General features: G+C 60.8%; 57 protein-coding genes (2 of these 57 cut by a window edge). 40 read left to right on the top strand and 17 right to left on the bottom strand.

Annotation, left to right across the window (positions count from 1 at the left end):
* A protein-coding gene (locus tag ACRZ94_RS09680) for a LysR family transcriptional regulator (protein WP_480652700.1) crosses the window boundary here: on the top strand, positions 1–863 show its 3' portion. Its footprint begins 58 nt before the window's first position; only the last 863 of its 921 coding nucleotides appear in the window; its start codon lies off the left edge, out of view; it ends in the stop codon at positions 861–863.
* Between the two features lie 210 nt (positions 864–1073).
* On the opposite strand, the gene uraH is transcribed toward ACRZ94_RS09680, so the two are convergent.
* Entirely contained in the window at positions 1074–1430 is a 357-nt protein-coding gene (gene uraH / locus ACRZ94_RS09675; RefSeq protein WP_480652698.1) for a hydroxyisourate hydrolase, read from the bottom strand.
* A gap of 161 nt (positions 1431–1591) precedes the next feature.
* On the opposite strand from uraH, the gene puuE reads away from it, so the two are divergent.
* Complete coding sequence (gene puuE / locus ACRZ94_RS09670; RefSeq protein WP_480652696.1) at positions 1592–3010, top strand: allantoinase PuuE; 1419 nt, start codon at positions 1592–1594, stop codon at positions 3008–3010.
* Complete coding sequence (locus ACRZ94_RS09665; protein WP_480652694.1) at positions 3007–3495, top strand: ureidoglycolate lyase; 489 nt, start codon at positions 3007–3009, stop codon at positions 3493–3495. The genes puuE and ACRZ94_RS09665 overlap by 4 nt, the downstream gene beginning before the upstream one ends.
* A 98-nt stretch (positions 3496–3593) precedes the next feature.
* Here the strand turns inward: ACRZ94_RS09665 and ACRZ94_RS09660 are convergent, their stop codons facing one another.
* The 3 genes from ACRZ94_RS09660 to ACRZ94_RS09650 all read right to left on the bottom strand — a co-directional run bounded on the left by ACRZ94_RS09660 (position 3594) and on the right by ACRZ94_RS09650 (position 5882).
* Positions 3594–4580, bottom strand: a complete 987-nt coding sequence (locus ACRZ94_RS09660) for a type I glyceraldehyde-3-phosphate dehydrogenase (protein ID WP_480652693.1) — start codon at positions 4578–4580, stop codon at positions 3594–3596.
* 54 nt (positions 4581–4634) lie between these two features.
* Positions 4635–4958 carry a hypothetical protein gene (locus ACRZ94_RS09655; protein ID WP_480797214.1) on the bottom strand — a complete coding sequence of 108 codons (324 nt, stop codon included), beginning with the start codon at positions 4956–4958 and terminating at the stop codon, positions 4635–4637.
* 90 nt (positions 4959–5048) lie between these two features.
* Positions 5049–5882 carry a bifunctional allantoicase/(S)-ureidoglycine aminohydrolase gene (locus ACRZ94_RS09650; RefSeq protein WP_480797213.1) on the bottom strand — a complete coding sequence of 278 codons (834 nt, stop codon included), beginning with the start codon at positions 5880–5882 and terminating at the stop codon, positions 5049–5051.
* A 175-nt stretch (positions 5883–6057) separates the two neighbouring features.
* Here ACRZ94_RS09650 and ACRZ94_RS09645 point away from each other — a divergent pair, with 175 nt between their 5' ends.
* On the top strand, positions 6058–6414 hold the full coding sequence (locus tag ACRZ94_RS09645; protein ID WP_480797212.1) for a hypothetical protein: 357 nt from the start codon (positions 6058–6060) through the stop codon (positions 6412–6414).
* Between the two features lie 7 nt (positions 6415–6421).
* Here ACRZ94_RS09645 and ACRZ94_RS09640 read toward each other — a convergent pair whose 3' ends face one another.
* Positions 6422–7357: a 2-hydroxyacid dehydrogenase gene (locus tag ACRZ94_RS09640; protein WP_480797211.1), complete on the bottom strand. Its 936-nt coding sequence runs from the start codon at positions 7355–7357 to the stop codon at positions 6422–6424.
* A gap of 146 nt (positions 7358–7503) precedes the next feature.
* On the opposite strand from ACRZ94_RS09640, the gene ACRZ94_RS09635 reads away from it, so the two are divergent.
* The 3 genes from ACRZ94_RS09635 to ACRZ94_RS09625 are packed head-to-tail and all read left to right on the top strand — an operon-like array spanning position 7504 to position 9933.
* Positions 7504–8310, top strand: coding sequence for a thioesterase family protein (locus ACRZ94_RS09635; RefSeq protein WP_480652682.1), 807 nt, complete (start codon positions 7504–7506; stop codon positions 8308–8310).
* Positions 8311–8338: 28 nt separating this feature from the next.
* Complete coding sequence (locus ACRZ94_RS09630; RefSeq protein ID WP_480797210.1) at positions 8339–9031, top strand: DUF1007 family protein; 693 nt, start codon at positions 8339–8341, stop codon at positions 9029–9031.
* A complete protein-coding gene (locus tag ACRZ94_RS09625) occupies positions 9016–9933 on the top strand; it encodes a nickel/cobalt transporter (protein WP_480797209.1) in 918 nt (305 codons plus the stop codon). Before ACRZ94_RS09630 ends, ACRZ94_RS09625 begins: the two co-directional genes overlap by 16 nt.
* On the opposite strand, the gene truA is transcribed toward ACRZ94_RS09625, so the two are convergent.
* Positions 9930–10697 (bottom strand): tRNA pseudouridine(38-40) synthase TruA, encoded by a 768-nt coding sequence (truA, locus tag ACRZ94_RS09620; RefSeq protein ID WP_480652676.1) that lies wholly within the window; start codon positions 10695–10697, stop codon positions 9930–9932. The genes ACRZ94_RS09625 and truA overlap by 4 nt on opposite strands.
* 107 nt (positions 10698–10804) lie before the next feature.
* Here truA and ACRZ94_RS09615 point away from each other — a divergent pair, with 107 nt between their 5' ends.
* The 10 genes from ACRZ94_RS09615 (at position 10805) to ACRZ94_RS09570 (ending at position 23225) form a co-directional block, all read left to right on the top strand.
* Positions 10805–12217 carry a YcjX family GTP-binding protein gene (locus tag ACRZ94_RS09615; protein WP_480797208.1) on the top strand — a complete coding sequence of 471 codons (1413 nt, stop codon included), beginning with the start codon at positions 10805–10807 and terminating at the stop codon, positions 12215–12217.
* Positions 12214–12669 (top strand): N-acetyltransferase family protein, encoded by a 456-nt coding sequence (locus ACRZ94_RS09610; RefSeq protein WP_480797207.1) that lies wholly within the window; start codon positions 12214–12216, stop codon positions 12667–12669. Before ACRZ94_RS09615 ends, ACRZ94_RS09610 begins: the two co-directional genes overlap by 4 nt.
* Positions 12662–13651, top strand: a complete 990-nt coding sequence (locus ACRZ94_RS09605) for a YcjF family protein (protein WP_480797206.1) — start codon at positions 12662–12664, stop codon at positions 13649–13651. The genes ACRZ94_RS09610 and ACRZ94_RS09605 overlap by 8 nt, the downstream gene beginning before the upstream one ends.
* Positions 13652–13706: 55 nt before the next feature.
* Positions 13707–14417, top strand: coding sequence for a VIT1/CCC1 transporter family protein (locus ACRZ94_RS09600; RefSeq protein ID WP_480797205.1), 711 nt, complete (start codon positions 13707–13709; stop codon positions 14415–14417).
* 102 nt (positions 14418–14519) lie between these two features.
* Positions 14520–15818 (top strand): SDR family oxidoreductase, encoded by a 1299-nt coding sequence (locus tag ACRZ94_RS09595; RefSeq protein WP_480652666.1) that lies wholly within the window; start codon positions 14520–14522, stop codon positions 15816–15818.
* Positions 15818–16297: a DUF2269 family protein gene (locus ACRZ94_RS09590; RefSeq protein WP_480652904.1), complete on the top strand. Its 480-nt coding sequence runs from the start codon at positions 15818–15820 to the stop codon at positions 16295–16297. Before ACRZ94_RS09595 ends, ACRZ94_RS09590 begins: the two co-directional genes overlap by 1 nt.
* A gap of 85 nt (positions 16298–16382) precedes the next feature.
* The gene (locus tag ACRZ94_RS09585; RefSeq protein WP_480797204.1) at positions 16383–19076 is read left to right on the top strand and encodes a DUF2339 domain-containing protein; all 2694 of its coding nucleotides are present in this window, start codon (positions 16383–16385) and stop codon (positions 19074–19076) included.
* A gap of 165 nt (positions 19077–19241) precedes the next feature.
* The gene (ileS, locus tag ACRZ94_RS09580) at positions 19242–22154 is read left to right on the top strand and encodes an isoleucine--tRNA ligase (RefSeq protein ID WP_480797203.1); all 2913 of its coding nucleotides are present in this window, start codon (positions 19242–19244) and stop codon (positions 22152–22154) included.
* Between the two features lie 71 nt (positions 22155–22225).
* Positions 22226–22681 (top strand): methylated-DNA--[protein]-cysteine S-methyltransferase, encoded by a 456-nt coding sequence (locus tag ACRZ94_RS09575; RefSeq protein ID WP_480652660.1) that lies wholly within the window; start codon positions 22226–22228, stop codon positions 22679–22681.
* Positions 22682–22757: 76 nt separating this feature from the next.
* Entirely contained in the window at positions 22758–23225 is a 468-nt protein-coding gene (locus ACRZ94_RS09570) for a hypothetical protein (RefSeq protein ID WP_480652658.1), read from the top strand.
* On the opposite strand, the gene ACRZ94_RS09565 is transcribed toward ACRZ94_RS09570, so the two are convergent.
* The gene (locus tag ACRZ94_RS09565; protein ID WP_480652656.1) at positions 23210–23923 is read right to left on the bottom strand and encodes a CDP-alcohol phosphatidyltransferase family protein; all 714 of its coding nucleotides are present in this window, start codon (positions 23921–23923) and stop codon (positions 23210–23212) included. The two genes, ACRZ94_RS09570 and ACRZ94_RS09565, sit on opposite strands and share 16 nt — an antisense overlap.
* Before the next feature lie 255 nt (positions 23924–24178).
* Here ACRZ94_RS09565 and ACRZ94_RS09560 point away from each other — a divergent pair, with 255 nt between their 5' ends.
* On the top strand, positions 24179–24673 hold the full coding sequence (locus ACRZ94_RS09560) for a hypothetical protein (protein WP_480652654.1): 495 nt from the start codon (positions 24179–24181) through the stop codon (positions 24671–24673).
* Here ACRZ94_RS09560 and ACRZ94_RS09555 read toward each other — a convergent pair whose 3' ends face one another.
* The 3 genes from ACRZ94_RS09555 to fsa form a co-directional block, all read right to left on the bottom strand.
* The gene (locus ACRZ94_RS09555) at positions 24674–25594 is read right to left on the bottom strand and encodes a tyrosine recombinase XerC (RefSeq protein ID WP_480652652.1); all 921 of its coding nucleotides are present in this window, start codon (positions 25592–25594) and stop codon (positions 24674–24676) included.
* On the bottom strand, positions 25591–26298 hold the full coding sequence (locus tag ACRZ94_RS09550; RefSeq protein ID WP_480652650.1) for a DUF484 family protein: 708 nt from the start codon (positions 26296–26298) through the stop codon (positions 25591–25593). The genes ACRZ94_RS09555 and ACRZ94_RS09550 overlap by 4 nt, the downstream gene beginning before the upstream one ends.
* A 196-nt stretch (positions 26299–26494) precedes the next feature.
* Entirely contained in the window at positions 26495–27148 is a 654-nt protein-coding gene (fsa, locus tag ACRZ94_RS09545; RefSeq protein ID WP_480652648.1) for a fructose-6-phosphate aldolase, read from the bottom strand.
* Between the two features lie 59 nt (positions 27149–27207).
* Between fsa and ACRZ94_RS09540 the strand changes: the two genes are divergently transcribed.
* From ACRZ94_RS09540 to ACRZ94_RS09525, 4 genes are all read left to right on the top strand, one after another.
* Positions 27208–29433: a primosomal protein N' gene (locus ACRZ94_RS09540; protein WP_480797202.1), complete on the top strand. Its 2226-nt coding sequence runs from the start codon at positions 27208–27210 to the stop codon at positions 29431–29433.
* 73 nt (positions 29434–29506) lie between these two features.
* Complete coding sequence (locus ACRZ94_RS09535) at positions 29507–30739, top strand: MFS transporter (RefSeq protein ID WP_480652644.1); 1233 nt, start codon at positions 29507–29509, stop codon at positions 30737–30739.
* 64 nt (positions 30740–30803) lie between these two features.
* Positions 30804–31676 (top strand): 50S ribosomal protein L11 methyltransferase, encoded by an 873-nt coding sequence (locus ACRZ94_RS09530; protein WP_480652642.1) that lies wholly within the window; start codon positions 30804–30806, stop codon positions 31674–31676.
* A 24-nt stretch (positions 31677–31700) separates the two neighbouring features.
* Positions 31701–32126 (top strand): hypothetical protein, encoded by a 426-nt coding sequence (locus tag ACRZ94_RS09525; RefSeq protein WP_480797201.1) that lies wholly within the window; start codon positions 31701–31703, stop codon positions 32124–32126.
* Between the two features lie 98 nt (positions 32127–32224).
* Here ACRZ94_RS09525 and ACRZ94_RS09520 read toward each other — a convergent pair whose 3' ends face one another.
* On the bottom strand, positions 32225–32437 hold the full coding sequence (locus tag ACRZ94_RS09520; protein WP_480652638.1) for a DUF1127 domain-containing protein: 213 nt from the start codon (positions 32435–32437) through the stop codon (positions 32225–32227).
* Between the two features lie 332 nt (positions 32438–32769).
* Here ACRZ94_RS09520 and ruvC point away from each other — a divergent pair, with 332 nt between their 5' ends.
* The 4 genes from ruvC to ACRZ94_RS09500 all read left to right on the top strand — a co-directional run bounded on the left by ruvC (position 32770) and on the right by ACRZ94_RS09500 (position 35653).
* Positions 32770–33267, top strand: a complete 498-nt coding sequence (gene ruvC / locus ACRZ94_RS09515) for a crossover junction endodeoxyribonuclease RuvC (protein WP_480652636.1) — start codon at positions 32770–32772, stop codon at positions 33265–33267.
* Positions 33264–33941: a Holliday junction branch migration protein RuvA gene (ruvA, locus tag ACRZ94_RS09510; RefSeq protein WP_480652635.1), complete on the top strand. Its 678-nt coding sequence runs from the start codon at positions 33264–33266 to the stop codon at positions 33939–33941. Before ruvC ends, ruvA begins: the two co-directional genes overlap by 4 nt.
* 4 nt (positions 33942–33945) lie before the next feature.
* Complete coding sequence (ruvB, locus tag ACRZ94_RS09505) at positions 33946–34965, top strand: Holliday junction branch migration DNA helicase RuvB (protein WP_480652633.1); 1020 nt, start codon at positions 33946–33948, stop codon at positions 34963–34965.
* A gap of 64 nt (positions 34966–35029) precedes the next feature.
* Positions 35030–35653, top strand: coding sequence for a hypothetical protein (locus tag ACRZ94_RS09500; RefSeq protein WP_480797200.1), 624 nt, complete (start codon positions 35030–35032; stop codon positions 35651–35653).
* A gap of 3 nt (positions 35654–35656) precedes the next feature.
* Here ACRZ94_RS09500 and ACRZ94_RS09495 read toward each other — a convergent pair whose 3' ends face one another.
* Entirely contained in the window at positions 35657–37354 is a 1698-nt protein-coding gene (locus ACRZ94_RS09495; RefSeq protein WP_480797199.1) for a SulP family inorganic anion transporter, read from the bottom strand.
* Positions 37355–37532: 178 nt separating this feature from the next.
* Here ACRZ94_RS09495 and ybgC point away from each other — a divergent pair, with 178 nt between their 5' ends.
* From ybgC to ACRZ94_RS09425, 14 genes are all read left to right on the top strand, one after another.
* Positions 37533–37940 (top strand): tol-pal system-associated acyl-CoA thioesterase, encoded by a 408-nt coding sequence (ybgC, locus tag ACRZ94_RS09490; RefSeq protein ID WP_480652628.1) that lies wholly within the window; start codon positions 37533–37535, stop codon positions 37938–37940.
* 109 nt (positions 37941–38049) lie between these two features.
* Positions 38050–38745 carry a protein TolQ gene (tolQ, locus tag ACRZ94_RS09485; RefSeq protein WP_480652626.1) on the top strand — a complete coding sequence of 232 codons (696 nt, stop codon included), beginning with the start codon at positions 38050–38052 and terminating at the stop codon, positions 38743–38745.
* A 1-nt stretch (position 38746) separates the two neighbouring features.
* Positions 38747–39223 carry a protein TolR gene (tolR, locus tag ACRZ94_RS09480; protein ID WP_480652624.1) on the top strand — a complete coding sequence of 159 codons (477 nt, stop codon included), beginning with the start codon at positions 38747–38749 and terminating at the stop codon, positions 39221–39223.
* Between the two features lie 9 nt (positions 39224–39232).
* A complete protein-coding gene (locus tag ACRZ94_RS09475) occupies positions 39233–40333 on the top strand; it encodes an energy transducer TonB (RefSeq protein ID WP_480797198.1) in 1101 nt (366 codons plus the stop codon).
* Positions 40330–41649, top strand: coding sequence for a Tol-Pal system beta propeller repeat protein TolB (gene tolB / locus ACRZ94_RS09470; RefSeq protein WP_480797197.1), 1320 nt, complete (start codon positions 40330–40332; stop codon positions 41647–41649). The genes ACRZ94_RS09475 and tolB overlap by 4 nt, the downstream gene beginning before the upstream one ends.
* Before the next feature lie 87 nt (positions 41650–41736).
* Positions 41737–42255 (top strand): peptidoglycan-associated lipoprotein Pal, encoded by a 519-nt coding sequence (pal, locus tag ACRZ94_RS09465; RefSeq protein ID WP_480652619.1) that lies wholly within the window; start codon positions 41737–41739, stop codon positions 42253–42255.
* A 4-nt stretch (positions 42256–42259) separates the two neighbouring features.
* The gene (gene ybgF, locus ACRZ94_RS09460) at positions 42260–43084 is read left to right on the top strand and encodes a tol-pal system protein YbgF (RefSeq protein WP_480797196.1); all 825 of its coding nucleotides are present in this window, start codon (positions 42260–42262) and stop codon (positions 43082–43084) included.
* Entirely contained in the window at positions 43081–44334 is a 1254-nt protein-coding gene (tilS, locus tag ACRZ94_RS09455; protein ID WP_480797195.1) for a tRNA lysidine(34) synthetase TilS, read from the top strand. Before ybgF ends, tilS begins: the two co-directional genes overlap by 4 nt.
* 76 nt (positions 44335–44410) lie before the next feature.
* The gene (ftsH, locus tag ACRZ94_RS09450) at positions 44411–46327 is read left to right on the top strand and encodes an ATP-dependent zinc metalloprotease FtsH (protein WP_480652614.1); all 1917 of its coding nucleotides are present in this window, start codon (positions 44411–44413) and stop codon (positions 46325–46327) included.
* Positions 46328–46426: 99 nt separating this feature from the next.
* Positions 46427–47002: an MOSC domain-containing protein gene (locus ACRZ94_RS09445; RefSeq protein WP_480652612.1), complete on the top strand. Its 576-nt coding sequence runs from the start codon at positions 46427–46429 to the stop codon at positions 47000–47002.
* A 186-nt stretch (positions 47003–47188) separates the two neighbouring features.
* Positions 47189–48865, top strand: a complete 1677-nt coding sequence (locus tag ACRZ94_RS09440; protein ID WP_480652610.1) for a formate--tetrahydrofolate ligase — start codon at positions 47189–47191, stop codon at positions 48863–48865.
* 58 nt (positions 48866–48923) lie between these two features.
* Positions 48924–49229, top strand: coding sequence for a chorismate mutase (locus ACRZ94_RS09435; RefSeq protein ID WP_480652608.1), 306 nt, complete (start codon positions 48924–48926; stop codon positions 49227–49229).
* Positions 49230–49280: 51 nt separating this feature from the next.
* The gene (folD, locus tag ACRZ94_RS09430; RefSeq protein WP_480652606.1) at positions 49281–50171 is read left to right on the top strand and encodes a bifunctional methylenetetrahydrofolate dehydrogenase/methenyltetrahydrofolate cyclohydrolase FolD; all 891 of its coding nucleotides are present in this window, start codon (positions 49281–49283) and stop codon (positions 50169–50171) included.
* 207 nt (positions 50172–50378) lie between these two features.
* The gene (locus ACRZ94_RS09425; protein WP_480652604.1) at positions 50379–51125 is read left to right on the top strand and encodes a LytTR family DNA-binding domain-containing protein; all 747 of its coding nucleotides are present in this window, start codon (positions 50379–50381) and stop codon (positions 51123–51125) included.
* A 6-nt stretch (positions 51126–51131) separates the two neighbouring features.
* Here the strand turns inward: ACRZ94_RS09425 and pdeM are convergent, their stop codons facing one another.
* From pdeM to ACRZ94_RS09400, 5 genes are all read right to left on the bottom strand, one after another.
* Positions 51132–51794 carry a ligase-associated DNA damage response endonuclease PdeM gene (pdeM, locus tag ACRZ94_RS09420; protein ID WP_480652602.1) on the bottom strand — a complete coding sequence of 221 codons (663 nt, stop codon included), beginning with the start codon at positions 51792–51794 and terminating at the stop codon, positions 51132–51134.
* A gap of 41 nt (positions 51795–51835) precedes the next feature.
* A complete protein-coding gene (locus tag ACRZ94_RS09415) occupies positions 51836–54247 on the bottom strand; it encodes a ligase-associated DNA damage response DEXH box helicase (RefSeq protein WP_480797194.1) in 2412 nt (803 codons plus the stop codon).
* A 39-nt stretch (positions 54248–54286) separates the two neighbouring features.
* On the bottom strand, positions 54287–55594 hold the full coding sequence (locus ACRZ94_RS09410) for an ATPase (RefSeq protein ID WP_480797193.1): 1308 nt from the start codon (positions 55592–55594) through the stop codon (positions 54287–54289).
* A 117-nt stretch (positions 55595–55711) separates the two neighbouring features.
* A complete protein-coding gene (locus ACRZ94_RS09405; RefSeq protein ID WP_480652596.1) occupies positions 55712–56257 on the bottom strand; it encodes a prepilin peptidase in 546 nt (181 codons plus the stop codon).
* A gap of 3 nt (positions 56258–56260) precedes the next feature.
* On the bottom strand, positions 56261–56376 hold the 3' end of the coding sequence (locus ACRZ94_RS09400) for a tetratricopeptide repeat protein (protein ID WP_480797192.1). 736 nt of this gene lie beyond the right edge of the window; 116 of the gene's 852 nt are visible here — the last part of the coding sequence; the start codon falls outside the window, past its right edge — the gene reads right to left on this strand; it ends in the stop codon at positions 56261–56263.

Genomic DNA, 56376 nt, shown 5'->3' with positions numbered 1-56376 from the left:
CCGCTGCGGGGCGCGACTTGCGGATTTCGCCCGCCGTGACCTCGGCGCGGATTTCTCAGCTTGAGGATCATCTGGGCGTCCGGCTGTTTCAGCGCACCACGCGCAACCTCAGCCCGACCGAGCAGGGCCGGGCGTTCTATCCCGGCGCGGCGGCTGTTCTTGAGGCAGTGGAGGATGCCGAGGCGCAGGTTACTCACCTGACCGAAGCGCCGCGCGGATCTTTGTTTGTTGCGGCGCCTCTTGGGGTGGGGCGGCGGTTGCTGGCCCCTCACGTGCCGGATTTCCTTGCAGACTACCCCGAGATCGACGTGCGTCTGCGCCTGACGGATCGCTCTGTGGACCTGACGACTGAGGGGTTGGATCTGGCGTTTTTCATCGGTCAGCCCGAGGACAGTACCCTGCGCATCCGTAAGATTGCCGATTGTCAGAGAGTGCTTTGCGCCGCGCCGGAATACTTGCAACGCCGGGGTATGCCACACACAGGGGCAGATTTGATTTCAGGCAAACACGAATGCCTGAACCTGCGGTTTCCGGGGGCGACGGAGTTTCAGTGGCAGTTGGACACCCCCGAGGGCCCAAAGCGCTTTGCCGTGTCGGGGCGGTTTGAGTGTGATGATGGCGACGTGCTGACGGATTGGGCGTTGTCGGGGCAGGGGATCGCCATGAAGCCGGTATTCGAGGTTGCCGAACATCTGAGCACTGGACGTTTGGTACCCGTCGCGACCGAGACGCCCCCGGTACCGGTTCAGATGGCCTGTCTTTACACCCATCGCCGCCATCAGGACCCCAAGGCGCGCCTGTTCATGGATTTCATGATCGCGCGTATCGGGAAGGTGGTGCGCAGTTCGGAAGCTTCGGGTTAACAAAAGCTCCCGCTCCTGTTTGCGCCCTCCGGGCGCGGCACAGCGTTGGGCTTGGCGCTGCGGCTGTGCCGCAGCGCGGTCGCGAAGGGACATCTATGGTTCGTTTGAATTTTAGTGCAGCCGCGCCACGCCTGAAAGGCGTGGCGCCCGGCCCAACGGGAAGCGCCCCGCAAGGGGCGACTGACGGGCGGGAGCCTCGGACGTTGCGGCTCAGCTGCCCCGGTAGGTTGAATAGCCGTAAGGTGAGAGCAATAGGGGGACGTGATAATGCGCTTCCGGGTCGGACATGCCGAACCGGATTGGCACCTCGTCCAGAAACAGGGGGTCTTCGGCGGCCTGACCTGATGCGCGCAAATAGTCCCCGGCATAGAATACCAGCTCGTAACGGCCTGTTTTGAAATCCTCTTGCGGCAGGATCGGGCTGTTGGTGCGGCCGTCTGAATTGGTCTCTACCTCAGCCAGTTTGCGGCGGGTGTCCCCGCTGACCTCAAAAAGCGCGATTTTCAGCCCTTGGGCCGGGCAGCCGCGTGCTGTGTCCAGAACATGGGTCGTCAGATAACCTGCCACCGGGCTCTCCTGTGTTTTGTCTTTTGCTTTGGTCCAGTCTGACGCAAAGTTCATAACAGTGGAACTGCCGAAAGAACCGGAAACAGCGTTCGGATTAGTTTGATAATCCCCGCGCCCGTTCCGGGGTAAGGCTGTTGAAACGCTTAGGAATGGAAGAGAGCATGCAGCCGCCCCGATACCCTCGTGACATGATTGGATATCGTGCGAACCCGCCCGATGCAAAATGGCCGGGTGGCGCGAAGATCGCCGTCCAGTTCGTTCTGAACTATGAAGAGGGGGGCGAGAATAACGTTCTGCACGGAGATGCCGCATCCGAGGCGTTTCTGTCCGAGATCGTCGGCGCCGCGCCTTGGCCGGGGCAGCGGCATTGGAACATGGAATCGATCTATGAGTATGGCGCGCGCGCGGGGTTTTGGCGGTTGCATCGGTTGATGCAGGATGTGCCGATCACGGTCTACGGGGTGGCGACGGCTTTGGCCCGGTCGCCGGATCAGGTGGCCGCGATGAAGGCCGCGGGGTGGGAGATCGCCAGCCATGGCCTGAAATGGGTCGAACACAAGGACATGCCCGAGGCGCAGGAACGCGCCGAGATCGCCGAGGCCATTCGCCTGCATACCGAAGTTGTGGGCGAGCGCCCCCGAGGCTGGTACACCGGGCGCTGTTCGGAAAACACCGTGCGGCTGGTGGCCGAAGAGGGCGGCTTTGCCTATGTGGCCGACACCTATGCCGACGATCTGCCCTATTGGATGCAGACCAGCGGGCGGGATCAGTTGATCGTGCCCTATACGCTGGATTGCAACGACATGCGCTTTGCCACGCCGCAGGGGTTCAATGCGGGGGATCAGTTCTATTCCTACCTCAAGGACAGTTTCGACGTGCTTTACGCCGAAGGTGAGGCAGGGGCACCCAAGATGTTGTCGATTGGTCTGCATTGCCGCCTGATTGGACGACCGGGGCGGGTGATGGCGCTGAAACGGTTTCTGGACTACGTGCGCGGGTTCAATGACGTGTGGTTCGCCACGCGGCTGCAGATTGCCGAGCATTGGGAGGCACATCACCCACCAGCGCGGCAGCCGAAGCCCTCGCAGATGGAGCGTGAGGAATTTGTTGCCGCCTATGGTGGTATCTTTGAGCATTCGCCGTGGATTGCGGAACGTGCGTTCGATTTGGAACTTGGGCCTGCGCATGACACCGTTGGCGGGTTGCACAATGCGTTGGCGCGTATGTTCCGGTCCGCCTCGGACGCGGAACGTCTGGGCGTATTGACGGCGCATCCGGATTTGGCTGGCAAATTGGCGCAGGCCAAACGTTTGACGCAGGAAAGCACGTCCGAGCAGGCCTCGGCCGGGTTGGATGCTTTGACAGATGAAGAACGCGCGACTTTCACCGATCTGAACCAGCGCTATACCGAGACATTCGGGTTTCCGTTCATCATTGCCGTGCGCGATCACGACAAAGCCTCGATCCTGCAGGCGTTTCAGCGGCGGATCGCGCAGGATCGAGAGGTGGAATTCGCTGAAGCCTGCCGTCAGGTTGAGCGCATTGCGGAATTCCGGTTGCGGGATGTGCTGCCCTCATGACGCGCCGGATCGTTGCCAAACCGCTGACGGCTGAGGCGTTCGCGCCTTTTGGGGATGTGATCGAGGTTTCCGGCGAGCCGGACAAGATCATCAATCAGGGGCAGTGTGGTCGGTATCATGATCGCGCGGCTTTGTCGTTTTCCGAAGGGCGCGCGGGCGTCAGCCTGTTCAACGCCAATCCGCGCAGCCTGCCGTATCAGGTGGATATGGTGGAACGGCATCCGGAGGGAAGTCAGACGTTCATTCCGATGACGCAGCATCCGTTTCTGGTCATCGTTGCCCCGGATATTGAGGGGCAACCGGGTGAGCCCGTCGCGTTCATCACCGCGCCCGGACAAGCGGTGAATTATCACCGGGGCACGTGGCACGGAGTTTTGACGCCGCTACATGCGCCGGGTTTGTTCGCGGTGGTGGATCGGATCGGAGAGGGAGCCAATCTGGAAGAGGTCTGGTTCGATGCGCCTTATGAGGTCGTCGCTGGATAAAGCGCGCTCCCGCCCGGTCCCGGGCGCATCAAAGATGCTTAGGACCCGTTGGGCCGGGCAGCGCGCGGGCAAGCCCGCCCGCTGCGGTTGGCGCCGGTTCAGGACGCCGCCATCAGGCGGGCGACGTCGAGCATGCGCGCGGAAAATCCCCATTCATTGTCATACCAGCCGAAGATACGGACTTGAGTGTCGTCGACCACGCGTGTTTCAGGGCCCGCGATGACCAGCGATTCAGGTCGGGTGCGCAGGTCGGACGACACCAGTGGCTGATCCGTCCAGCCCAAAACAGGCGACTGGTCGACGGCCTTACACAATTCGGCCTGAAACCGATCGGCGGACATGCCGCGCTCAAGCGTTGCTACCAGATCAACCGCGGACACGCTGGCGGTTGGCACACGCACCGCCGCGCCCGAGATACGGCCCGCGAGATGGGGCATGACGTCATCGATCAGATGCGTGGCACTGGTGGTGGTCGGCACCATCGACAGCGCTCCGGCGCGTGAGCGTGCGAGATCCCCGCGTGGGGCATCCACCATGGGCTGGCTGTTCGTATAGCAGTGGATCGTCGTCATATGAGCCGAGGCTATACCCGCGATTGCGTCCACCACCTTGACCAGCGGAGCCAGGCCGTTGGTTGTGCAAGAGGCATTCGATACGATCCGCGCATCGCCCAGCTGATCCTCGTTTGCCCCCAGAACGATGGTCACCTCGGTCGCGGGTGATGGGCCCGAGATCAGCACCTTGCGCGCACCCGCAGTCAGCCCTTGGCCGGCCACGTCTGACGTGCGCGCCACACCGGTGCAATCCATCAGGACATCTACGCCGGTCAGATCGACGCGGGACAAGTCGGGGCTATGGCTCAGGGGGATCGCGCGGCCATCCACCACAAGGGTGTTTTCGGTGGCCGCAACCGAACCCGGATAAGGACCAAAGGTGCTGTCGTATTTGAACAGATAGGCACAGGTTTCCAGCGGTGCGATGTCGTTGATCAGCACCAGTTCAACATCACTGTCCTGCGGCAAAGCCAGAAGCTGCCGCAGGATGGTGCGGCCGATGCGGCCGAATCCGTTGATCGCAAGTTTCATGCGCAAGCTATGGCAGTGGCTTGCGCCGATCTCAATGCCCGTTTCGGGCCTGTGTCAGTTGCAGCTGACCTGCGAAAAGAACTGGCCTGAGATATTCTGATACATGCTGGCCGTGATCGGCTTGCAACCGGTGGCCGCCTGAATGGCTGCGATGGCCTGAACGGTGCGCAGGCGCGGCGGCGGGCCAAAGGGGTTGAGGTTGTTGTTTTCCCGCGTGGCGCGGTAAACCACCGGCTCGTTCGAGACCTGCGTGACCGCCCATGTGCGGCTTAGGACGGATACCGTTTTGGTTGCCTCTTTGGCGGCAACAGGAGTTGCCTCCACGGCCGTCAGGCCAATTACAGCTGCCAGTGCAAGCAGGGATCCGCGCAGTACCATTGAACAATCTCCAGTGTAAAAAACTGCTGTTATTTCACCAGATTCAGGCGCTGCTGTGAAGCCCTGCACCGCAAAAAGCTGCTGCCGCGCCTAGCGTTTGGTCGGGGAAAGCGGCATGTGCCGGTTCACATCTTTGTACAGCAGGTAGCGAAAACGCCCCGGCCCGCCCGCATAACAGGCTTGTGGGCAGAAGGCGCGCAGCCACATGTAATCGCCTGCCTCGACCTCGACCCAATCCTGGTTGAGCCGGTAAACCGCCTTGCCTTCCAGCACGTAAAGCCCGTGCTCCATCACATGGGTTTCGGCAAAAGGGATGACGCCGCCGGGTTCAAAGTTCACGATATTGACGTGCATGTCGTGGCGCAGATCCTGCGGATCAGCAAAGCGGGTGGTGGACCAGCGGCCCTGGGTTCCCGGCATCTCAACCGGGGTCACGTCGCGTTCGTTGGCGATGATCGGGTCGGGGGCGGGTAGGCCGGGTACCGCCTCATAGGCTTTGCGGACCCAGTGGAACCGGGCTGTGTCATCCGCACGGTTGTGCAGGGTCCAGTCCGACCCGGCCGGAATATAAGCGTAGCCGCCGGTGTCCAACTGATGATCCGAGCCGTTCAAGGTGAGTGTCACCGTGCCTTCAACCACAAACAGCACGCCCTGCGCCTGCGGGTCCGTTTCGGGCCGGTCGCTGCCGCCGCCGGGCTGAACCTCCATGATGTATTGCGAAAAGGTCTCGGCAAATCCGCTGAGAGGGCGGGACAGAACCCAAAGGCGGGTCTTGTCCCAAAACGGCAGGGCGCTGGTGACGATGTCGCACATCGTGCCCTTGGGGATCACCGCATAGGCTTCGGTGAACATGGCGCGGTCGGTCAAAAGCTGGTCCTGACCGGGGTGACCGCCTGTGGGCGCGTAATAGGTGGGATGTGCCATCGGATGCCTCTGGTTCGTGGTTCCGGCACTATGGGCGGATTGCGGTGCCGGTCCTAGCGGGGCTGCGCCGATAGGTTTGTTCGGGATTATTTGAAGGTCGAACAGCAGGGCTTGGCCCTACGTCTTTGGCGGTATAGTCTTGAATGCAAATCTATTTCAGCAAAGCGAGGCGATCATGAAAGCCTGGATTTCTTCTTCTCTGGCGGCGGTGTTCATTCTGGGATCAGCCGTTGTAGTACCGGCAAAGCCCTTATCGCGAATCATCGCGGAAACCGGATTGAGCCCGGATGATTTCACTTTGCTGACCACTGCGGCAGATGCTCTGTTTGAAGGGGGCACGCCGCAGGTTGGCAAAGAAGCAAGCTGGGCCAGCACGGAAACAGATGCCAAAGGCACTGTCACCGTGCGCGATGTGCAGGGCAATTGCGTTCATCTGCAACACTTTATCGAACCCCCGAACACCGATGATATTCGTGAGGTCAGAACCCGCCGGTGCCGGGATGCGAATGGCAATTGGGTTCTGACGCCCTGATCCGGGGTCAGTAACCGCGCACCCTGTCGACCTCGTGCAGCAGGGGTTCCCCGGCGCTGAGACGGCGGAAGTTTTCCCCCACATCCGACAGGGCATTACCCAGATGCCAGCCCGAAACATGCGGTGTGATGGTCACGCCGGGATGCGCCCAAAGGGGGTTGTCTGCGGGCAGAGGTTCGGTCGCGGTCACGTCCAGAACGGCATGGCCGGGTGTGCCACGGTCAAGCGCCGCCATCAGCGCGGCCTCGTCAATCAGATCGCCGCGACCGGCGTTCAAAAGCTGACTACCGGGTTTCATCGCGGCCAGCATTTGTGCGTCAAACAACCCTTTGGTTTCAGCGGTCGACGGCAGGATCGCGCAGACATGATCGCATTGACCCAGCATTTCGGGCAGGGCGGCGTCCCCGTGCAAGCAGGTGACACCTTCGATCTGCTTGGGCGAACGGCTCCACCCCATTACCTGAAAACCCACAGCTCGCAGCATGTTGGCGCTGCGCGTGCCGATATGACCCAAACCCAGAACGCCTACCACTGTATCGGGTGCATAAATCGGTTCTTTCGGCAGCCATTCGGCGCGGCGCTGAGCCTGTTCGTGAAACACCATGTGGCGCTGGTGCCGCAGGACATAGGCCACAAACCACTCGGCGATTTCCTGCGCGGGCGCATCGGGCTTCAGCCGCGCCACCCGCACATGTGCAGGCAGGCTGGGATGGCTGACGATCGTCTCGACCCCTGCGCCCAGCTTTTGCACCAGTTGCAGGTTGGGCAGGCGTTTGGGGTGATCGCCGCTGAGCGTGGCCACGGCGATCATTGTGATTTCGGCGGGATCGCCCAGAGTATCCGGTGTGCGCACATCCAGACCGGGGTGAAGCCGCAGAATGTCGCGGGCAATATCGCTGTCGCGGATCCAGTCAGACAGCCCCGTTTCGATCAAAAGTGCCATGAAGCGCCCCCATTGGTGTATCTGGTGGTTTCGTCCTGTCGCCGACTGGACATTCCCACCGCAGCTAAGTCATTCTTTGGCCGAAGGTAAAGCCCGATCCCAGGATCGGCTGAGCAGGCAAGATCAACACATGTTTGAGGCGACCCATGACCGGGACATCTGAGCAAAGCCGTCCGGCCTATTTCCACCTGCGCGACGATGGGGCCTTTGTGGGCAACAACCCCGCGCGCGGCCCTTGGTCTGCCGATCACTGCCACGCCGGGCCGGTCAGCGGCCTGATCGTGCGCGCCGCCGAAACCGAGGTGGGCCCCGAAAAGATGCTGACCCGCCTGACGGTCGATCTGTTGCGACCACTGCCCCTGTCCGGGTTGCGTGTGGCAGCGGAAACCACGCGCCACACCAAAACGCTGGCGACCACCCGCGTGACGGTCCACGATCTGGACGACACGCTCTGCGCCACCGCGACGACCATGCATCTGGTGCGTCGTGATCTGGGGCCGGTTCCCAATGTGACAATCGCGCCGCCCCGGTTGGACGATGCGGTCACAGGCCCCTTTCCGATTGGCCAGGTGCGCCACGATCTGCCGGGTTTTGCCAATCATTCGGACATTCTCTACCCCAAGGGTGGCAATCAGGGCGCAGGTCCCAAAACGGTCTGGATGCGCACGCCCGCGCTGCTTGAAGGCGAGGCGCAGTCACCGATTCAGGCGCTGTGCCCGCTGGCCGATTGCGGCAACGGTATCTCATGGAATGCGCCTACCACCGAGATGGGGTTCATGAACACCGACCTGACCGTACAAATCCATCGTGAACCGGTGTCGGACTGGATGGCCTCGGATTCGATCTGTCATTGGCAGCCTTCGGGGATCGGTATGTCTCAATCCGTGCTCTATGACACCCAAGGGCCCGTGGGCACTGCGCTGCAAACGCTGATCCTGTTCCCGCCTGCGTGAGCCGTTGGCTGGTTTCTGCAAACAAAGCGTGAAACGCATTGCCGCGCCTTGGCCCAGCCCCTATCTTTCGCCCATGCGCTGGATCTTACCCCTTTTAAGCTGCTGCCTCGCCGCCCCGGCCATGGCGCATCCGCATGTTTTCATCGACACCGGGGTCGAGTTCATCGTGGACGACTCCGGCCAGTTGACCCATGTCCGCGTGACCTGGGCCTATGATGAGCTTTATTCGCTGTTTCAGCTGGAAGAGTTGAAGCTGGACCAGGATGGCGACGGCGTTCTGACAGAAGGCGAAAAGAGGTTTCTGACCGGGTTCGACGCGCAATGGGACGAAGGGTTTTATGGGGATTTCGTGGTCTTTGCTGATGGCGAACGCGTGGCCTTGTCCCGCCCGCTGGAACCGACCGCCACGACCGAGGACGGGCGCATCGTGTCCTCTCATCTGCGCGCAGTCGAAGGAGGGGCGGTCTCAGCAGCCTCTCTGACTGCAAAAGCCTATGATGAGACCTATTACACCGCATACGAAGTGACCCGGCCAGTTACGGTTTCTGGTCCCGCGTCCTGCGAAATCAGCCGGATTGATCCCGATATTGACGGAGAGCTGGCCCAGATGCGGGCCTTTCTGCTGACGCTGGATGCCAATTACGACCTTGAGGAAAACGATATCCCGCTGGTCGGAGAGAACTTTGCGACCGAGATTTTCGTTTCATGTCCAAATACCTGATTGTTCCGGTCGCCCTCGCCATCGGTCTGCTGCTGTGGTTCTGGGGCAGTGGTGGCTTTGACAGTCTGGCCGCCTGGGCCGCTGGTGAGCAGCGGGATTTCCAGAACCAGATCGCCCGCGCCCTGCGCGCCGCCCGCGCCGAGCAGCCGCAGGCGGTCGCGACCCTGCTGACGGTCTGTTTCGCCTATGGCTTTTTCCACGCCATCGGGCCGGGCCACGGCAAGGTGCTGATCGGGGGGTACGGCCTTGGCCGCCGCGTGGCCTTTTGGCGTTTGTCGGCGATCAGCGTTTTGTCCAGTCTGGGGCAGGCGGTGACAGCTATCTTGCTGGTCTATGCCGGGGTTCTGATCTTTCAGATGTCGCGCGAAAGCCTTGTGGGCACGACCGAGCAGGTCATGGCCCCGATCAGCTACGCGGCCATCGCGGCCATTGGCCTGTGGCTGGTGTTTCGCGCCATCCGAAGCTTTGCGCGGCGGTATAAGGCCGAGACCGCACATCACCATCATGATCACAACCATCATCACCATGACGGTGTCTGTTCCGATTGCGGTCACCGCCATGGCCCCACGGCGGACGAGGTCGCGCAGGTCGGCAGCCTGCGCGAGGCGGCGCTGCTGATCGCGGGCATCGCGGCGCGGCCTTGTACTGGTGCGCTGTTCGTTCTGATCCTGACCTGGCAGATGGGCATTGCATTCGTGGGTATCGCGGGCGCCTTTGCAATGGCGTTGGGCACCGCGCTGGTTACAACACTGGTTGGCTGGACCTCGTTTGGACTGCGCGGGGGATTGCTGGCCTCAGCCTCGGCCACGCGGTTTGCCTCGGTGCTGGCTCCGACGATTGAGCTGGTGGCCGGGTTGGTGATCGCCGTGATCGCCAGCGGTCTGCTGATGCGAGCGATCTAGTCGAAGACCGGTTCCGGGTATCCGACCCGCGCCAGATACAGCCCCTGCGGCGGGCAAACCGGCCCGCAGGCCGCGCGGTCCGCAGCCTCAAGCGCGTCGCGCACATCTTCGGGCGTCCACGCGCCTGCGCCCACGCGTTCCAGTGTGCCGACGAAACTGCGCACCTGATTGTGCAGGAATGACCGGGCGCGCACGTGGAAATGCACCTCGGGGCCGGAAAAGCCGTCAACCTGCTCCACCCGCAGTTCATCCAGCGTTTTGACCGGGCTGGCCGCCTGACAGATCGAGGATCGGAAGGTGGTGAAATCATGCCGCCCGATCAGCATATCGGCCCCGGCCTGCATCGCGTCGACGTCCAGCTGGTGGTTGATCTGCCAGACCTGCCCGGCCTCATGGGTGGCAGGCGCGCGGCGCATGAGGATGCGGAACAGGTACTGACGCTCCAACGCCGAAAATCGGGCGTGCCAATCGTCATCGACCTGCGCGGCCCGGACGATGGCCACAGGCTGCGGCTTGAGGTGATAATTCAGCGCCTCGGACAGGCGGAACGGGTCCCAGTCCTTGACCAGATCGCAATGGGCCACCTGACCCAACGCATGCACACCCGCATCGGTGCGACCTGCGGCGGCGATGGTGTGATCGCCCGGCTGTATGCGCGACAGGGCCTGTTCAATCGCGCCCTGAACGGACGGCTGATCCTTTTGCCGCTGCCATCCGGCGAACGGTTCCCCCTGGTATTCGACTTGCAACGCGTATCTAGGCATGGGGTGCTGGTAACGCGGCGCGCAATCACGGGCAAGGGCCGGAAAGCGCTGGTATGTGCTGCAGTGGCTACCTATCTTGGACGAAACGATAAAAGCGGGGCGACAGTTTGGTCATCTCATCCCTGGCAGACAGTCTTGTGCGCGGTGTCGAAACAATCGGCGACAGCGTGTCCGAGACCTTGTTTGAGCCGGTTATACGTCTGGGCGTCACGGGTCTGGCGCGGTCGGGCAAGACGGTGTTCATCACCTCTCTGGTCGCCAATCTGCTGGACCGGGGGCGCATGCCGGGGCTGGTCGCGCAGCAAGAGGGGCGGATCAACACCGTCTATCTGCAACCGCAGCCCGACGATACCGTGCCCCGGTTCGATTACGAAAACCATCTGGCTGCGCTGACCGGGCCGCAACCGCATTGGCCTGACAGCACCCGCGCCGTGTCCGAGCTGCGCCTGTCATTCAAGGCCCGCCCGTCCGGCTTGCTGGCCGGATTGCAGGGACCGCGCACCATCCATCTGGACATCGTGGATTACCCGGGCGAGTGGCTGCTGGACCTTGCCCTGTTGGACAAATCCTATGAGGTCTGGTCGGCCGAGACTCTGGACCGCATCGTCCGGCGATCCGAGGCTCAGGCGTTTCTGGCGCAGGCCAAGGCGGCTGATCCGGAAGGTGCGCATGATGAACCTGTGGCGCAGGCGCTGGCCAAAGCCTTTGCCGACTATCTGAACGCCGCGCGGGAGGCCGGGTTCTATGACTGCACGCCGGGGCGGTTTTTGCTGCCGGGCGATCTGGCAGGCTCTCCGGTGCTGACCTTTGCCCCCTTGCCGGTCGATGGTCCCGCCCCGCGTCGCAGCTTGCATCGCGAAATGGCCCGCCGGTTTGAGGCGTATAAGGCGCAGGTGGTGAAGCCGTTCTTTCGCGACCATTTCTCACGAATTGACCGGCAGGTGGTTCTGGTCGATGCGCTGGGCGCGATCCACAAAGGGCCACAAGCGTTCGAGGATATGCGCCGCGCCATGGCCGACATTCTGGCCGCCTTCCGCCCGGGTCGCAACGCGTGGCTGACGCAGCTGCTGCTGGGCAAACGGGTCGAACGTATCCTGTTTGCCGCCACCAAGGCCGATCATCTGCACCACACACAACACCCCCGCCTGACCCATATCATGGAGGCGCTGACCCGCGATGCCCGCGACCGGGCCAGCTTTGCCGGGGCTGAAACGGCGGCGCTGTCGTTGGCAGCGCTGCGCGCAACGACCGAGGAAATCCGCACCCATAACGGGGCAGAGCTGCCCTGCGTGCGCGGCACTTTGATGGACGGTAAGCAGGCGGCGTTTTACCCCGGAGATTTGCCCGAAGACCCGGCCCATCTGTTGGGGCCTGCCCGCAACGGGGCCGACAGCTGGTTGGGTGAGGATTTCGGCTTTATGGCCTTTGCGCCTGCGCATCTGACATTGCGCCCCGGCGACGGCCCGCCGCATATCCGGCTGGATCGCGCCGCGCAGTTCCTGATCGGAGATCGGCTGTGAACGTGACTCTTCGACCCGCGCGCACCACCGATGCGGGCCGTATCGGAGAGATCCTGCATACGTTCTCTCGCGATAACGATTGGATGCCGGTGCTGCATTCGAGCGCTGAAACCATCGGTTTTTGCGGGTGGATGATCGATCAGGGCTGGGTCACCGTAGCCGAAGAGGAGGGCGCGGTGATCGGCTTTCTGGCGCTCAAGGGAACGCAGGTGCATTCCCTGTACCTGACACCTGCGCGGTGCGGGCGCGGGATTGGGCGGCGTTTGCTGGATCATGCAAAGTCGGGCCGGGCCGAGCTGTCTTTGTTCGCGTTTCAGGCCAATCCCGGCGCCTGCCGGTTTTACGAACGCAACGGCTTTGTCGAGGTTGCCCGCAGCGATGGGGCAGAGAATGATGAAAACCTGCCGGACATCAAATATATCTGGCGCAGGGAAGGGGCGGCGGATGGCTAAAGGTCCGGTACTGATTGATCTGGATGCAGAGGAACCTGCCGCCGACGTGGCGCAGGCCCCGCCGGTGCCCGATATTGCCCCGCCACGGGGGCAGGCGATGCAGACGGCGGCGCGGTTAGCCGCGCGCAAACCCTCGGCCCTGTCGCGGTGGTTTTGGGGTTTGGCTCTCGCGGTGGTCGGGGCCGTGGTCTTGGTCGCGGCCTGGGATTTCGTGAATTCGCTGCTGCTGCGTGCGCCGATTTTGGGCTGGGTGGTGAGCGGTCTGATCGCAGCGCTTGTGCTGGTCGCGCTGATCATCACGGTGCGGGAACTGGCCGCCATCGGACGGCTGTCGCGCGTGGACTGGATGCGCCGCGCTGCGGATGCGGCGTTGGCGGATGCGGATCTGGCGCAGGCCAAAGCGGTCACCAATCGCCTGATCACCTTTTATAAATCCCGCGACGAAACCCAATGGGGCCGGGACCGCTTGTCTGAGCGCATGGGCGAGCAATTCGATGCGGCAACCCTGCTGACCCTGGCCGAGGACGAGGTATTGGCCCCCTTGGACGCCGCCGCCAGTCGCGAGGTTGAGGCCGCCGCCCGTCAGGTCGCGACCGTGACAGCCCTTGTGCCGCTGGCGCTGGCGGATGTGGTGACGGCGCTGGCGGCGTCACTCAGGATGATCCGACGGGTGGCCGAAATCTATGGCGGTCGCGCGGGGTTTTTGGGCAGTTGGCGGCTGACCCGTGCGGTCTTTGTGCATCTGGTCGCCACTGGTGCGGTGGCGGTGGGCGATGACCTGCTGGAACCCGTTCTGGGCGGCTCGGTCCTCAGCAAGCTTTCGCGCCGCTTTGGCGAGGGGCTGGTGAATGGTGCCCTCAGCGCGCGGGTTGGCGTGGCCGCGATGGAGGTTTGCCGACCCCTCCCGTTTTCCGAACGGCACAAACCATCGACGCGCGGGATGATCAAACGGGCGCTCAGCGGGCTGTTTTCCAAAACTTGACCTGACGCAAAGTCACTTGGCCCGGGAACCTGCATAACGGAACCCGGAGCCAGCCATGACCGATCACGGACACAGCCAGCGGGAAATTGCAGCGCGGATCAACGCTCCTCCGGGGCGGGGGGTTCTGCGCGATGTGGTTTACGGCGGCATCGACGGGTCGGTCACGACCTTTGCCATCGTGGCCGGGGTCGCGGGGGCGGGGCTGTCCCCGTTCATCATCGTCGCGCTGGGTCTGGCCAATGTGCTGGCCGACGGGTTTTCCATGGCGGCCGGGAATTACTCGGGCACCAAGGCCGAGCTGGACAATATTCGCCGCATCCGTGCCATCGAGGAACGCCATATTGATCTTTACCCCGATGGGGAACGGCGTGAGGTGCGCGAGATTCTGGCGCAAAAGGGCCTGTCGGGTCGGGTTCTGGACGAGGCCACGGATGCGATCACCGCCAATCATGATAACTGGATTAACCTGATGATCGAAGGTGAATACGGGCTGGGCAGTGTTGACCCGCACCCGTTTAAGGCCGCGATGGCGACGTTTATCGCCTTTCTTGTCGCGGGTATGGTGCCGTTGTTGCCGTTCCTGTTCGGTCTCGATCGGGCTTTTACCTTATCGGCCTGTATGACCATGGCGGTATTCTTTGCGATCGGAGCCTTCAAGAGCCGCTGGTCCCTTTCCCCTTGGTGGCGGTCAGGGTGCGAGACTTTCCTGATCGGTGGGGCAGCGGCGATGATCGCTTATCTGGTGGGGTCATTGTTTCATCCCTGACGGCCAAGATTGTCGCAGCGGGTCGTATAAGGCTGGTCACTGTCGCCTCATTGGCTAGGCTGACCTGGATTGGGTTTACGGATTGAGCGATCAGTGCGGCTTGTGGATAAAAATATCCTTGTTCTGGGGGCTTACGGTTTCATCGGCGCGGCGGTGACGCGCGCGTTGCTGGGCGAAGGGGCGCGTGTCGCGGGTTTTGTCCGCAGTGGCAAGACTGGGGCGCAGGTTCTGCCTGACGTTCGGCGGGTGACAGGCGATCTGCGGTCGTGTTTGCAACCCAGCGATTGGGAGGTTCCGCTGACAGGCATCGCCTGCGTGGTCAATTGTGCCGGTGCTTTGCAGGATGGCCCGGCGGATGACCTTGAGGCCGTGCATCATACTGCGATTGCGGCGCTGGGTGCTGCTTGCGCGGCCAAGGGGATCGCGGTGGTTCAGATCTCGGCCATTGGGGTCGAAGCGGATGCTGACACCGATTTCATGCGCACCAAGGCTGCGGGTGACGCGGCACTGCGGGCCTGTGGTGCACCTTTGTGGATATTGCGGCCCGGTTTGGTGATCGGACAATCTGACTATGGCGGCACGGCGTTGCTGCGCATGCTGGCTGCCGTCCCTTTGGTGCAACCCATCGCGCATCCAAAGACCCCGGTGCAATGCGTCGGCATGCCGGACCTGTGCCGCGCAGTGACCGAAGCCGTTGCACAGGACTTACCGCAGGGCACTTATGATCTGGTCGAAGAGACGCCGTTCCCCCTGTCTGACGTACTGTCCGAGACGCGGCGCTGGATGGGATTCCCGCCTGCGCGAAAAACTGTTGTCATGCCAGGCTGGGCCACCGACCTGACTGCGCGCATAGCGGATGTATTGGGGCATCTGGGGTGGCGTTCTCCCCTGCGCAGCAACGCGATGACGGTGATGGCAGACGGGGTGATCGGCGACCCACACCCCTATCGCGCGGCTATGGGCCGCTCGCTGGCCAGCTTACCACAGATTTACGCCAGTCTGACCTGCGCACGAGAACATCGTCTGGCGGCCCGAATGGCCTTGCTGATGCCGGTTGTTGTCGCTGTGCTCAGCCTGTTCTGGCTGCTGTCCGGCCTGCTCGGGTTGATCGGTATCTCCAAGGCAGCGGCGATCCTGACAGGCGCGGGATGGAGTATGGCGATGGCCGTCGCCAGCGTCCTATTCTGGTCTTTCGTCGATATTGCGCTGGGTCTTGCGATCCTATGGCGACCTTGGGCTGCGCGGGCGTGTTTGGCGCAGGTTGCGGTGGCGCTGTTCTATGTGCTGGCCGCAAGTGTCTCTACCCCCGACCTGTGGCTGGACCCGTTGGGCCCGTTGGTCAAAATCTTGCCGGCGATGACCTTGTCGCTTGTCGCGTGGCCTCTGTTGCAGAGCCGATGATGGACCCGGACCTGATCCTGCGCTGGCTGCACGTGATCGGAGCCTGTGTTCTGCTGGGCACCGGCGCGGGTATCGCGTTTTTCATGCTGATGGCGCATCGCACCGGGGATGCCCGATTCATTGCGCAAACGGCGGGGATCGTCGTGCTGGCTGATCTGCTTTTCACCACCACCGCAGTTGTTCTGCAGCCCGTGACCGGAGGGCTGCTGGCATGGAGGCTGGGATGGTCCCTGACCGAAGGATGGGTGATGGCCTCACTGGCGCTTTATGCTGTGGCCGGGCTGTTCTGGCTGCCGGTGGTCTGGATTCAGCTCCGCCTGCGGGCGTTGGCGCAAGCGGCGGCTGATTTAGGCCATCCCCTTCCCAAAACCTATCACCGGTTGTTTCGCATTTGGTTTGCGTGCGGGTTCCCTGCCTTTGCCGCGGTGCTGATCATTATCTGGCTGATGATTGCGCGCCCTTCGATTGGTTGGGTTTGAATATCTCTGAAACCTGTGGGATTTCTGACTGTTGCACACTGCGCTGCTCGGATAGCCTGTTGCGGCAACCACCCGGAGTTTCCCTTTGGAATCCTTGCTTGTCCTTGTCGGATTGATCGTGCTGGCCATACCGGTGGCCATCATCGTACTGATTTTTTCTCACCTGCGTTTGCGCCGCCGGGTTGAGCAGCTAGAGCATAAAATCCGCGCGACAGGTGGGAAGCTTCTGGAAACACCCGGTGTTCCCGAATACCCGAAACCGCGCGAGACGACCGAAAAACCGGACGCACCGGCAAAACCCGCCCCGTGGTCCAGGCCGCAAAAGGTGGAACCTGTGGCAGAGGCATCACCGCCAGCTGCGATTGTGTTCCGCGAAGACCGCCTTTCGACACTAACGAAATGGCTGCGAGAAAACTGGTTCTATGTGGTCTCGGCGCTGTCGCTGGCTCTGGCCGGGATTTTTCTGGTGCAATATGGGGTGGAAAACGGCCTTTTGCCGCCAACCGCGCGTGTGCTTGCGGCGTTGGGGTTTGGCGTGGCCCTGATCGCGGCCGGAGAGGTCATTCGCCGCAAATACGGCGATGACGAAAGCTCGGCGACCGCCTATTTACCCTCGGTCTTCTCAGGCGCGGGCCTGGTCACCTTGTTTGGCGGAATTCTGGCCGCGCGGCAGCTATACGATCTGATCGGGCCCGAAGCGGCGTTGGCCGCGATGGTCATCATCGCCCTGGTGGGCTTGGTGTTTGGCTGGTTTCACGGGCCGTTATTGGCTGCCATCGGTTTGATCGGCGCATTTTCCGCCCCGTTTGTGGTTGGCGGCACCTCAGAGGATCCAGGCTGGCTGTACGCGTATTTCTTTGTGATCGCCATGCTGGGTTTGGGAATTGATACAGTGCGGCGCTGGGCGTGGGTGTCGGTTCTGACGCTGTTCGGGGCCTATTCTGCTTGTTTGCTGCTGGTCTTGTCCTCACCTGTGACCGAGCCGGATTACCTGATCTGCGTCACCGCTCTGGCGGTGATTGCCATTGCCATCCCCAACAGGCGCATCTGGCCCGATCATGCCGGGCCAATGATCAGCCAGATCATCGCGCGTAAAAAGGGCGGTGCGTGGCCCGAGTTTCCAACGCGTCTTGGGTTTGGCGCGGTTGCTGTGTCCTCGGCTATTCTGGCGATACACTGGGCCGATTCCGTGGCCGAGTTCTGGCTGGGCGTTGCCTTACTGGCGGGTCTGACATTGGGGGTGATGCTGTGGGGCAGGCGGGCTACGGCGTTGCAGGACGCAACCCTGTTGCCAGCGCTTGGCCTGATCTGGTTCGTTCTGGTGCACGGGTTGGACAATGGCAGCGCGCTGCGTCAATTCGTCGAAACATATGCTGAAACAGCCGAAGCCGATTACCCCTGGGTGGTGACACTCCTGACCCTATTGGGTGTGGTGATCTCGGTTGCTGCCGCGTGGCGGTCGATGCGGGCGCGCGGGTTTGCATCTGTCTGGGCCGGGGCCGCTGCAGTTTACGCGCCTGCCTTGGCCATCGCGCTTGAGGTGGGTTGGAATCCTGCAGACACAATCGGCGCATACCCCTGGGCCTTGCACGCAATTGCGCTGGGTGTGTTGATGGTCGCCTTTGCCGAACGGTTTGCCCGCGTAGATCAAGATGACCGGATGCGGGCGTCTCTGGCGACATTGTCGGCCTTATCCTGCCTAAGCTTTGCCTGCGTCATCGTGCTCAGCTCAGCGGCGCTGACGATTGCCTTTGTGGTCATGGTCGTTGTTGCCGCTGCATTGGACCGCAAGTTCACATTGCCGCCGCTCAGCTGGTTCATCTGGACCGGTGTGTTCACTGTGACCGTGCGGCTTGTGCTGAACCCCGGGTTGCCCTGGGCCAGCACGGCCCCGGTGGTCGAGATGGCGCTGGTCTACGGCGCGGCGACCGTGGGTTTCGTGATTGCGTGGCTGCTGATCCGGTCGATGAACCGCCCTGTCGCCATCCTGCTGCTGGAAAGCGCGGCCTGGGCGAACGGAGGTATTCTGGCGTCACTGCTGTTGGAGCGCTGGTTGCAGAGTTTCGGTGAAGGCACCGCAACCAACAGCCATTGGGGGCTGGGTCTGCTGGCCATCATCTGGCTGCTGCTGGCATTCGCGCAGGTGCAGCGGTTTGAGCTTGGCGGCAAGCTGAACTATGCCCGTTATGGGTTGATGGCGTTTTTCGCAGGGCATGGCCTCTTTAGGCTGGTTCTGGCGCTGGTTGAGGCGAACCCGTTGCTCAGCACGGTCGCGCCACCCGTTTTGGGACCGCCCGTGGTGAACACGTTGGTCGTGGCCTATCTGCTGCCTGCACTGGCTATCGGCTTTTCAGTCTGGCGTATCCATGCGACGCCGCTGTGGCTGAGGCGCAGCAGCTATGGTCTGGCAGCGGCTTTGGCAACCGTGTGGCTTGGGCTGATGATCCGCCATGTCTGGCAAGGGGCGGATGGCATGTTCGAAGGCAACGGCGTGACCCAGCCCGAGCTTTACACTTATACCATGGCCCTGTTGGGGATCGGCGCGGCCCTGTTCTACCAGTCGCTGGCGCGGCGCTCTGATCTGATGCGCAAGGTGGGGCTGGCGGTGATTGGGCTGGCCGTGGCCAAGGTGTTCCTGATCGACATCGCGGGGCTGGGCGGGCTCATCCGTGTGTTCTCGCTGCTGGCCTTGGGGCTGGCTTTGGCCGGTCTGGCGTGGCTCAACCGGTGGGCGCAGTTGCGCCATTCGCCGCATGGGTCGGAACCTCTGGACCATTGAGAGCGGGCGTCTTATAAGCGCGGCCATGTATGACCGGATGGCCATCATTATTCGAATTATATCCCCGGCGCTCTGACCCTCTGAGACGCCGGGCAAAGGTGTTTGAGACTTCGCACCGACCGCTTCGATCCATACGACGACAAGATCATCCAAAGGACGCCCCAAATGTGCGCCGACACCACCCAGACACCTGACTATAAAGACACGCTGAACCTGCCCAAAACCGATTTCCCCATGCGCGCTGGCCTGCCCAAACGCGAACCCGCATGGCTGGAACGGTGGGAGACCATCGGCGTCTATGACCGCCTGCGTGAGAAAAAGGGTCGGACGCCATTCACCCTGCACGATGGTCCCCCCTATGCAAACGGTCACCTGCATATCGGCCACGCACTGAACAAGACGATCAAGGACATGATCGTGCGCTCGCATCAGATGATGGGCCATGACGCGCGTTACGTGCCGGGTTGGGACTGCCACGGCTTGCCGATCGAATGGAAGATCGAAGAGCAATACCGCAAGAAGGGCAAGAACAAGGACGAAGTGAACGTCGTCGATTTCCGTCAGGAATGTCGCAAGTTCGCCGAAGGCTGGATCGATATCCAGCGCGACGAGTTCAAGCGCCTGGGCATCACTGGCAACTGGGCCGATCCCTACATCACCATGGACTATCACGCCGAGGCCGTGATCGCCGATGAGTTCATGAAGTTCCTGATGAACGGCACGCTCTATCAAGGGTCCAAGCCCGTGATGTGGTCGCCGGTTGAAAAGACCGCTTTGGCCGAGGCTGAGGTCGAGTATCACGACAAGGAAAGCTTCACCATCTGGGTGAAGTTCAAGGTGGTGAATGCGGGTGATCTGGATGACGCTTTTGTGGTGATCTGGACGACGACCCCTTGGACCATGCCGTCGAACAAGGCGGTCGTCTATGGCAAGGACATCGCGTATGGCCTCTACGAAGTTACCGGCGCGCCCGAGGAATGCTGGGCCAATGTAGGCGACAAATTCCTGCTGGCGGACAATCTGGCTGCTGATGTGCTAGGCCGCGCCCGTTTGAACGACGACCAGTGGACCCGTGTCCGCGACGTGACCGCCGATGAGTTGGAAAGCGTCCAACTGACCCACCCGCTGGCCGGGGCCGAGGGTGGCAATGGCGAATGGGATGACATCCGCGATTTCCGCGCGGCTGAATTCGTGACCGACACCGAAGGCACTGGCTTCGTTCACTGCGCGCCCTCGCACGGGATGGAAGAATTCGAACTCTATCGTGATCTGGGCATGTTGGAGCAGGTCATCACCTACAATGTGATGGACGATGGTAGCTTCCGCGCTGATCTGCCGTTCTTTGGCGGCAAATACATCCTGTCCCGCAAGGGCGGTGAAGGTGACGCGAACAAGGCGATCATCGACAAGCTGGTCGAGGTCGGCGGGCTGCTGGCGCGCGGTAAGATCAAGCACAGCTATCCGCATTCCTGGCGCTCGAAAGCGCCGATCATCTATCGCAACACGCCGCAGTGGTTCGCCTCGGTCGACCGTAAGCTGGACGATGGCATGGGACAGATGGGCGACACCATCCGCGAACGTGCCCTGCGATCGATTGATGAACTGGTGAAATGGACGCCGCAGACCGGTCGCAACCGTCTGTATTCCATGATCGAGGCCCGCCCGGACTGGGTTCTGTCGCGCCAGCGCGCCTGGGGCGTGCCGCTGACCTGCTTTACCAAGAAGGGGGCTTTGCCAACCGACGCGGATTACCTGCTGCGCAACGAAGAACTCAACGCCCGCATCAAGGCGGCTTTCGAGAAGGACGGCGCGGATGTCTGGTACACAGACGGCTTCAAAGAAGCGATCCTGGACGGCATCGCCAACCCGGAAGACTACGATCAGGTGTTCGACGTGCTGGACGTGTGGTTCGACTCGGGTTCGACCCACGCTTTCGTTCTGCGCGACCGTGAGGACGGCACCGAAGACGGCATCGCCGACGTCTACATGGAAGGCACCGACCAGCACCGCGGTTGGTTCCATTCGTCGATGCTGCAAGCTTGCGGCACCAAGGGCCGTGCGCCCTATCGGAACGTTGTGACCCACGGCTTTACGCTGGATGCCAAGGGCAACAAGATGTCCAAATCGCTGGGCAACACCATTGTGCCGGAAGAGGTCGTCAAGCAATACGGCGCCGACATTCTGCGCCTGTGGGTGGCCCAGACCGACTATACCGCCGATCAGCGGATCGGGCCGGAAATCCTGAAAGGCACCGCCGACAGCTATCGCCGTCTGCGCAACACGATGCGGTTCATGCTGGGTTCGCTGGCTGATTTCTCTGAGGCGGATCGGGTTGCGCCCGAGGATATGCCGCGTCTGGAACGCTGGGTCCTTAGCCGTCTGGCCGAGTTGGATGAACAGGTCCGCAAGGGCTATGCCGCGTTCGATTTCCAGGGCGTGTTCAGCGCTGTGTTCACTTTTGCCACGGTCGATCTGTCCTCGTTCTATTTCGACGTCCGCAAGGATGCGCTGTACTGTGATGGTGACAGCCTGCGCCGTCGCGCGGCGCGCACCGTGCTAGACATCCTGTTCCACCGCCTGACCACATGGCTGGCCCCGGTTCTGGTCTTTACCATGGAAGAAGTCTGGTTGGAGCGGTTCCCCGGTGATGACAGCTCGGTCCATCTGGTGGACTTCCCCGACACGCCTGCGAATTGGCGTCACGAAGCGATGGAAGCCGCGATGGCCAAGGTCCGCCGTGTTCGCCGCGCGGTGACTGCCGCGCTGGAGGTTCAGCGCCAGGACAAGGTCATCGGATCCAGCCTTGAGGCCGCGCCCATCGTCTATGTCGAAGATCAGGAAACCCGCGATCTGCTATCGACCTTTGATGTAGATGACATGTGCATCACCTCGGGCCTGACCGTAACGGGTGATCCAGCCCCGGCCGAGGCGTTCCGCGTGCCGGAAATCGAAGGCGTAGCCGTGGTGTTCGAAAAGGCCGAGGGCGACAAGTGCCAACGGTGTTGGAAAATCCTTCCCGATGTGGGCCGCCACGCCCACGAAGGCGTCTGCGGACGCTGCGACGAGGCGCTGAGCTAAGATCAAACCCCCGGCCCAACCGCCGGGGGTTTTTCGTTGCGCAGGGCCGGGCGATCTGAAAACCTGCGCCCATGCCTACGATCGCCGTGCAAACTCAGTTTGGTCGACTTGGAGTCGAAGAGACCGACGGGGCCATCACGCGCCTTGTGTGGAATGGGGTGGATGATGGCCCCGTCACGCCCCTGTTGCGAGAGGCTGCAGCTCAGTTACAAGCCTATGATCTGGGGCAGCTAGACAGGTTCGACCTGCCGTATCGCGTGGCCGGGTCAGATTTTCAGCGGCAGGTCTGCGATCTGATGTTTGCGATTCCGTTGGGTGAGACGCGCACCTACGGAGAGATCGCCAAAGAGTTGGGACAGCCGCCCCAGCCAGTCGGGCAGGCTTGTGGCGCGAATCCCATTCCGGTGATCATTCCCTGCCATCGCGTGCTTGCAGCGAATGGTCTGGGCGGGTTCTCTGGTGACGGCGGTATTGAAACCAAGGTGGCCCTGTTGCGGCATGAACGGGCGGCGGGTTTGCTGATCTAAGGTCTGGAATTCTATTGCAATCCCGGCGTGCGAAGCCCAATTTGTATCATATCGAGAATTCAAAGGACCCGATTTCATGACCGCTCAGACAGACCCGGCCACAACTAAAAAGGCTATCATTGACCGACTGATGTCTTTGGAAGAACAGGAGTTGGCGACCGCGCAAGCCCATTACGATGCGTTTCTAAAGGATTCTCAGCTGGATGACCGGGAAGGCCATGACAAGGATGACATTGCCGCCTCGCGCGAGAATGCGGATCTGGCGGCGGCCTTTGATGCGCCGGTTCATGCGCATCACGCCAAGATTGATGTAATTGAAAACACCGATTTCAGTGTCACCAAAACGGTGCAACCCGGGGCTGTGGTCAAATTCAACAACCGGCGCTTTGTCGTCTGTGTCTCGACCACCCGCTTTGATGTGGATGGCAAGACCTATATGGGCATCTCAACCCAAAGCCCGATTTATTTGGCCATGGTCGGGCTGCAGGAAGGCGATGTCTTTACCCATAACGGGACCGAGTTCGAGGTTCAGGAGGTTCTGTAAGCTGCGCTTTTGCGCTGCGGAATGATCTGCTGCGCAATTCCTGCGAACACCAGATACAGGCTGGTGATGACCAGCCCCCAATGGGCCCAGCTTTCCGGATGGAAATCAACCCATGCGGCCCAGCCCGCGAAAAAGGTCCAGGCCAGGGCCATCGGTAGTGTGATTGCGCGCCAGCGCTGTGTGCGCACCGGGTGCACGAATTTCAGCGGCAGGAACATTGCAAGCGACAGCAATGAGACCAGCAGCAGGATTACCCAGAAATTCGGCTCCAGCGCGAAAACCACAATGACGAACATGTTCCAACAACCAGGAAACCCGGAAAAGGAGTTGTCCTTTGTCTTCATACGCGTGTCGGCGAAATACATCGCGCTGGCGAAAGTGATAACGATAATCGCGAACCAGCCAGTCCAGCCATCCATCAGCCCCGATTTGAACAGGGCAAAGGCCGGGATGAACACATAAGTCAGATAGTCGATGATCAGATCCAGCAACACGCCATCAAATTCCGGCGCGTTCTTTTTCACGTGGTAATGGCGCGCCAGGGGGCCATCGATGCCGTCCACGATGAACGACACCACCAGCCACAGATACATCAGGCTCCATTTTTCTTCGACAGCGGCCAGCATGGCCAGCATCGCGAACACAGCGCCTGTTGCAGTGAAGAGGTGAACGGAAAGAGCTTTGAATCTAAGTGTCATGCGTGTGTCATGACCGATGCGTTGACCAGATGCAAAGCAAAAAGCCAAGGCGGCAGTTCTAACCGTGGGGTGGCTTGGGATTGAGCATTTCAAAATGCGCTTAGGGCAGAATATGAGGCGTGGTTTCAGATTCTGTGATATTCCCGTCGCATCCGTTTAGTAACCTTTAACGCGAGGGAAGTATCGAATTGCTCGCCTTTGGTTGAGTAATTATGCGCTGAACTATCAAGAAGAAAACGACGGAATACATCTAAAATGAAAATTGCACCACTTTCGACTATTGTTCTTTCTCTGGCCTGCGCGGCCTGTGCGACAAAGTCGGATAAAATCCTGAAAGCCAAAGATCATGCAGCGAATGTCAACTTCGCCTCGGAGCAGGCAGAGCAGGATGTGGTCGGGTTCCGTGCAACCAGTGTGCGCGTTTCCCGCGACGGAAACTCCAGCATTCCGGCTGTCTGTGAACTGGTCGGTAAGGGGTTTGACGCCAAAGTGACCACGCCGAGCATCGTGAACCTTCCCAGCTATGGCAAAGGGACACAGCCGATTGAGGTAAACTGTCTGGTGGATGACAAGACCCACACCAAGACTGTGAAACCTGCCAACCTGTCGGCCGATAACCGTCAGGCCAACGCGATCGGCGCGGGTATTCTGGTCGGCGGTGTGATCGGTGGTGCTGTGGCCGGATCAGTGGCTGGCGAGAAGGAAGGTGATGCCTACGGGTACAAGGCGATCAAGCTCAATATCGAGTAACTAGGCCTTGGGATGCGCGCGGTTGTAAACCTCCATCAACCGCGCGGTGTCCACGGCCGTGTAGGTCTGTGTCGTGGAGAGTGAAGCATGGCCCAAAAGCTCCTGAATGGCGCGCAGGTCACCGCCGGCAGACAGCAGATGGGTGGCAAAGCTGTGGCGCAGGGCGTGGGGCGTTGCAGTCGCAGGCAGGCCAAGCTGCATCCGGGCCTTGGCCATGACCCCCTGGATGGCGCGTGGATTCAACGGGCCGCCGCGGACCCCGCGAAACAGAGCTTTGTCGTTGGCTTGCGGATGTGGGCAGAGCTGCAGGTAGTGATCGACGGCAGAGCGTGCGGCAGGTAGAACGGGTACGATCCGTTCTTTGTTGCCTTTTCCAATGATCCGCAGCGTGCTTGGCAACGGGGCGTCGGCGCCGGTCAGTGACAGCGCCTCGGAAATACGCAGACCGCATCCATAAAGCAGCGTGACGACTGCGACGTCGCGGGCCGAGACCCAATCGCTGGTCGATTGCAGCTCGACCGTTTCGATCATGGCGCGGGCGGCGTCTTCTGCCAGAGGTCTCGGCAGTTTCTTGGTGAATTTGGGCGCGCGCGTCGACAGAACTGCGGTGGGTTCGAACCCTTCGCGTTCGGACAGCCAGCGGTAAAAGCTTTTGACGGCTGAGAGTTTGCGCGCCAGCGACCGCGCACCGACGCCCGAGGCCCGCTGATCGGCCATCCAGGCGCGCATGTCAGACACAGTGATCCGTGCCAGCGCGGCCAACCCCTGCCTTTCGCTGTAATGCAGGGTCATGAAAGCCAGGAATTCTGTGACATCCCCGCGATAGGCGTTTTGCGTATTCTCGGATCGTCCGCCCAAGGCCCCCAGACTGTCCAGCCAATGCTGCAACGCATCGCGGCAGGCTGGGGAGATCAGGCTCATGACAGCCAGTGACGCATAGACCGTTCGAACACGCCGGCAAAGAAGGACAGCAGATCCGTGCCCAGTTGCGGCGTAAAGTGGTTGGCGTCCTTGGCCCCCATGACGATCATGCCGGGCAAACGACCTTCGCCAAGGTTCAGCCGCAGGCAGGCCTCGGACCGGAACTGGTTGGCTTCGGGGCCGAAAATGCGCGGGCTGGGGTTTACTGCGGGGCGCAGAACAACCTCGCGGGCAGGGCCGCCGCGATCCTGGCTGAGATAGGCGTCGACGGTTCCGGGTTCGACCACCGTCAGCACGCCGCCCAGCTTTGCGATTGCCGGGTCTTCCTGCAAAGCGGTGGTTTCCAGAACCAGAGTGATATGATCCACACGCAGGATCTCGGCGATCTCACCGCCAAGCGTGCGCAAAAACTCCTCGAACTCGACCGGTTCCAGTAGCCTAAGGATGGCGCGGTGAACTTGGTTGGTGCCTGCAAGGTTTTCATAGGCCGCCGCAATGACCGAGCGGTGGGTGTCTTCCAACCGGTCCAGCCGCGCCTCAAGCCGCTGCATGGCGATGCCGCGCAGGTCGATGACATTGTCGCCGCGCGCCTGTTCGTTTGCGGTGACAAGCGCCAGCATCAGATCCTTGTCGTCCAGAACGGCATCTGGTTCGGCCAGAATCGCGGCGCGAAGATTGTCCTTGAGTTTGGTGTTGCTGCTCATGTCCCGTCCGTCTTTTTTTGTTGGCCGCCTTATAACACGGGTCGCGGCAATTGCCTTGGGAAAAATGCAAGCAAAAGTGGATTTCGTACGGGGCTGTGTCGGGAAAGCTCCCGCCAGCGAAACACTGATCAGTGATCAGCATTTAGCTGTTGGGCCGGGCGCGGCGCCTGACGGCACCGCGCGGTCGCTCAAGAGATCAGAGGATTTTCTGACCGGTCTTGGCCCAGTCGGCCAAGAAGGTTTCCAGACCTTTGTCGGTCAGCGGGTGATCGGCCAGTTTCTTGATCACGCCCGGAGGGGCGGTGATCACGTCGGCACCGATGCGTGCGCTGTCGGTCACGTGGTTCACGGTGCGGATCGAGGCGGCGAGGATTTCGGTCTCGAACCCGTAATTGTCATAGATCTGGCGGATATCGGCGATGAGCTCCATGCCATCCAGGTTGATATCGTCCAGACGCCCGATGAAGGGCGAGATGAAGGTTGCGCCCGCTTTGGCGGCCAACAGCGCCTGGTTGGCTGAAAAACACAGGGTCACGTTGACCATCTGGCCTTCGTCAGACAGGGTTTTGCAGGTTTTCAGGCCCGCCCAGGTCAGCGGCACTTTGACGGCGATGTTGGGCGCGATCTGGGCCAGCTTGCGGCCTTCGGCGATCATGTCATCAGCTTCGGTCGCGACCACTTCGGCGGAGACGGGGCCGTCGACCAGATCGCAGATCTCTTTGGTGACTTCCAGAATGTCGCGGCCCGATTTCAGGATCAGCGAGGGGTTGGTGGTGACGCCGTCCACCATGCCCAGATCGTTCAGTTCGGCGATGGCGTCGATCTCGGCTGTGTCTACGAAGAATTTCATGAGGGCAGTCCTTTGATGGGTTGGCCTTGGTCGCGGATGGCTTTACCCCAATAACACCGATGCTGAAACCCCCGACCCAAGGATATGCGGTGCGCGTACAGGAGTATTTCGACCACGGTGAACTGGTGGCGGTGCTGACTGCGCAGCCGCTGGACCGTACGCTGGATTACAAAGCGCCCGAGGGCGGGTGTTTCCTGGGCGCGTTTGTCGAGGTGCCCTTGGGGCCGCGCAAGGTTCTGGGTGTGGTCTGGGGGCCGGGGCAGGGGGGCTTTGATCTGGCCAAGGCGCGCTCGGTGATACGGGTACTTGAGGTCGCGCCGATGCGCGAAGAGATGCGGTTGTTTCTTGGCAAAGTGGCCGATTACACGCTGACGCCGATGCCTGCGATGCTGCGGCTGGCAACCCGCGCGCCGGGGCTGGGCGATCCTCCGTCAATGCGGAAAATCTATCGCTTGGGCGGCGCGGAACCGGACCGGATGACGGATGCGCGGACCCGCGTGCTGGATGTGCTGCGCGACTATGGCGGTTTGGCGTTCACGTTGAAGGAACTTGCGGAACAGGCCGGGGTGACGTCTTCGGTCGTGAAGGGCTTGGTCAAACAGGGCGCGGTGCGCGAGGAGGACAGCCCGCGCGATCTGCCCTATCCGCATCTTGATTCCGATCTGCCGGGGAAAGCGCTGACCGAAGATCAGGCCACCGCCGTTGCGCGGCTACAGGCGGGCCAGCGGACGGGCGACTATGGCACAACGCTGCTGAAAGGTGTGACAGGTTCGGGCAAGACCGAGGTTTACCTTGAGGCGGTCGCCGAAGCCCTGCGCATGGGGCGGCAGGCGCTGGTTCTGCTGCCCGAGATCGCGCTGACTGCCGAATTCCTGACACGGGTCGAGGCACGATTTGGTGCGCGACCGGCCGAGTGGCATTCGGGCGCGACCATGACCGAACGTCGCCGGGTCTGGCGGATGGTCGGGCAGGGGGATGCGCAATTGGTCGTGGGGGCGCGGTCCGCTTTGTTCCTACCGTTCCGCGATCTGGGCTTGGTTGTCGTCGATGAGGAACACGACACCTCGTACAAACAGGAAGACGGGGTGCATTACAGCGCGCGGGATATGGCGGTGCTACGGTCGTCAATCTGCGGGGCGCGGGTGATTTTGGCCAGTGCGACGCCGTCGCTGGAAAGCTGGGCGAATGCCGAGGCCGGGAAGTATCAACGGCTTGATCTGACGGCCCGGTTCGGGGCGGCAGTATTGCCCGAGATGAAGCCAATCGACATGCGCGCCGAGCAGATGCAGCCGGGGACGTGGATTTCTCCGTCGCTGCGGCAGGCGGTGCGGCAGCGGATTGAACGCGGGGAACAGTCGCTGCTGTTCATCAACCGTCGAGGGTATGCTCCGGTGACGCTGTGCCGGGCCTGCGGAGAACAGATCGCGTGTGACCATTGCGATGCGCGGATGGTTGAACACCGGTTTCTGAAGCGCTTGATGTGCCATCAATGCGGTGAGACGAAGCCCATGCCGGACACCTGCCCGTCCTGCGGGGTCGAGGGCAAGTTGGCCCCGGTCGGGCCGGGGATCGAACGGTTGGCCGAAGAGGCTGAGGCGACCTTCCCCGATGCCAAGATCGCGATGCTCAGTTCCGATCTGTTCGGTTCAGCCCGTGCATTGAAGGCCAAGATCGAAGAGATTGCCGAGGGCGATGCGGATATTGTCATCGGCACGCAACTCGTGGCCAAGGGGCACAACTTTCCCAAGCTGACATTGGTGGGGGTGATTGATGCCGACCTTTCCTTACACGGTGCGGACCTGAGGGCCGCCGAGCGGACATTCCAACTGATGCGGCAGGTTGCGGGGCGCGCAGGTCGGGCGGATAAGCCGGGGCAGGCGCTGTTGCAGACCTTTCAACCCGAGCATCCCGTGATCCGCGCCATCCTGTCAGGCGATGAGGAAGGGTTCTGGAAGGCCGAAGCCGCCGGGCGTCAGGCGGCAGGCGTGCCGCCGTACGGGCGGATGGCCGGGATCGTGCTGTCCGGCCCCGAGGTTGGCCCGGTCTTTGACATCGGCAACGCCATGGCGCGCAACGATGCAACCCTGCGTGAAATTGGGGCGCAGGTCTTTGGGCCCGCGCCTGCGCCGATCGCGCGTATCCGGGGGCGGCATCGGGTGCGCCTGTTGGTCAAAGCCCCCAAAGGCGCGCCGATTCAGGACGCCATCGCCCGCTGGATCGCGCCCCTGCGCCTGAAGGGCGATATCCGTCTGACCGTGGACATCGACCCGCAGAGCTTCTACTGACCCTGCATCAGCGCAGAGCCGCTGTGCGCCTACCCTCTCGTCAAATCGCGAAAATGGGCGTAGAGCAGGTCCCATGCTGAAACCCATGCCGCTTTCCGAGGCGCAGAGCCTTCCGTTCTGGCGCAGGCCCATCACGCTCTTGTTCGTGATGGCGCTGACCATGCCCATTGCCTTCAACGCATGGAGCGCGCTGCTGAATAACTTTGTCATCGAGGTGGCGAATTTCGACGGTGCGGATATCGGCCTGCTTCATACGGTGCGTGAGATACCGGGTTTTCTGGCCGTCGGCGTGATTGCGGTGATCATATTCGTGCGCGAGCAGGTTCTGGCCATGATCTCGCTGATGATGCTGGGGGTCGCCACTGCGGTCACGGCGTGGTTCCCCAGTCTGGGTGGGCTGCTGTTTGTTACTTTGTTCAGCTCAATCGGGTTTCACTACTATGAAACGGTGAACCAGTCGCTGCAATTACAGTGGTTGCCCAAGGATCGGGCGCCGCAGGTGCTGGGCTGGCTGGTGGCCATGGGTTCGGCGGCGACAGCTGTGGTTTATGGCCTGATCGTGCTGACATGGGATCGGTTCGACCTGTCCTATAATTTCGTCTTCATGGCGGCAGGCGGCGTAACGGCCCTGTTGGCGCTGTTCTGTCTGCTGGCCTATCCGCAATTCAACGCGCCGACCCCGCAGACCAAGAAACTGATCCTGCGCAAACGCTATTGGCTGTATTACGCGTTGCAATTCATGGCGGGCGCGCGGCGGCAGATATTCGTCGTTTTCGCAGGCTTTATGATGGTCGAGAAATTCGGGTTCGAGGTGCATGAGCTCACCAGCCTTTATCTGATCAATCTTGTGATCAACATGGCTGCGGCGCCCATGCTGGGCAAAGCCGTGTCCGTGTTCGGGGAACGCCGCACGCTGATCTTTGAATATGCCGGTCTGGCCATCGTTTTCGCAGCCTATGGTGGCATCTACTGGTTCGGTTGGGGCGTGGTGCTGGCGGCGATCCTTTATGTGATCGACCATGTGCTGTTTGCACTGGCGCTGGCGCTGAAGACCTATTTCCAGAAAATTGCCGACCCGGCGGATATCGCGCCCACGGCTGCTGTGGCCTTTACCATCAACCATATTGCTGCGGTGTTCCTGCCCGCTCTGCTTGGATTGCTATGGGTCGTCTCGCCCGGCGCGGTCTTTGGGTTGGCGGCTGCGATGGCGATGGTGTCGCTGGCGCTGTCCCTGCTGATCCCGCGTCATCCTGAACCAGGCAATGAAACCATCCTGTCGAAATACGCGCCTGCCCCTGCCGAATAAGCCAGCGCTTGACCTTGCCCGTTCATGGGCCTAGGCGCTGTTTCAACTGAGACAGGAGGCCCCCATGCCCACATTCACTGCCCTGACCACCCTGACCGGGAAGAAAGCCGCCGAAGGGCTGGGCGAAGCGATGGAGCGTCTGGATCCCGAACCCACCGGCGTTGGCGTGTTCGAGGTCGAGGACGGCTCGGGCCTGTGGGAAGTGGGCGGCTATTTTACCGAAACTCCTGATGAGACCGCGCTGGCGGTTCTGGCCGCTGCATTTGAGGCCAAGCCCTTTGTCGTCTCGGAACTGCCCGAAACCGATTGGGTCGCTCATGTGCGCCGCGAACTGGCCCCGGTTGAAGCTGGCCGGTTCTTTGTCTACGGCAGCCATGACGCGGACAAACTGCCCGATGGGCGCATCCCGCTGTTGATCGAGGCCGCGATGGCCTTTGGAACGGGGCACCATGGCACCACGCTGGGATGCCTCAAGGCGCTGGATCATTTGCTGGACGATGGGTTTTCGGCGACCAAAGTGGCCGATATCGGTTGCGGCACCGCTGTACTTGCGATGGCGGCGGCGCGGGTGTGGGACGGTGACATCATCGCCAGCGACATCGACCAAGTGGCCGTCGATGTGGCTGTCGCGAACCTGAAAGCCAACGGCATGGCGGGTCAGGTTCACTGTGTCGAGGCCGCCGGATTCGATCATCCCGACCTGCAATCCCATGCGCCCTACGATCTGATTTTCGCCAATATTCTCAAAGGTCCATTGGTCACCCTGTCCCCCGAAATTGCAGCGAATCTGCGAGCAGGCGGCTATGCGATCCTGTCGGGAATCCTCAATGAGCAGGCCCAAGACGTGGTCTCGGTTTATCTCCAAAACGGCTTCAATTTGGCTAAAGAAACCCAGATTGGTGAATGGACGACGCTAATCTTAAGCAAACAGGGCTAAAATTAGACCATTTGCAGGAGTTTCGTGGATTCTTGCCTCTTTTTTGTCGCAATATGTACCTACCGTCTAATTGTGGAAAAGGGGGGCGGTTTTTCGGAGGCTGCCATGACGACAAAACATGTTGAATTTAATCAGCGCGTTCATCGCCTGAACAAGAAACACGCAAAGCTCAGCCGTGGCTATCGTGCGACCATGCGCAAAGACGGGCTTGTGGTCATGAAACCGCAGCGGGTGAAATCTGCTTTGCCCGTAAAGGCATTGCTGGTGTGTCTTGTTGGCTTGTTTGCGTTCAAGACCTTTTTGCTGACAAGCCTCGGCGCGACATCCTACCAATATCGCATCGATGCATTGGCAGAGGGCACAGCCGTTGAAAAAGCCGGCGCATGGGTTATGCAAATCGACCCGGCATCCGAGTTTTTTGCGGCCCAGATCAACAAGTTTCTTCTGTAACTGAAAATACAGTTCCAAAAAAAACGCCGCGCAACCATGGCTGCGCGGCGTTTTTCGTGCCCCGAGGGAGAACAGGGCAAGTGAGTGGTGGTTAAACCTTAGCGACCACCGTCTGCAACGACGTCAATATCGCCGCGGCACATGCCGATATCTTCCAGCTCGCGGTCGCTCAGACCATTCAGCACATTGCGCGTGACGCGGGCGTCATTCCATTCGACAACGGCATTCACGACCGATGCGAAGACGGCGCCGATACGGCTAACAAGGCCGAACGAGCCAGTGGTAATGCGGGTGGTGTCCAGTGCAGCCATATCCTATGTCCTTCTGGTTAGTGTTACGTTTCTGATCCTTCGATCTGAGCGGCATCTAGTGATACGGATTTGCCAAAGCAAGAGCGAAAAACGCATAGGACACATGCGTTTTTCGCATGGGTAAAAAACCGTTAAAATGCCTAATTTATTGGCCATTTTTCGTTCAAAAACATGTCGAAATCAGACTTTCTGCAGTCGCAAACAGATCATTTTGTCGCCGCGAGAATAGGTCTGTCGTTTTCTGACGTTTGTTCAATTCGGTTGGAAAATGTTCACGCTTCGTGCTAATCGGAAAGAAAGATCACAAAAACCCGAGCAGGGCGAGGCACAATATGCGGATTTTGGGCATTGATCCGGGGCTTAGAACCCTGGGATGGGGCGTCATCGAATCGCATGGCAGCCGCCTGAGCCATGTGGCCAACGGGCTATGCAAGTCAGATGGCGACGATCTGGGCGAGCGGCTGTTGTCCCTGCACAATCAGATTGTCGAGGTGATCGCGGAGTTTTGCCCTGATCAGGCGGCCATTGAACAGACCTTTGTGAACAAGGACGGGGCCGGGACGCTCAAGCTGGGGCAGGCGCGGGGGGTGGCGTTGCTGACGCTGGCGCAGGCCGGGTTGCCGGTAGGGGAATATGCGCCCAACCGGGTCAAGAAAACCGTCGTCGGCGTGGGACATGCTGAAAAGGAGCAAGTCCTGCATATGGTCAAACTGCAATTGCCGGGGTGTCAGCCCAAAGGCGCGGATGCGGCGGATGCGCTGGCCATTGCCATCTGCCATTCCTATTACGGTGCAGCGCCTCAGGCGCGGATAAAAGAGGTGCGGGCATGATCGGAAAACTCACCGGGCGGCTGGACTATCGCGCTGCGGATCACGTGCTGATCGATGTACGGGGGGTTGGGTATATCGTCTTTTGCTCGGACCGGACCATGGCAGCGCTGCCGGGTGTGGGTGAGGCGGTCTCGATCTACACCGACATGGTCGTGCGCGAAGACCTGATGCAGCTGTATGGGTTCCTGTCTCTGGTCGAGAAGGAATGGCATCGTCTGCTGTGTTCGGTTCAAGGGGTCGGGGCCAAGGTTTCGCTGGCCATTCTGTCTGCGCTGGGGCCGGACGGGGTCAGCCGTGCAATTGCCCTGGGTGACTGGGGCGCGGTCAAGGCCGCCAAGGGCGTGGGGCCAAAGACGGCGCAGCGCATTGTGCTGGATCTCAAGGACAAGGCGCCCGGAGTGATGGCGATGGGCGGGACTGTGACCGAGGCGCTGGACGGATCAGAGCTTGAGGTCGTTGAACTGGCCGAGCCTGTGTCCGCACCCAAACGTGCACCAAAACCGCCATCGGGCAATGCGGCGGCTTCGGCTGGTGCGTTGTCGGCGCTGTCAAATCTGGGCTATGGCCCGTCCGAGGCGGCCTCGGCCGTGGCCGAAGCGGCTGCCAGCTTGCCGGACGCAGGTGAAGCCGAACTGATCCGCGCGGCGCTCAAGCTGCTGGCACCGAAAGGCTAAGTGAATGACCGACGCCGATCCCACCCTGCGCCCTGACCCCTTGCCCGAGGATAACGACCGCGCTCTGCGCCCGCAGGGGCTGGATGAGTTCATCGGTCAGGCCGAGGCGCGCGCCAACCTGCGTGTGTTCATCCAGTCGGCCCGTCAGCGGGGCGAAGCGATGGATCACACGCTGTTCCATGGCCCTCCGGGGTTGGGGAAGACGACGCTGGCGCAGATCATGGCGCGCGAGCTGGGGGTGAATTTCCGCATGACCTCGGGGCCGGTTTTGGCCAAGGCGGGGGATTTGGCGGCGATCCTGACCAATCTGGAATCGCGCGACGTGCTGTTCATCGATGAAATCCACCGCCTGAACCCCGCAGTCGAAGAGGTTCTGTATCCGGCCATGGAGGATTTTGAGCTGGACCTTGTGATCGGCGAAGGCCCGGCGGCGCGGACGGTGCGGATTGAGCTGCAGCCCTTTACGCTGGTCGGTGCGACGACGCGCATGGGTCTGCTGACCACGCCTTTGCGCGACCGGTTTGGGATTCCCACGCGGCTGCAATTCTACACGGTGGATGAATTGCATGAGATCGTCACCCGGAACGCCCGCAAACTGGGCGCGCCTGCCGATGATGAGGGTGCGCGCGAGATCGCCCGGCGGTCTCGTGGGACCCCGCGGATTGCCGGACGGCTGCTGCGCCGCGTTGTGGATTTCGCCATCGTCGAGGGCGATGGGCGGATCACCCGAGAGTTGGCCGATGGGGCGTTGACCCGCTTGGGCGTGGACAATCTGGGCTTGGACGGCGCGGACCGGCGGTACCTGACGCTGATTGCCGAGAACTATGCGGGCGGTCCTGTTGGGATCGAGACCCTGTCGGCGGCCTTGTCGGAAAGCCGGGATTCGCTGGAAGAGGTGATTGAGCCTTATCTGTTGCAGCAGGGGCTGATCCAGCGGACCCCGCGCGGGCGCATGTTGGCGCAGAAGGCTTGGACGCATTTGGGAATGGCGGCTCCGCGTGGGCAAAACGATCTGTTTGGTTGAAGCGGTGTGCCATATTTTTTAAGCCTCCGGCGGCCGTATTTGGAACGAGAAGAAGGTACAGGGCGTGACACCTGATGAGATCGAGGCGCTGTTTACGCGCGAAAGCGGTGAGTTTCTGTTCGCCCGTTGGGGGCGGCCGATCGTGCCTATTGTCTTTGGGGTTGAGGATGACACTCTGACCACTGTCAAAGGCGCGTTCGAGGCTGTGGTGGCGCTGGCCGGGCACAAGATGGCCGAAACCGACCCTGAATTGGGCGCAAATTGCATGGTCTTCTTTTTCCGCGACTGGCAGGAATTGCTGGAGGTGCCCGATCTGGACCGGCTGATCCCGGACCTTGCGCCTTTGGTGGATCGCTTGGTGGCGGCAGACGCCAATCAGTACCGCGTGTTCCGGTTCGAAGAGGACGGCGCGATCCGGGCTGCGTTTGTGTTTCTGCGCATGGACGCAGAGCTGTCCAAGGTACCTGCCGAAACTTTGGCATTGAGTCAGGTGGTACAGACCATTCTTTTGTGGTCGGATACCGCGTTTCGCGCGCAATCACCTTTGGCCGTGGCCGGAGAGACCACGGTGTTGCGGCCTGACATAGCTGAGTTGATCCGCGCCGCCTATGACCCGGTTCTGCCGGGGGCAGCGCAGGATGCCTCGCACGCCTTGCGTCTGTTTGCGCGGATGCAGCCGTTGCAATAGCGCCTAGGCGTTGGATTGGCGGAAGGCTGTGATCAGGTCGCTGCCGTTTTCGAAAAAGGCGTCCTGTCCGACAAGGTTGGTTATGCCGTAGCGGTCCAGTTCTTTGCGAACACCCGGGTCGGTCAAAAGAAAAACCAACCGGATATCGCGCGCCTTTAGCTGGTCGTGAATGCGCCGCAGTGTGTAGCCCGCGGTAAAGTCGATGTCGTCCATCGATGACGCCTCGATGCAGAACCAGCGCAGCGGCGGATTGGGTTGGTCGATCAATGCGGTGACCTCGTCCGACAGGCGTTGCGCGTTGGCGTAGTAGAGACTGTGAGAAAAGCGATAAATCATAAGCCCGGGTTCGACCTGGCCGGGTTGCGCAATCGGGGCCGCGTGCCACCCGCCATCGCTGCTGCGGATGATGACGGCGTTTTTGGGCCGGTAGCCCCGACGTGTGTGGTCGATCAGGGACAGGACCATGGCGAAGATGATCCCTTGTTCGACGCCCACCAGAACCACGACGGCGGCGGTGGCAATGGCAATCCAGAACTCGGACCGGGCTTGTCGGTAGATGGCGGCAAGACCCTTGAGGTCGATCAGCTTGAGCCCGATCAGGAAAACCACGGCAGAGAGGGCGGCGTTGGGCAGGAAGGCCAGCGGCCCGGTCAGAAACAGGATTACAATCAGGACGACGGCCACGGTTGTCAGTTGGGCGATCTGGCTGCGCCCCCCGGCGCTGGCGACCATCTCGGTCTTGGTGGGGCTGCCGTTGACAACGAACGTGCCGCTGAAGGCCGCGCCGAGATTGGCGAGGCCCAGCCCGACCAGATCGGTGTTCTCGCTGAACCTGTCGTCGTACCGTGCAGCATAGGCGCGCGAGGTGGCGGCGCTTTGGGCGAGGATCACCACGAAGATCGAAAGGGCCGTGGGCAGGAGTTGTTTGAACAAAGCCCAGCTCCACGTCACATCGGGGATCGACAAGGCGGGCAGGCCGCCCGAGACGGGCCCCAAAACCGCGATGCCTATGGCGCTAAACTGGAAGGCCCAACTGCACAGGATAATGCCCAAAATGGCCAGCAGGGCGCCCGGTACCTTGGGGGACAGTTGCTTGCAGATGACTACAACCGCCAACACAGACAGGGACACCAATACGGTTGGCCAATGTGTCTTGCTGACGTTCTGAGTAACATCGCTGAGCTTGGCGAGTGCGCCGTGGCCTGCGCCCTCAATCCCCAGCATTCCGGGCAATTCGCCTGTTGCCACCTGAATGCCGACGCCGGTCAGAAATCCCACAAGGACGGTGCGCGATAGGAAATCGGCCAGAAACCCAAGGCCTACTAAGCGGGCAGCGATCAAAAGCACGGCGGCGATAAGGGCCAACAGCGAGGCCAGCGCCAGATATTCCGACGATCCCGACACGGCCATGCCCGCCAGGGCCGAGGCGGTGATGGCGGCGGTCGCAGAATCCGCCCCGACGACCAGATGCCGCGATGATCCGAACACTGCGAACAAGGCCATCGGGATCAGGATCGTGTAAAGTCCGGTCACCACAGGGGTGCCCGCGATTTTGGTGTAGCCCATGACCTCGGGGATCGCGAGGCAGGCGAATGTCAGCCCGGCCAGAACCTCGGTCGGGACCGAGGATCGGTCGATCGGCAGAAGGCCCTGCAGGATTGGAAGCAGAGATTTGCCTGTGTTCCGGCGCGATCCTGCCATTCAATCACCTGTTACAGTCTGGTCCCAATATGAACAGGTTAGTCGGCAATGCTTTGGAATTCGATACTCGCCAACCTGCAGACGTTAAATTGTTCCACCGTCGGGATTGCAGGAGCGTCATTGCATGTGCATCTGTAAAGAAAGCCCTAGGCTGACCCGAAAATTGATCTGAGTAACCATGACCGACACTCCCAAAGCGCAAGACACGCATATCTATCCGGTTCGGGTTTTTTATGAAGACACCGATATGGGCGGGGTGGTCTATCACGCGAATTACCTGAAATACATCGAACGGGCCCGGTCAGACTATGTGCGACGTTTGGGAAATGATCAGAACGCCATGCGCGATGACGGGATCGTCTGGGTGATCCGCCGGATTGAGGCGGATTATCTGGCGACGGCCAAGTTTGATGATGAGCTGATTGTCGAGACCCGGTTCCTGTCCCGCTCGGGGGTGCGGCTGACCATGGGTCAGCTGATAAAGCGGGGAGAGACCGAGATTTTCCGCGCCACCGTGACCGCCGTGTGCATGAATGCGCAGGGCAAGCCGGTGCGGCTTCCGGCAGAGATTCGCGCATTGCTGTAACAAATTGCAGCGCTGGGGTGGTTGTGTTGGCTTTTCACGACCATCTGGGTTAGCGTTTGGCAAAACAAGGCCAAACGAATGGCCATCAGGCAAAACAAAGAGCAGGTTCATGGAAGCTGAAACGCTGGCGCTGGCGCAGGAGATCGATTTCTCCATGTGGGGGCTGTATGCCCGCGCGACATTTATCGTCAAACTGGTGATGCTGATGCTGGTTGGCGCATCAATCTGGTCCTGGGCGATTATCATTCAGAAACTGATCAACTACCGCGCGGCCCGTCGCGAGGCGCAGGTGTTTGATGAAAGCTTCTGGTCCGGCAACCCGTTGGATGAATTGTTCGAACAGATCGGCACGCAGCCAGATGGCAGTTCGGAAAAGATTTTTGCGGCTGGAATGATCGAATGGCGACGCTCGCACCGCACCGATGGCGGGCTGATTGCCGGGGCCACGGCGCGGATCGACCGGTCCATGGATGTGGCCATCGCGAAAGAGGCCGAAGGGCTGCAAAAAGGGTTGCCTATTCTGGCTACTGTGGGCTCAACCGCGCCGTTCATCGGCCTGTTCGGCACCGTCTGGGGCATCATGAATGCGTTCATCGAGATTGCCGAGCAGCAGAATACGAACCTGGCCGTTGTCGCTCCGGGCATTGCCGAGGCGCTTTTGGCCACCGGCCTGGGTCTGCTGGCTGCGATCCCGGCGGTGATTTTCTACAACAAGCTCAGCGCCGACAGTGACCGGATCGTGGGCGGGTACGAGGCGTTTGCCGACGAATTCGCTACCATTCTGTCACGCCAGTTGGACAGCTGACATGGGCGCGGCGGTTCAGCAGAACGGCGGTGGCAATGGGCGCAGACGTGGACGGCGTCGCGGGCGTGCCCAGCCGATGGCCGAGATCAACGTGACGCCCTTTGTGGATGTTATGCTGGTGCTGCTGATCATCTTCATGGTCGCGGCGCCTTTGTTGACCGTCGGCGTGCCGGTGGACCTGCCCAAAACTGCTGCCAGTGCTTTGCCCGGCGACAATGAGGAACCGTTGACGGTAACGCTGACCGCAGATGGCCGTGTGCAAATCCAAACCACGGATGTGGTGCGTGAAGAGTTGATTGGAAAATTGCAGGCGATCGCGGCAGAACGCAGCAGCGACCGCGTGTTCCTGCGGGCGGATGGCGCGATTCCCTACGCACAGGTCATGCAGGTCATGGGCGCGCTGAATGCGGGCGGGTTTTCCAACGTGGGTCTGGTCACCGATACCGGCGGCCCGGCCCTGGACGAAGGTGGAGAGTGAGGCCGCACGGTGGATACCGGCACCAAGATCTCGGCAATTGCCCATGTCACTTTGATTGGATGGGCTTTTTTCGGCGGTACGTTCCGGTCCGAACCCCTGCCTATGGCGGTGCAGGAGGTCTCGGTGATTTCGGATGAGCAGTTCGCCGCAATGACTACACAGGTCAATGCGCCCGAGGTGCCGATCCCGGCTGCGTTGCAACCCCCCGAGACGCCCGAGCCGGAAAGCGCCCCGCCTGAAAATACCGAAGAAGAGGTCACTCCGCCCGAGGTTGTGACGCCGCCTGAACCAGAGCCGGACCCGGTGCCCGACCCGGTTGAGCAGCCACCCGAGCCGGAAGTCGTCGAGGAACCACCGACACTGGAACAGCCTGAGCCTGTGACCGAAGTGCTGCCCGTGCCACCGGGCCCCGAGGCGCAACCGCGTCCCGCTGATAAGGTCGCCCCGGAACCGATCGCACCGCCGCCGCCCGAAGCGACCCCGGATGAGGTGGAAACACCCGCCGTCTCGTTGGATGAGGGCGCCGAGACCCAGCAGGAACAGCAGGATCAGACCGCGCCCGACGAGGCAACCGATGAGATCGTGACCGAAGCCGAAGAGGCCAAAGAGAACGCCCCGCGCACTTCGCCGCGCCCGCAGGTGCGACCCAAGCGGCCAACTCCTCCGGCGCAGACCGAAGTGGCCGAAGAACAGGAGCCAACGCCTCCGGAACCCGCGCAAAACGACGAAACCGCGATCAATGATGCCCTGGCTGAGGCGTTGTCTGAACCGGCAGCCCCGTCAGGCCCGCCTTTGACCAGCGGTGAGAAAGACGCGATGCGTCTGGCGGTTTCGCAATGCTGGAATGTGGGTTCTTTGTCCACAGACGCGCTGCAAACGGTTGTTGTTGTCGGGTTTTCTCTGACACCCGATGGAAAAGTCGTGGGCGGCAGCCTGCGCATGATCGAAAGCTCGGGCGGGTCCGCCGGAGCTGCAAAACAAGCCTTTGAGGCCGCAAGACGCGCGATTTTGCGCTGTGGTGCAAAAGGCTACACCCTGCCTGCGGATAAATACGAGCATTGGCGGGACGTTGAGATTACATTCAATCCCGAGAGGATGCGGATCAAATGATGAGATTTCTGACCAGCCTGTTGCTTGGCCTGACGATTTTGGCAGCACCGCTTTATGCGCAGGACCGGGTGTTGCGGCTTGAGTTGGACGAAGGGATTATTGAACCCCTGCCTTTTGCGGTGCCAGGCTTTGTTCCGGACAACCCGGCTGCTGCGCAATACGCTCAGGATATTACCCGTTTGATCGCGGCTGACTTGACTGGAACTGGCTTGTTCCGCGAAATCTCTCCGGACGCTTTCATCAGTCAGGTCAGTAGCTTTGAGTCGCCCGTCCAGTTCGCAGATTGGAAGGCGATCAACGCGGATGCGCTCATTACCGGGGCAGTTAATGTGTCGGGAAACCGCCTGACTGTGCGCTTCCGCGTTTGGGATGTGTTTTCAAGTGATGAACTGGGCAACGGTCTGCAATTCGCGGGCACCACGGATGGGTGGCGGCGCATGGCGCATAAGGTGGCCGATCAGGTCTATGCCCGGATCACGGGTGAAAGCCCTTATTTCGACAGCCGCGTGGCCTTTGTCTCGGAAAGCGGTCCCAAGGATCAGCGCCAGAAACGCTTGGCGATCATGGACTATGACGGCGCGAATGTTCAGTTCCTGACCGACAGCTCGGCCATCGTTCTGGCCCCGCGTTTCTCGCCCACTGGCGACCGGCTGCTTTATACCAGCTATGAAACCGGACAGCCGCGCATCTACGTTCTGGACGTGGACCGCGTGCGTCAGACCGAGTTGAACACCCAAGGCGGCACGATGAGCTTTTCGCCACGCTTTTCACCGGATGGCCGTTCGATTGTCTATTCGCTGATTCAGGGCGGTAACACGGACCTGTGGAAAATGGACCTGGCATCGGGTCAAAGCGTGCGGCTGACCAATACACCGGCGATCGAAACTGCGCCCAGCTATTCGCCCGACGGTTCGCAGATCGTGTTCGAAAGCGACCGGTCAGGCACGCCGCAGCTTTACATCATGCCCGCAAATGGGGGCGAGGCGACCCGGATCAGCTTTGGCGCGGGCAGGTACGGAACACCTGTCTGGTCGCCGCGCGGGGATCTGATCGCCTTTACAAAGCAGAACAAGGGCCGGTTCCATATCGGCGTGATGCGCACCGATGGCAGCGAGGAACGCCTGCTGACCTCGTCCTTTCTGGACGAAGGGCCCACATGGTCGCCCAATGGCCGCGTGATCATGTTCACCCGTGAAACGCAGGGCGCAAGCGGTCGGGCGACCTTGTATTCTGTGGATATTTCGGGCCGGAACCTACGCCCGGTACGCACCCCGGATGGCGGCAGCGATCCGTCCTGGGGACCTTTGCAGAATTGATCAGGGCGGGGGTTGGAAAAGTTCACAAAAAACCTGCACTGTGCTAGAGAGACAGCAATAAACCAATAAAACAACGAGGCACCTGAAATGAACGTATTGGGCAAAATCCTGGCCTTGGGCACGCTGAGCGTGATGGCCGCATGTACCAACAATGATCCGTCCGCTCTGGGCGGCGGCTTTGGCAATGGCGCGAACGGGGCCAATGGCGCACTTGCGTTGGGATCACCCAGCGATCCGCGCTCACCGGCCTATTTTCAGCAAACTGTCGGCGACCGGGTGTTGTTCGCGGTGGATCAATCGACCCTGACCCCGCAGGCGCAGCAGGTTCTGCAAGGACAGGCCGACTGGCTGCTGGCGAACACCGACTATGTGGCCACCATCGAAGGTCATGCGGACGAACAGGGCACGCGCGAATACAACCTTGCACTGGGCGCGCGCCGGGCGAATGCGGCCCGCGAATTCCTGATCTCGCGCGGGGTTGCCGGCAACCGTCTGACCACCGTCAGTTTTGGCAAGGAGCGCCCGATTGAGATTTGCAGCACCGAGGACTGCTATGCCAAAAACCGCCGTGCGGTAACGGTGCTGACCGGTTCAACCTTGGGGTAAGACGATGAAAGTTGCAGGATGGGTTCTGGCCGCGGTTGTTGCGACCGTTGGTGTGGCACAAGCGCAGGATCAGCAGACGCTGGCGGATATTCGTCAGGAACTGACGGTGCTGCATGTGGAAATACAGCGCCTCAAGCGCGAGTTTTCGACCACCGGCTCTCCGGCCCCGAACCTGTCCGGCAGCTCGATCCTGGAACGTGTAGACGCCATCGAGGCCGAGTTGCAGCGCCTGACGCGTCAGACCGAGCAATTGAACCAGCGGGTGCAGAATGTCGTGACCGATGGCACAAACCGGATCGGTGATCTGGAATTTCGTCTGGTCGAACTGGAAGGCGGTGATCTGGGTAGTCTGGGTACCACATCCACTCTGGGCGGGGACACGGAAATCACCGCCGCTGCGCCCATCACCCCGGCGGCTCCGTCTGTGACGGAACAGGGCGAGTTGGCCATTGGTGAGCAATCGGATTTCGAAGCGGCCTCGCTGGCGTTGGCCGAAGGTGATTTTCAAGCCGCAGCCGATCAGTTTGCACTGTTCGACACGTCCTATCCCGGCAGCCCGCTTGCGCCCGAGGCGCATCTGAAACGCGGTCAGGCTCTGGAAGGTCTGGGCGACACGCGTGAGGCCGCGCGGGCGTTTCTGGCCAGCTTTACCGGGGATTCTGAGGGTACATTTGCCCCCGAGGCCCTGTTCGAACTGGGCGCTGCCCTTGGGCGTTTGGGGCAGACCGATCAGGCCTGCATCACCCTTTCCGAAGTGAGCGTTCGCTTCCCAGCCTCGTCGAAGGTATCGGCGGCCTCGCAGGAAATGGCGACACTGGGCTGTTCTTGACCAGCAAGACGGACACTCTGCGATCAGACCTGCGCGCGGGGTTGCCCGATCGGCTGCCGCCGCGTCTGGGAATCGCTGTATCCGGCGGAGGGGACTCGGTTGCCCTGATGCACCTGCTGCACGATCTGGCGCAAACCGAAGACATCCGGCTTTTCGCGGCGACCGTGAATCATGGGTTGCGTCCCGAAGCCGATGATGAGGCGCGGCAAGTTGCGGGGCAGGCTGCGCAACTGGGTATCCCGCATGAAACGCTGTTGTGGCAGGGATGGGATGGCACGGGCAACCTGCAGGACCAAGCCCGGCAGGCGCGGTACCGGTTGCTGACCGATTGGGCACGGCGGCACGATGTTCCAGCCATCGCCTTGGGTCATACCGCCGATGATCAGGCCGAGACGCTGCTGATGCGGCTGGGCCGGGCCTCTGGCCTTACGGGCCTCTGTGGGATGCCACCGGCGCGGGATCAGGATGGCGTCACGCTGCTGCGCCCCATGCTGGCCATCACCCGGCAGGAGTTGCGCGATTACCTGCAAGGCACTGGCGCAGATTGGAGCGAAGACCCTTCGAATCACGACCCTGCATTCGACCGGATCAAAGCGCGCAAGGCGCTGTCTGACTTGGATACACTGGGCATTTCTGCACAATCCTTGACCCGCGTGGCAAAAAATCTTGCACAAGCGCGTGACGCACTGGCCCAGTATACGCAGGAGGCCGCCCGCGCGGTTCTGCGTGTCGAGGGCGGGGATATCTGCATTGACCAAATTGGTTTTTTACGGCTTCCCGCCGAGATTCAGAGGCGGTTGGTCGTTGGAAGTATTGCGTGGATTGCCGGGCCGGGCTATCCGCCGCGCGGCTCTGCCGTGGATCAGGCCGTTAAGGCCATTTATACGGCACAGCCCTTGACCCTGGCAGGCTGCGCTATTGTGCCGAAACGCGATAAAGCGTGGGTTTGCAGGGAACTAAACGCAGTTTCAGCCGAAATCGCCACGCCAAACGCTGTGTGGGACAACAGATGGGTACTGACCGGCCCGCAAACACCCGGGGCCGAAGTTCGGGCGCTGGGGCAGGACGGTTTGTCGCAATTGCCGGACTGGCGCGCCCTGGGCAAACCGCGCGCGGCGCTTTTGTCCCATCCGGCGGTCTGGAACGGTGAAAACTTGTTAGCTGCCCCTCTGGCAGATTTTTCAAATGGTTGGAGCGCAGATTTTGCGCCGCACCGGCCCGAGTTCTACTCTTCTCTTTTATCGCATTGAACCTGCTTGAATCATCTCTATTTTAAGGAGCAACCCGGCAGACCCCCACCTGCCGAAATCTTTTGGGAGATTTTCCTTGGGCAACGCTCGTAACATCGCCTTCTGGGTCGTTCTGTTTTTGCTGATCCTTGCACTGTTCAACTTCTTCAGCGGACAGGGTGGAACACTTCAGAGCAACGAAAGAACCTATTCCGATTTTGTCAGCGCCGTTCAGGGCGGTGAGGTCAAGAGCGTGACGCTGGATGGCGAGCAGATTCGCTATACCACGCAAAGCGGCGCGAACTATGTGACCATCAAACCCGGCGATGCCGAGGTGACCAAGCTGCTGATTGACGAAAACATCCCCGTTCAGGCGGTCAAGCAACAGCAATCGGGCTTTCAATCCTTCCTGATCACGTTGCTGCCCTTCCTGCTGCTGATCGGTGTCTGGGTCTATTTCATGAACCGGATGCAGGGCGGTGGCAAAGGCGGCGCGATGGGTTTTGGCAAGTCCAAGGCCAAGATGCTGACCGAAAAGCATGGACGCGTGACCTTTGATGATGTTGCCGGCATTGATGAGGCAAAAGAAGAGCTGGAAGAGATCGTTGAATTCCTGCGCAACCCGCAGAAATTCTCGCGCCTCGGCGGCAAGATTCCCAAGGGCGCGCTGCTGGTTGGCCCTCCGGGTACAGGTAAAACGCTGCTGGCCCGCGCTATTGCGGGTGAGGCGGGTGTGCCGTTCTTCACCATCTCGGGCTCGGATTTTGTTGAAATGTTCGTCGGTGTCGGTGCATCCCGTGTCCGCGACATGTTCGAACAGGCCAAGAAGAACGCGCCCTGTATTGTGTTCATCGATGAGATTGACGCCGTGGGCCGCCATCGTGGTGCCGGTTACGGCGGCGGTAATGATGAGCGCGAACAGACGCTCAACCAATTGCTGGTTGAAATGGATGGGTTCGAAGCGAATGAAGGCGTGATCATTCTGGCGGCCACCAACCGCAAGGACGTTCTGGACCCTGCGCTGCTGCGTCCGGGCCGCTTTGACCGGAACGTGACCGTTGGCAACCCTGACATCAAAGGGCGTGAGAAGATTTTGGGCGTGCACGCGCGCAAGACGCCTCTGGGCCCCGATGTCGATCTGCGCATCATTGCGCGGGGTACGCCGGGCTTCTCGGGTGCTGATCTGGCGAACCTCGTGAACGAGGCCGCGCTGATGGCCGCGCGTGTTGGCCGTCGCTTTGTCACCATGGAAGACTTTGAGAACGCCAAAGACAAGGTGATGATGGGCGCCGAGCGCCGCAGCATGGTGCTGACCCAGGATCAAAAGGAAAAGACCGCCTACCACGAGGCGGGCCACGCTGTGGTCGGCCTGGAGCTGCCGCTGTGCGATCCGGTTTACAAGGCGACGATCATCCCGCGCGGTGGCGCGCTGGGTATGGTTGTGTCACTGCCGGAAATGGATCGCCTGAACTATCACCGCGATGAGTGTGAGCAGAAGCTGGCCATGACCATGGCCGGTAAGGCGGCCGAGGTCATCAAATACGGTGAAGACCATGTGTCGAACGGTCCCGCGGGTGATATCATGCAGGCCAGCCAGCTGGCGCGCGCCATGGTGATGCGCTGGGGCATGTCCGACAAGGTCGGCAATATCGACTATGCCGAGGCGCATGAAGGCTATCAGGGTAACACCGCCGGATTCTCGGTCTCGGCCCATACCAAAGAGCTGATCGAGGAAGAGGTGAAGCGCCTCATCCAGCAAGGATACGAGCGCGCCCACAAAATCCTGACCGACAAGAACGAGGAATGGGAGCGTCTGGCGCAGGGCCTGCTGGAATATGAGACCCTGACAGGCGACGAGATCAAGCGCGTCATGAACGGCGAATCTCCGTCAGAGGACGACGACGAAAGTGACAAGCCTGACGAAGGCAACGCACCCAGCGTCACCGCCATTCCAAAGACAAAGGCCAAGAAGTCTCCGCCCGAAGGCGGGATGGAGCCGGAACCTTCGGCTTAACCAGATCAGACCCGGGCACAGTCCCGGGTCTTTTTTCTTTTCTTTCCGGGATGGGTGACTTCTATTGCGGGTGGAATCCAAGCGATGAAAGGGCCTGCCATGCCGGTAATGCGTGAAACCGAATTCAAGGGTGAAGTTGTCTGGCTGGGCCATGTGCCCGCAGATGACTCGATTCGCGCCAAGGCTGTGGACGCATTGGAACTGGGCTTTGGCGGTGATCGCGGCGCGCGTCACGAAGGGGAAACCCGTCCATCCTGTGTGCGGATGAAAAACCTCTATCCGCAGGGCACTGAAATTCGCAACGTGCGGCAATTGTCAGTTTTGTCGGTCGAAGAGGTTGCAGCGACCGCGCAAGAGATGGGGCTGGAATCCCTTGATCCATCGCCGCTGGGCGTCAGCATCATGCTACGCGGCATTCCTGATTTCACCCACGTCCCCCCGTCATCGCGGCTTCAGGGACCGGGGGGTGTCACCATCACGATTGATATGGAAAACCGCCCCTGCGTGATCCCGGGGCGCGAGATTGAGGGCGAACACCCCGGTCATGGGGCCAAGTTCAAACCCGCCGCACAGGGGCGTCGCGGCGTGACCGCATGGGTCGAACGCCCCGGAACGTTGAGGCTGGGTGACCTGATGACCCTGTTTGTTCCGGATCAGCGCGCCTGGGCACCTTAAGACACAGTATTTCCGATGGGAAACGATCAAAGTTACGTGACGCCACACTGTAAATGACGCCGCGCCGTTTCGCAGCACAATTATGTCGGAATCCATAGCCACCTGTTGGGTGCACAACGGTATGGATTGCCCAGCGCCGACGCACCGCGTCGGTTTTGCACGGCATTCAATCAGGGACCCTGCCCAATGAGCTATAAATCCGACATCGAAATCGCCCGCGAAGCGAACAAAAAACCGATCCAGGAGATCGGCGCAAAAATCGGCATCGACTCCGCCGACCTGCTGCCCTATGGCCACGACAAAGCGAAGGTGAGCCAGGACTTCATCAACTCGGTTCAGGACCGCGAAGACGGCAAACTGATCCTGGTGACGGCGATCAACCCGACCCCGGCGGGTGAAGGCAAGACCACCACCACCGTGGGTCTGGGCGACGGTCTGAACCGCATCGGCAAGAACGCGATGATCTGTATCCGCGAAGCCTCGCTTGGCCCGAACTTCGGCATGAAGGGCGGCGCTGCAGGTGGCGGTTATGCACAGGTTGTTCCGATGGAGGAAATGAACCTGCACTTCACCGGTGATTTCCACGCCATCACCTCGGCCCACTCGCTGCTGTCGGCCATGATCGACAACCACATCTACTGGGGCAACGAAGCCGAAATCGACGTGCGCCGCGTTGCATGGCGTCGTGTGGTCGATATGAACGACCGCGCTCTGCGTCAGATCACCGCTTCGCTGGGTGGCGTGTCGAACGGCTTCCCGCGTGAAGCAGGCTTTGACATCACCGTGGCGTCCGAAGTCATGGCGATCCTGTGCCTGGCAACCGACCTGAAAGACCTTGAAAAGCGTCTGGGCGACATCATCGTGGCCTACCGCCGCGACAAGACCCCGGTTTACTGCCGCGACATCAAAGCCGAAGGCGCAATGACCGTTCTGCTGAAAGACGCAATGCAGCCGAACCTGGTGCAGACGCTGGAAAACAACCCGGCCTTCGTCCATGGCGGCCCGTTTGCCAACATCGCACACGGCTGTAACTCGGTCATTGCCACCAAAACCGCGCTCAAAGTTGCTGACTATGTCGTGACCGAAGCAGGTTTCGGTGCCGACCTGGGTGCCGAAAAGTTCATGAACATCAAGTGCCGCAAGGCAGGTATCGCGCCGTCGGCTGTGGTACTGGTTGCCACCGTGCGCGCGATGAAAATGAACGGTGGTGTTGCCAAGGCGGATCTGGGCGCCGAAAACGTCGACGCCGTTCAGTCGGGCTGCGCCAACCTGGGTCGCCACATCGAGAACGTGAAGTCCTTTGGTGTGCCGGTCGTTGTCGCCATCAACCACTTTGTCACCGATACCGACGCCGAAGTTCAGGCCGTCAAAGACTATTGCGGTGAGCACGGTGTCGAAGCGGTTCTGTCGCGTCACTGGGAACTGGGGTCGGAAGGGTCTGCGCCTCTGGCTGAGAAAGTTGTTGAAATCGTTGAAGGTGGCACCGCGAACTTCGCGCCGATCTACCCCGACGACATGCCGCTGTTCGAGAAAATCGAAACAATCGCCAAGCGCATCTACCGCGCTGACGAGGTTCTGGCCGACAACAAGATCCGTAACCAACTGCGCGAGTGGGAAGACGCGGGCTATGGCAACCTGCCGGTCTGCATGGCGAAAACCCAGTACTCGTTCTCGACCGACCCGACCCTGCGCGGCGCGCCCACCGGCCACTCGGTTCCGGTGCGTGAGGTCCGCCTGTCCGCAGGTGCCGGTTTCATCGTGGTTGTCTGCGGTGAGATCATGACCATGCCCGGTCTGCCCCGCAAACCCGCCGCTGAGACAATCCGTCTCAACGACGAAGGTCAGATCGAGGGCTTGTTCTAAGCCGCCGAATAGGACATCTCGTGGTCCGGGGATATCCCCGGGCCATGAGGAGATCGCAATGCCCACTCTGACACCGCCGCAAGACTGTCAATCGATGCAGGAATTGCGGGTTCAGATCGACAAGCTGGACCGCCAACTGATTGAGATGTTGGTGACGCGCGCAGGTTACATCGACCGCGCCTCGCAGCTGAAACCCGGCGAGGGCCTGCCGGCCCGCATCCCGGACCGTGTCGAAGAGGTGGTGCAGCGTGTGCGTGACAGCTCGGACGAATTGGGCATGGACCCTGATCTGGCCGAAAAACTGTGGCGCATTTTGATTGATTGGTCGATTGCACGTGAAGAAGGCGTGATCGGCCCCGACTGAACACCCGGGCGCTTTGCGCCCGATCCGTTTTTGGAAAGAAGGGATCACAGGATGGTAGCCCAGGTTATCGACGGCAAAGCCTTTGCGGCGAAAGTGCGCGCGCAAGTGGCCGATCAGGTTGCAAAGCTGAAAGAAGAAAACGGCATCACGCCCGGTCTGGCCGTGGTTCTGGTGGGTGAAGACCCGGCAAGCCAGGTCTATGTCCGCTCGAAAGGCAAGCAGACCGTCGAGGTCGGCATGAATTCGTATGAGCACAAGCTGGACGTTGACACCTCGGAAGAGGACCTGCTGGCGCTGATCGACAAGCTGAATAACGATCCGGCTGTTCATGGAATTCTGGTGCAACTGCCGCTGCCCAAGCATCTGAACGAAGATCTGGTGATCAACTCGATCGACCCGGCCAAGGATGTTGATGGCTTCCACATCTCGAACGTGGGCCTGCTGGGAACCGGTCAGAAGTCGATGGTGCCTTGCACCCCGCTGGGCTGTTTGATGATGCTGCGTGACTATCACGGCTCGCTGTCGGGTATGGACGCGGTTGTGATTGGCCGTTCGAACATCGTGGGCAAGCCGATGGCGCAACTGCTGCTGGGCGACAGCTGTACCGTGACCATTGCGCATTCGCGCACCAAGGACCTGCCGGACGTTGTCCGCCGCGCTGACATCGTTATCGCTGCCGTGGGCCGCCCCGAGATGGTGCCGGGCGACTGGATCAAAGAAGGTGCAACCGTGATCGACGTGGGCATCAACCGCATTGAACGCGACGGCAAGAACAAGCTGGTCGGTGACGTCGACTACGCCAGCGCAGCCGAGCGCGCAGGCGCGATCACCCCGGTTCCGGGCGGGGTTGGTCCGATGACCATTGCTTGCCTGCTGGCCAACACTCTGACCGCCTGCTGCCGGGCAAATGGTCTGCCCGAACCTGAGGGGCTGACAGCCTGATCCTTTAGGAGACCAAACAGGTTTTGGGGTCGAAGGAGATACCTCCTTCGGCCCCTTTTTGTTTCACAAAACTGTTACTCAGTTCAAAAGGGCAGGGTTTGAATATTCCGAGAACGGTGATAAGCAAGCAATTCCAGCCAGTTATGGAATAAGCCAGGGTGTCTTCGGGATGTGGGCTGGACCCTGGGGGTAATATGACGAGTTGGCATGAACACTGTGCTGAGACCGGTTCTGGCTGAAATCACCCTTCGCAGGGCATTGGCCACCATTGCTTTGCCGCCGCTTCTGGCGAGCGCTTTCCAACCTTTTCCTGCTATACCGCTCAGTTTTGGCGAACGTCTGGTGTTCTGGGCCGGAGTGGTCGGCCTCGCGCTGGGCGTGACGTGGGTTGCCCGCAAGCTGACGCAGATTTACTTTCTGGATGCACATTTTTCACTGCGCGACGGCGCGTTGGGTCTGATTATTCTGGTGCTGTTTTTGCCACCGCTGTGGTTGCTGTCTTTTTTGCTGATGACCTACGGTGGGCAACAACCCCCTGACATTTTTGCCGTCGCCCCGTACGGCGCGCTGTTTGCCACAGGGCTTGTTCTGGTCGGGGGGCACAGCCGGACAGAACGGCAAACACCTCAGCCCCTGCGCCCGGAACCGCGAATGCGCAATCGCCTGCCGGAGTCGTTCGCGGGGCAGATCTATCGGTTGACCGTGCGTGACCACGAGGTTGACGTCGTTACATCGGAAGGGACATTCACCGTCCGTTCGCGGTTGACGGATGCCATTGCCGAGATGGACCCGATCGTGGGGCACTGCACGCATCGGTCACATTGGGTGGTCGATGAGGCGATTGTCGGGATTGAGCGGCAGGGCGGAAAGACGTTCTTGCGCCTCAGAAACGGCGATCTGGTTCCGGTCAGCCGAAAATACAAACCCATGCTGGAAGAAGATGGGGTGATCTAAGCGAATTCAGCGTGGCATGGGAAAAATCCGGGGCTGCGCTCCTGTCAGAATGGCCATCGCCTCCGTCTCCATCAAGCCGTTCAGCACGTCATCCGAACTGTGTAGCCCACCGGTATAAGTGCCGTAAGCGGGCAGAATCAGCCGTGTTTGATCCACCAGAAACGCAGGGCGCGTGACACTTCGCCCCCGCGCCGTCACGCGCACTTTCGGATGGTAATGACCTGAGATTTCGCTCTGTGCCTTGCTCTGTGCGATGTGGCGAAAGGTAATGGGGCCAATACTGTATTCGGCCAGATGCGCCCCGCCCAGATCAATGGGGCCGGGATCGTGGTTGCCTTCAATCCAGATCCAGCGACGGCCGGCTTGAAGGGCGGTGACGTCCCGTTTCTGAGCCGGGTCCAGCGCGGCCGAGGCATCGAGGTCGTCGAAACTGTCACCCAGGCAAATCACCGTGTCAGGACTGGTGTGGGCAATATCGGCAGCCAGACGGGTCAGCGTTTCCCGGCTGTCATAGGGCGGCAAGGTTGGGCCGCCACGCCGCGCGATCCGCTCAGACTTACCCAGATGCAGGTCCGAGACGCAGAGCAGGCGCTGCGCGGGCCACCACAAGGCCCCGGACCCCAACGCGCTGAGGGTCTGCCCAGCAAAGGTAAAAGTGACGTCGTTCATGATACGTTCTTTGCGTGTTTTGATCTGCTCTGCAAGAGCAATCAACTGGGCGCAAGCCCAGCTGCTTGCAGCAGGCGCGCGCTTTCTTCGGCCAACAGACGTTCCTCGGCTGCGCCTTTGACCGGCACTTTGCCGACCTCAAGAAACAAGGGGGCGGCAAGGGGTGAGACGCGGTCCAGTCGCAGCAGGTCGATCCGGTCGTCGATCCGGGCAAGCATTTCTTCAATCCGACCGAAATCGACCAGCCCGCGCATCGCTTCTTCGCGCGTGATCTGCATCAGAAGGTGATCAGGGTCATATTTCAGCAGCGTGTCATACAGGATATCCGACGAAAACGTCGCCTGCCGCCCGCTTTTGCGTTGCCCGCCTGTATTGCGCTCAATGAGCCCGGCGATGGTGGCCGAGGCGCGAAAGGTGCGTTTCATCACGGCGTTTCCTGCCAGCCAAGTCTCAAGCCCGTCGCGCAGCGCCTCGGGCTGGAACAGCGGGCGCGGGTCGGTCACCGCGTCGAGCCCCCAGATCAATGTGGCATAGTCGGTGGCCACAAATCCCAGCGGGGCCAAGCCGGTTTCCTCCATCCGTTTGGTCAGCAACAGGCCCAGCGTCTGCTGCGCGTTGCGTCCAGCGAAGCCGTAGACACACAGATGCTCGCGCCCGTCATTGGGGAAGCTTTCGATCAACAGCCGGTCGCGTGTCGGCAGACGCGAAAGGTCACGTTGCAGGGCCAGCCACTCGGCAGTATGTGACGGCAATTGCGGCCAGTCTGCTTGTGCGAACATGCGCAGGATACGGTCGCTCAGCTGAGTTGAAGTGGCGAATTTCGTGCCTGAAAAAGTCGCGACCTTGGGTTTGCGATCCGCGCGGCGGCTGACCTCGACCGTCATCTCGCGCAGCCCCTCATAGCGTACGATCTGGCCGCCGATCAGGAATGTGTCCCCGGGGGTGAGCGACGCGGCAAATGCCTCTTCAACCTCACCCAAAGGTTTGCCGCCGCGATTGCGTTTTAGGCGCACTTTCAGCGTGTCGGTATCCTGTATGGTGCCAAGGTTCATACGAATACGCTGCGCCGCGCGGGGATCGCGTAGCTGCCATTGCCCGTCGGGGCGCTGTTTCAGCCGCTGCCAGCGATCATAGGCGCGCAGGGCGTAACCTCCGGTCGCGCAGAACTCCAGACAGGCGTCAAAGGCGCCGCGGCTCAGCTGCGCATAGGGTCCGGCGGCGGTCATTTCCCCAAACAGGGTGTCGGCATCGAAAGGGCCCGCTGCCGCGGCGATCAGGATATGCTGGCAAAGCACATCGCGCGGGCCTGCGCCGCGCGGCTCGCCATCCAGATCATGCGCGCGGGCGGCCTCAAGCGCTGCGACGCATTCCACCACTTCGAACCGGTTGGCGGGCACCAGCAGGGCCTTGGAGGGCGCGTTGTAGCGGTGGTTGGCGCGCCCGATCCGCTGGACCAGCCGCTTGACGTTCTTCGGCGCGCCGATCTGGATCACAAGGTCCACGTCGCCCCAATCGATGCCCAAATCCAACGAGCCGGTACAGACGATGGCGCGCAGGTCGCCGCGTATCATTGCGGCCTCGACCCGCTCACGCTGTTGCCGGTCCAGACTGCCATGGTGGATGCCGATGGGCAGGCCGTCTTCGTTGACAAGCCAGAGGTTGTGAAAGAAAATCTCGGCCTGTGCGCGGGTGTTGTGAAAGATCAGCGTGGTTTTGTGCTGCCTGATCTGGTCCAGCACGGCGGGGATGGAATAGGCTGCACCACCACCGGACCATGGGGGCATCTCCTGTGTCTCAAGCATGCGGATGTCAGGGTCGGGCCCGGGATCGGCCTGAATGATCTGACAGGGGTCCGGGTGGCGCGCCAGAAAGCGCGCGATGGCGTCGGGGTCTTCGACCGTCGCCGATAGCCCGACCCGGCGGATTGTGGGGCACAGCGATTGCAACCGGGCCAGCGCCAGCATCAACTGATCGCCGCGCTTGCTTTCGGCCAGCGCGTGAATTTCATCAATGATTACGCGCTGCACGCCTGCAAACATGCGCGGCGCGTCCTCGTATGAGGTCAGCAGCGCCAGGCTTTCGGGCGTGGTCAGCAGGATATGAGGCGGGTCGACACGCTGGCGTTTCTTTTGCGTGGCGGACGTGTCGCCGGTGCGGTCCTCAATCCGTATTGGCAGGCCGATCTCATCGGCAGGTCCACGCAGGTTGCGGCGAATATCCGCAGCCAGCGCCTTGAGCGGTGAGACGTAGATCGTGTGCAGCCCATCAGGCGCGCTTTCCGACAACTCGGCCAGGGTTGGCAGGAACCCGGCCATGGTCTTGCCGCCCCCCGTGGGCGCGATCAGCAGGGTGGCCGGGTCAAAGGCCCGGTCGAACATGTCCTGTTGATGCGGGTGAACGGACCAGCCTTTGGCCGTGAACCAATCGGTGATCCGGGCGGGAATCTGCGTCATGGGCGCAGACTACCGTCCCGGCATCGGAATTACAGTGGGTTAGTGTACGATCTTTTCTTCGCGCACGAACATGTTGGCCCAGGCGCGGTCGATCAGGTCAGGGCTCATCTGATAGGGGATGCCCTCGAACTCGCAGATCGAGATCATCTGATCGATCAGGAAGATCGGCTGATAGTTCGCGTAGACATTGTTGATGGTCGGATATTTGACTTTCAGCAAGTGCACCAGCGCGGCCTCGTCCAGAGGCATGCCGCGTTTGCGGGCCACCATGGCAAAGATCTTCAGGAAGTTTTCCTGGTTCGGGCCGTCGATCTTGATCTTGAAGAAGATCCGGCGCAAGGCCGCTTGGTCGAAAATCTCGTTTGGGTGGAAGTTGGTCGAGAAGATGACCAGCGTATCGAACGGAACTTCGAATTTTTCACCCGATTGCAGACCCAGAATATCCTTCTTTTCTTCCAGCGGAACAATCCAGCGGTTGATAAGCGCCTGCGGTGGCTCGGCCTGACGTCCAAGGTCGTCCACGATGAAGATGCCGCCTGTCGATTTCAGCTGCAAAGGGGCCTGATAGGTCCGCGCTGTTGGGTTGTAGACCAGGTCCAGCATGCTCAGCGACAGTTCACCACCCGTAACAACAGTGGGGCGTTCGCACTGAACATAGCGGGTGTCGAACCGTTTACGGCGGCGCAGGCTGTTGGGATCATCAGCTTCCTGCTCGACCGCCGTGTGCACGATAGGGTCATAGACGGTGATCACCTGACCGGCATATTCGATGGCGTAGGGAACATAGACATTATCGCCCAAGGCGTCACGAATACCGTTCGAGATCGAGGATTTACCATTGCCCGGAGGGCCATACATCAGGATCGATCGACCGGCGCTGACCGCGGGGCCCAGGTGGTCCAGAAGGCTGTCGGGCAGAACAAGGTGACCCATCGCGCCAACCAGTTGGTCGCGGGTCACCTGAATGTTGCGGATCGATTGGCGTTTGACCTGTTCGCGGTACACATCCAGCGGCACGGGCATGGCGCCGAAATATTCCGACTGGCTCAGTGCGTCCAAGGCGCGGGCCTTGCCTGCGTCCGTCAGCTGATACCCCATTTCATTGCCGCTATTGGCGTTCAGGGTGCCTGTGGCCTCGATCAGTTTTTGTTCGCGGGCCATGTCGATCAGCTCTTGCGTCACTGATCCGGGCAGACAGATGGCTGCTGCGATTTCGGTCACGGTGTCCACGTTCTTGCGAAAGATCGTTTTCAACATGATGTCGCGCATCATCACGATGGGCAGTTTCATTTCGCCCAGTCCCTTGGGGGCAGGGGGGGCCATAACCGAAGTCGTCAACATATTCATGAGCGTCGCCCGTCATTAACAATTTCACGCAAAAAACCCCCGGAAGGGTCACTTGCTGAAAATTTGGCCGCGCTTTGTGGCAGCACCAAGGCAGGGAAGAGGCGGGTTAGTGATAGTTTACGAGCCGTAAACAGTGCCAAGAACAAGATAAAGCGTCAGGCTGCCGCCCAGCGACAGGCCCATCGGGATATGCTTGGCCCGGCTCCAGCTTTCCCACTCAGGTGCAAAACTGCGCAGTGCGGTTGAGCGGGCCAGCCTGTGACTGATCCAGGCCGCCATGTTCATCGACGCCAGAATGATCATCATCAGAAAATAGTCACCCGGCCAGACAAAGGGTGAGGCGGCGGCCATAAACTTGGCGTCTCCGGCCCCCATCGCGCGGATCGCATTGAACAGTATGCCCAGAAACAGAACAGGTATCACATGCAGGATCTGCCAAAGATATGGGGGCAGGGAAATAGACACCGGTCCCAAACTGGCCGAGGACCATTCGGTCGACCAGGGCGGTAAAAGGAACAGCCCGACGATGACGAACACCCCAAAAACCGCATAGACCGCGTGGTTCCTGATCCGCATGTCGCGCAGATCAATATAGGCCACATAGATGCAGATGGGCACAACGAAGGGCAGAAACCACGTCGCGGCCTGCGCGGGGATGTTCATGTATCAGGCTTCCTCAAGCGCGCGGAGCGAGCGGACGGCCTCGTCATAATGCTGCGGATGGGTAGCAATGGCCTCGCGGAACAGGTTCTTGGCCGTGGCCACATCCCCCTGTTTGACCG

The sequence above is a fragment of the Ruegeria sp. CH10 genome (genome assembly GCF_056537125.1).
Note: the sequence above shows the minus strand (reverse complement) of the source record. Positions and strands in the feature narration are given on the sequence as shown.

Excerpts from the sequence above, each read along its gene's own strand:
- pdeM (WP_480652602.1), bottom strand. The coding sequence starts at position 51,794 with ATGAACGACGTCACTTTTACCTTTGCTGGGCAGACCCTCAGCGCGTTG.
- tolB (WP_480797197.1), top strand. The coding sequence starts at position 40,330 with ATGATGAGATTTCTGACCAGCCTGTTGCTTGGCCTGACGATTTTGGCA.
- folD (WP_480652606.1), top strand. The coding sequence starts at position 49,281 with ATGGTAGCCCAGGTTATCGACGGCAAAGCCTTTGCGGCGAAAGTGCGC.
- ACRZ94_RS09540 (WP_480797202.1), top strand. The coding sequence starts at position 27,208 with ATGCTGAAACCCCCGACCCAAGGATATGCGGTGCGCGTACAGGAGTAT.
- ACRZ94_RS09435 (WP_480652608.1), top strand. The coding sequence starts at position 48,924 with ATGCCCACTCTGACACCGCCGCAAGACTGTCAATCGATGCAGGAATTG.
- ACRZ94_RS09650 (WP_480797213.1), bottom strand. The coding sequence starts at position 5,882 with ATGGCACATCCCACCTATTACGCGCCCACAGGCGGTCACCCCGGTCAG.
- ACRZ94_RS09530 (WP_480652642.1), top strand. The coding sequence starts at position 30,804 with ATGCCCACATTCACTGCCCTGACCACCCTGACCGGGAAGAAAGCCGCC.
- ACRZ94_RS09445 (WP_480652612.1), top strand. The coding sequence starts at position 46,427 with ATGCCGGTAATGCGTGAAACCGAATTCAAGGGTGAAGTTGTCTGGCTG.
- ACRZ94_RS09640 (WP_480797211.1), bottom strand. The coding sequence starts at position 7,357 with ATGGCACTTTTGATCGAAACGGGGCTGTCTGACTGGATCCGCGACAGC.
- ACRZ94_RS09665 (WP_480652694.1), top strand. The coding sequence starts at position 3,007 with ATGACGCGCCGGATCGTTGCCAAACCGCTGACGGCTGAGGCGTTCGCG.
- ACRZ94_RS09645 (WP_480797212.1), top strand. The coding sequence starts at position 6,058 with ATGAAAGCCTGGATTTCTTCTTCTCTGGCGGCGGTGTTCATTCTGGGA.
- ACRZ94_RS09555 (WP_480652652.1), bottom strand. The coding sequence starts at position 25,594 with ATGAGCCTGATCTCCCCAGCCTGCCGCGATGCGTTGCAGCATTGGCTG.
- ybgC (WP_480652628.1), top strand. The coding sequence starts at position 37,533 with ATGACCGACACTCCCAAAGCGCAAGACACGCATATCTATCCGGTTCGG.
- ACRZ94_RS09415 (WP_480797194.1), bottom strand. The coding sequence starts at position 54,247 with ATGACGCAGATTCCCGCCCGGATCACCGATTGGTTCACGGCCAAAGGC.
- ACRZ94_RS09410 (WP_480797193.1), bottom strand. The coding sequence starts at position 55,594 with ATGAATATGTTGACGACTTCGGTTATGGCCCCCCCTGCCCCCAAGGGA.
- ACRZ94_RS09560 (WP_480652654.1), top strand. The coding sequence starts at position 24,179 with ATGAAAATTGCACCACTTTCGACTATTGTTCTTTCTCTGGCCTGCGCG.
- fsa (WP_480652648.1), bottom strand. The coding sequence starts at position 27,148 with ATGAAATTCTTCGTAGACACAGCCGAGATCGACGCCATCGCCGAACTG.
- ACRZ94_RS09625 (WP_480797209.1), top strand. The coding sequence starts at position 9,016 with ATGTCCAAATACCTGATTGTTCCGGTCGCCCTCGCCATCGGTCTGCTG.
- ACRZ94_RS09570 (WP_480652658.1), top strand. The coding sequence starts at position 22,758 with ATGACCGCTCAGACAGACCCGGCCACAACTAAAAAGGCTATCATTGAC.
- ACRZ94_RS09590 (WP_480652904.1), top strand. The coding sequence starts at position 15,818 with ATGGACCCGGACCTGATCCTGCGCTGGCTGCACGTGATCGGAGCCTGT.
- pal (WP_480652619.1), top strand. The coding sequence starts at position 41,737 with ATGAACGTATTGGGCAAAATCCTGGCCTTGGGCACGCTGAGCGTGATG.
- ACRZ94_RS09600 (WP_480797205.1), top strand. The coding sequence starts at position 13,707 with ATGACCGATCACGGACACAGCCAGCGGGAAATTGCAGCGCGGATCAAC.
- ybgF (WP_480797196.1), top strand. The coding sequence starts at position 42,260 with ATGAAAGTTGCAGGATGGGTTCTGGCCGCGGTTGTTGCGACCGTTGGT.
- puuE (WP_480652696.1), top strand. The coding sequence starts at position 1,592 with ATGCAGCCGCCCCGATACCCTCGTGACATGATTGGATATCGTGCGAAC.
- ruvB (WP_480652633.1), top strand. The coding sequence starts at position 33,946 with ATGACCGACGCCGATCCCACCCTGCGCCCTGACCCCTTGCCCGAGGAT.
- ACRZ94_RS09660 (WP_480652693.1), bottom strand. The coding sequence starts at position 4,580 with ATGAAACTTGCGATCAACGGATTCGGCCGCATCGGCCGCACCATCCTG.
- ruvC (WP_480652636.1), top strand. The coding sequence starts at position 32,770 with ATGCGGATTTTGGGCATTGATCCGGGGCTTAGAACCCTGGGATGGGGC.
- ACRZ94_RS09605 (WP_480797206.1), top strand. The coding sequence starts at position 12,662 with ATGGCTAAAGGTCCGGTACTGATTGATCTGGATGCAGAGGAACCTGCC.
- ACRZ94_RS09550 (WP_480652650.1), bottom strand. The coding sequence starts at position 26,298 with ATGAGCAGCAACACCAAACTCAAGGACAATCTTCGCGCCGCGATTCTG.
- ruvA (WP_480652635.1), top strand. The coding sequence starts at position 33,264 with ATGATCGGAAAACTCACCGGGCGGCTGGACTATCGCGCTGCGGATCAC.
- ACRZ94_RS09655 (WP_480797214.1), bottom strand. The coding sequence starts at position 4,958 with ATGGTACTGCGCGGATCCCTGCTTGCACTGGCAGCTGTAATTGGCCTG.
- ACRZ94_RS09440 (WP_480652610.1), top strand. The coding sequence starts at position 47,189 with ATGAGCTATAAATCCGACATCGAAATCGCCCGCGAAGCGAACAAAAAA.
- ACRZ94_RS09520 (WP_480652638.1), bottom strand. The coding sequence starts at position 32,437 with ATGGCTGCACTGGACACCACCCGCATTACCACTGGCTCGTTCGGCCTT.
- ACRZ94_RS09575 (WP_480652660.1), top strand. The coding sequence starts at position 22,226 with ATGCCTACGATCGCCGTGCAAACTCAGTTTGGTCGACTTGGAGTCGAA.
- ACRZ94_RS09495 (WP_480797199.1), bottom strand. The coding sequence starts at position 37,354 with ATGGCAGGATCGCGCCGGAACACAGGCAAATCTCTGCTTCCAATCCTG.
- ACRZ94_RS09535 (WP_480652644.1), top strand. The coding sequence starts at position 29,507 with ATGCTGAAACCCATGCCGCTTTCCGAGGCGCAGAGCCTTCCGTTCTGG.
- tolQ (WP_480652626.1), top strand. The coding sequence starts at position 38,050 with ATGGAAGCTGAAACGCTGGCGCTGGCGCAGGAGATCGATTTCTCCATG.
- tolR (WP_480652624.1), top strand. The coding sequence starts at position 38,747 with ATGGGCGCGGCGGTTCAGCAGAACGGCGGTGGCAATGGGCGCAGACGT.
- ACRZ94_RS09565 (WP_480652656.1), bottom strand. The coding sequence starts at position 23,923 with ATGACACTTAGATTCAAAGCTCTTTCCGTTCACCTCTTCACTGCAACA.
- ACRZ94_RS09405 (WP_480652596.1), bottom strand. The coding sequence starts at position 56,257 with ATGAACATCCCCGCGCAGGCCGCGACGTGGTTTCTGCCCTTCGTTGTG.
- truA (WP_480652676.1), bottom strand. The coding sequence starts at position 10,697 with ATGCCTAGATACGCGTTGCAAGTCGAATACCAGGGGGAACCGTTCGCC.
- ACRZ94_RS09635 (WP_480652682.1), top strand. The coding sequence starts at position 7,504 with ATGACCGGGACATCTGAGCAAAGCCGTCCGGCCTATTTCCACCTGCGC.
- ACRZ94_RS09425 (WP_480652604.1), top strand. The coding sequence starts at position 50,379 with ATGAACACTGTGCTGAGACCGGTTCTGGCTGAAATCACCCTTCGCAGG.
- ileS (WP_480797203.1), top strand. The coding sequence starts at position 19,242 with ATGTGCGCCGACACCACCCAGACACCTGACTATAAAGACACGCTGAAC.